At 60.8% G+C, this 57,257-nt stretch carries 50 protein-coding genes, 1 tRNA gene, 1 pseudogene and 2 riboswitches (2 of these 54 only partly in view); of the genes and pseudogenes, 22 read left to right on the top strand and 30 right to left on the bottom strand.

What is annotated here, in order from left to right; all coding sequences use genetic code 11:
• The 3 genes from gor to rpiA all read right to left on the bottom strand — a co-directional run.
• Positions 1-1,378, bottom strand: partial view of a glutathione-disulfide reductase gene (gene gor, locus ACI2KA_RS13445; RefSeq protein WP_404502771.1) — the 5' portion only. It extends 8 nt beyond the left edge of the window; 1,378 of the gene's 1,386 nt are visible here — the first part of the coding sequence; the start codon lies at positions 1,376-1,378; its stop codon lies beyond the left edge, outside the window.
• Positions 1,379-1,523: 145 nt separating this feature from the next.
• Positions 1,524-2,090 carry a DUF2059 domain-containing protein gene (locus ACI2KA_RS13440; protein WP_404502769.1) on the bottom strand — a complete coding sequence of 189 codons (567 nt, stop codon included), beginning with the start codon at positions 2,088-2,090 and terminating at the stop codon, positions 1,524-1,526.
• Between the two features lie 16 nt (positions 2,091-2,106).
• Entirely contained in the window at positions 2,107-2,802 is a 696-nt protein-coding gene (rpiA, locus tag ACI2KA_RS13435) for a ribose-5-phosphate isomerase RpiA (RefSeq protein WP_269825640.1), read from the bottom strand.
• Between the two features lie 189 nt (positions 2,803-2,991).
• On the opposite strand from rpiA, the gene ACI2KA_RS13430 reads away from it, so the two are divergent.
• Entirely contained in the window at positions 2,992-3,693 is a 702-nt protein-coding gene (locus ACI2KA_RS13430; protein WP_404502766.1) for an HAD family hydrolase, read from the top strand.
• Positions 3,694-4,003: 310 nt separating this feature from the next.
• Here ACI2KA_RS13430 and ACI2KA_RS13425 read toward each other — a convergent pair whose 3' ends face one another.
• Positions 4,004-5,860, bottom strand: a complete 1,857-nt coding sequence (locus ACI2KA_RS13425; RefSeq protein WP_404502996.1) for a murein L,D-transpeptidase — start codon at positions 5,858-5,860, stop codon at positions 4,004-4,006.
• A gap of 425 nt (positions 5,861-6,285) precedes the next feature.
• Between ACI2KA_RS13425 and fumC the strand changes: the two genes are divergently transcribed.
• Both fumC and ACI2KA_RS13415 read left to right on the top strand, forming a co-directional pair.
• Positions 6,286-7,755 carry a class II fumarate hydratase gene (fumC, locus tag ACI2KA_RS13420; protein ID WP_404502994.1) on the top strand — a complete coding sequence of 490 codons (1,470 nt, stop codon included), beginning with the start codon at positions 6,286-6,288 and terminating at the stop codon, positions 7,753-7,755.
• A gap of 207 nt (positions 7,756-7,962) precedes the next feature.
• Complete coding sequence (locus tag ACI2KA_RS13415; RefSeq protein ID WP_404502764.1) at positions 7,963-8,895, top strand: alpha/beta hydrolase; 933 nt, start codon at positions 7,963-7,965, stop codon at positions 8,893-8,895.
• Between the two features lie 220 nt (positions 8,896-9,115).
• Here ACI2KA_RS13415 and ACI2KA_RS13410 read toward each other — a convergent pair whose 3' ends face one another.
• The 4 genes from ACI2KA_RS13410 to ACI2KA_RS13395 all read right to left on the bottom strand — a co-directional run bounded on the left by ACI2KA_RS13410 (position 9,116) and on the right by ACI2KA_RS13395 (position 13,348).
• Entirely contained in the window at positions 9,116-10,753 is a 1,638-nt protein-coding gene (locus tag ACI2KA_RS13410) for a CTP synthase (protein WP_404502762.1), read from the bottom strand.
• 150 nt (positions 10,754-10,903) lie between these two features.
• Positions 10,904-11,368, bottom strand: coding sequence for a preprotein translocase subunit SecG (gene secG, locus ACI2KA_RS13405; protein WP_059760449.1), 465 nt, complete (start codon positions 11,366-11,368; stop codon positions 10,904-10,906).
• A gap of 115 nt (positions 11,369-11,483) precedes the next feature.
• Positions 11,484-12,254 (bottom strand): triose-phosphate isomerase, encoded by a 771-nt coding sequence (tpiA, locus tag ACI2KA_RS13400; protein ID WP_404502760.1) that lies wholly within the window; start codon positions 12,252-12,254, stop codon positions 11,484-11,486.
• A gap of 212 nt (positions 12,255-12,466) precedes the next feature.
• Entirely contained in the window at positions 12,467-13,348 is an 882-nt protein-coding gene (locus ACI2KA_RS13395; protein WP_404502758.1) for an alpha/beta fold hydrolase, read from the bottom strand.
• A gap of 225 nt (positions 13,349-13,573) precedes the next feature.
• Between ACI2KA_RS13395 and parE the strand changes: the two genes are divergently transcribed.
• A complete protein-coding gene (parE, locus tag ACI2KA_RS13390) occupies positions 13,574-15,697 on the top strand; it encodes a DNA topoisomerase IV subunit B (RefSeq protein WP_404502756.1) in 2,124 nt (707 codons plus the stop codon).
• Positions 15,698-15,764: 67 nt separating this feature from the next.
• A complete protein-coding gene (locus ACI2KA_RS13385) occupies positions 15,765-16,652 on the top strand; it encodes an NAD-dependent epimerase/dehydratase family protein (RefSeq protein WP_404502754.1) in 888 nt (295 codons plus the stop codon).
• Positions 16,653-16,662: 10 nt separating this feature from the next.
• Here the strand turns inward: ACI2KA_RS13385 and ACI2KA_RS13380 are convergent, their stop codons facing one another.
• From ACI2KA_RS13380 to ACI2KA_RS13370, 3 genes are read right to left on the bottom strand one after another with little or no spacing between them, the layout of a single operon-like run.
• A complete protein-coding gene (locus tag ACI2KA_RS13380) occupies positions 16,663-17,271 on the bottom strand; it encodes an ATP-dependent Clp protease proteolytic subunit (protein WP_404502752.1) in 609 nt (202 codons plus the stop codon).
• 42 nt (positions 17,272-17,313) lie between these two features.
• A complete protein-coding gene (locus ACI2KA_RS13375) occupies positions 17,314-17,667 on the bottom strand; it encodes an SRPBCC domain-containing protein (protein ID WP_404502750.1) in 354 nt (117 codons plus the stop codon).
• Complete coding sequence (locus ACI2KA_RS13370; protein ID WP_404502748.1) at positions 17,664-17,978, bottom strand: ArsR/SmtB family transcription factor; 315 nt, start codon at positions 17,976-17,978, stop codon at positions 17,664-17,666. The genes ACI2KA_RS13375 and ACI2KA_RS13370 overlap by 4 nt, the downstream gene beginning before the upstream one ends.
• A 157-nt stretch (positions 17,979-18,135) precedes the next feature.
• Between ACI2KA_RS13370 and ACI2KA_RS13365 the strand changes: the two genes are divergently transcribed.
• A complete protein-coding gene (locus ACI2KA_RS13365) occupies positions 18,136-19,692 on the top strand; it encodes a phospholipase D family protein (protein ID WP_404502746.1) in 1,557 nt (518 codons plus the stop codon).
• Positions 19,693-19,707: 15 nt separating this feature from the next.
• Here the strand turns inward: ACI2KA_RS13365 and ACI2KA_RS13360 are convergent, their stop codons facing one another.
• The 3 genes from ACI2KA_RS13360 to ACI2KA_RS13350 form a co-directional block, all read right to left on the bottom strand.
• On the bottom strand, positions 19,708-20,541 hold the full coding sequence (locus ACI2KA_RS13360) for a response regulator (RefSeq protein WP_404502744.1): 834 nt from the start codon (positions 20,539-20,541) through the stop codon (positions 19,708-19,710).
• A 158-nt stretch (positions 20,542-20,699) separates the two neighbouring features.
• Positions 20,700-23,213, bottom strand: coding sequence for an FAD-dependent oxidoreductase (locus ACI2KA_RS13355; RefSeq protein ID WP_404502742.1), 2,514 nt, complete (start codon positions 23,211-23,213; stop codon positions 20,700-20,702).
• A gap of 255 nt (positions 23,214-23,468) precedes the next feature.
• Entirely contained in the window at positions 23,469-26,084 is a 2,616-nt protein-coding gene (locus ACI2KA_RS13350) for a mechanosensitive ion channel family protein (protein WP_404502741.1), read from the bottom strand.
• 147 nt (positions 26,085-26,231) lie between these two features.
• On the opposite strand from ACI2KA_RS13350, the gene ACI2KA_RS13345 reads away from it, so the two are divergent.
• From ACI2KA_RS13345 to ACI2KA_RS13335, 3 genes are all read left to right on the top strand, one after another.
• Positions 26,232-26,486, top strand: a complete 255-nt coding sequence (locus tag ACI2KA_RS13345) for a GlsB/YeaQ/YmgE family stress response membrane protein (RefSeq protein WP_065115791.1) — start codon at positions 26,232-26,234, stop codon at positions 26,484-26,486.
• Between the two features lie 154 nt (positions 26,487-26,640).
• Positions 26,641-26,716, top strand: a tRNA-Lys gene (locus ACI2KA_RS13340).
• Between the two features lie 281 nt (positions 26,717-26,997).
• Entirely contained in the window at positions 26,998-27,207 is a 210-nt protein-coding gene (locus tag ACI2KA_RS13335; RefSeq protein WP_404502739.1) for a molybdopterin-binding protein, read from the top strand.
• Between the two features lie 186 nt (positions 27,208-27,393).
• Here the strand turns inward: ACI2KA_RS13335 and ACI2KA_RS13330 are convergent, their stop codons facing one another.
• From ACI2KA_RS13330 to ACI2KA_RS13320, 3 genes are read right to left on the bottom strand one after another with little or no spacing between them, the layout of a single operon-like run.
• Entirely contained in the window at positions 27,394-28,515 is a 1,122-nt protein-coding gene (locus ACI2KA_RS13330; protein WP_404502737.1) for a DUF2218 domain-containing protein, read from the bottom strand.
• Positions 28,516-28,533: 18 nt separating this feature from the next.
• Positions 28,534-29,658, bottom strand: coding sequence for an ABC transporter substrate-binding protein (locus ACI2KA_RS13325; protein ID WP_404502735.1), 1,125 nt, complete (start codon positions 29,656-29,658; stop codon positions 28,534-28,536).
• 7 nt (positions 29,659-29,665) lie between these two features.
• Positions 29,666-31,813 carry a TonB-dependent siderophore receptor gene (locus ACI2KA_RS13320; RefSeq protein WP_404502733.1) on the bottom strand — a complete coding sequence of 716 codons (2,148 nt, stop codon included), beginning with the start codon at positions 31,811-31,813 and terminating at the stop codon, positions 29,666-29,668.
• 162 nt (positions 31,814-31,975) lie between these two features.
• Between ACI2KA_RS13320 and ACI2KA_RS13315 the strand changes: the two genes are divergently transcribed.
• Complete coding sequence (locus tag ACI2KA_RS13315; RefSeq protein WP_404502731.1) at positions 31,976-32,620, top strand: TetR/AcrR family transcriptional regulator; 645 nt, start codon at positions 31,976-31,978, stop codon at positions 32,618-32,620.
• A 58-nt stretch (positions 32,621-32,678) separates the two neighbouring features.
• Here ACI2KA_RS13315 and ACI2KA_RS13310 read toward each other — a convergent pair whose 3' ends face one another.
• Positions 32,679-33,566 carry a LysR family transcriptional regulator gene (locus ACI2KA_RS13310; protein WP_404502992.1) on the bottom strand — a complete coding sequence of 296 codons (888 nt, stop codon included), beginning with the start codon at positions 33,564-33,566 and terminating at the stop codon, positions 32,679-32,681.
• Positions 33,567-33,568: 2 nt separating this feature from the next.
• Positions 33,569-34,396, bottom strand: coding sequence for an acyl-CoA thioesterase (locus tag ACI2KA_RS13305; protein WP_404502729.1), 828 nt, complete (start codon positions 34,394-34,396; stop codon positions 33,569-33,571).
• A 98-nt stretch (positions 34,397-34,494) separates the two neighbouring features.
• A riboswitch (cobalamin riboswitch) is annotated at positions 34,495-34,704 on the bottom strand.
• A gap of 354 nt (positions 34,705-35,058) precedes the next feature.
• On the opposite strand from ACI2KA_RS13305, the gene ACI2KA_RS13300 reads away from it, so the two are divergent.
• A complete protein-coding gene (locus ACI2KA_RS13300; RefSeq protein ID WP_404502990.1) occupies positions 35,059-36,042 on the top strand; it encodes a DUF1852 domain-containing protein in 984 nt (327 codons plus the stop codon).
• 27 nt (positions 36,043-36,069) lie between these two features.
• Entirely contained in the window at positions 36,070-37,101 is a 1,032-nt protein-coding gene (locus ACI2KA_RS13295; RefSeq protein WP_404502727.1) for a methionine synthase, read from the top strand.
• A gap of 161 nt (positions 37,102-37,262) precedes the next feature.
• Here ACI2KA_RS13295 and ACI2KA_RS13290 read toward each other — a convergent pair whose 3' ends face one another.
• Positions 37,263-37,697, bottom strand: a complete 435-nt coding sequence (locus ACI2KA_RS13290; RefSeq protein ID WP_404502725.1) for a hypothetical protein — start codon at positions 37,695-37,697, stop codon at positions 37,263-37,265.
• Positions 37,698-38,070: 373 nt separating this feature from the next.
• Between ACI2KA_RS13290 and ACI2KA_RS13285 the strand changes: the two genes are divergently transcribed.
• The 4 genes from ACI2KA_RS13285 to ACI2KA_RS13270 all read left to right on the top strand — a co-directional run bounded on the left by ACI2KA_RS13285 (position 38,071) and on the right by ACI2KA_RS13270 (position 39,743).
• Positions 38,071-38,403, top strand: coding sequence for a hypothetical protein (locus ACI2KA_RS13285; protein ID WP_404502723.1), 333 nt, complete (start codon positions 38,071-38,073; stop codon positions 38,401-38,403).
• A 178-nt stretch (positions 38,404-38,581) separates the two neighbouring features.
• Entirely contained in the window at positions 38,582-38,833 is a 252-nt protein-coding gene (locus ACI2KA_RS13280) for a hypothetical protein (protein ID WP_404502721.1), read from the top strand.
• A gap of 202 nt (positions 38,834-39,035) precedes the next feature.
• Positions 39,036-39,266, top strand: coding sequence for a hypothetical protein (locus ACI2KA_RS13275; protein WP_404502719.1), 231 nt, complete (start codon positions 39,036-39,038; stop codon positions 39,264-39,266).
• A 288-nt stretch (positions 39,267-39,554) separates the two neighbouring features.
• On the top strand, positions 39,555-39,743 hold the full coding sequence (locus ACI2KA_RS13270; RefSeq protein WP_404502717.1) for a hypothetical protein: 189 nt from the start codon (positions 39,555-39,557) through the stop codon (positions 39,741-39,743).
• A gap of 117 nt (positions 39,744-39,860) precedes the next feature.
• On the opposite strand, the gene ACI2KA_RS13265 is transcribed toward ACI2KA_RS13270, so the two are convergent.
• Positions 39,861-40,112, bottom strand: a complete 252-nt coding sequence (locus ACI2KA_RS13265; protein WP_046798386.1) for a hypothetical protein — start codon at positions 40,110-40,112, stop codon at positions 39,861-39,863.
• Positions 40,113-40,793: 681 nt separating this feature from the next.
• On the opposite strand from ACI2KA_RS13265, the gene ACI2KA_RS13260 reads away from it, so the two are divergent.
• Positions 40,794-41,228, top strand: a complete 435-nt coding sequence (locus tag ACI2KA_RS13260; protein WP_404502715.1) for a PACE efflux transporter — start codon at positions 40,794-40,796, stop codon at positions 41,226-41,228.
• A 30-nt stretch (positions 41,229-41,258) separates the two neighbouring features.
• On the opposite strand, the pseudogene ACI2KA_RS13255 reads toward ACI2KA_RS13260, so the two are convergent.
• The 5 genes and pseudogenes from ACI2KA_RS13255 to ACI2KA_RS13235 form a co-directional block, all read right to left on the bottom strand.
• A pseudogene (locus ACI2KA_RS13255) lies at positions 41,259-41,378 on the bottom strand (dienelactone hydrolase); the annotation flags it as partial.
• Between the two features lie 58 nt (positions 41,379-41,436).
• Entirely contained in the window at positions 41,437-42,042 is a 606-nt protein-coding gene (locus ACI2KA_RS13250) for an ABC-type transport auxiliary lipoprotein family protein (protein WP_404502713.1), read from the bottom strand.
• A 15-nt stretch (positions 42,043-42,057) separates the two neighbouring features.
• Complete coding sequence (locus ACI2KA_RS13245; protein WP_046798383.1) at positions 42,058-43,428, bottom strand: MlaD family protein; 1,371 nt, start codon at positions 43,426-43,428, stop codon at positions 42,058-42,060.
• Between the two features lie 8 nt (positions 43,429-43,436).
• Positions 43,437-44,243: an ABC transporter ATP-binding protein gene (locus ACI2KA_RS13240; protein WP_404502988.1), complete on the bottom strand. Its 807-nt coding sequence runs from the start codon at positions 44,241-44,243 to the stop codon at positions 43,437-43,439.
• Positions 44,244-44,283: 40 nt separating this feature from the next.
• A complete protein-coding gene (locus tag ACI2KA_RS13235) occupies positions 44,284-45,444 on the bottom strand; it encodes an ABC transporter permease (RefSeq protein WP_404502710.1) in 1,161 nt (386 codons plus the stop codon).
• A 143-nt stretch (positions 45,445-45,587) separates the two neighbouring features.
• Between ACI2KA_RS13235 and dgcA the strand changes: the two genes are divergently transcribed.
• A complete protein-coding gene (dgcA, locus tag ACI2KA_RS13230) occupies positions 45,588-46,571 on the top strand; it encodes an N-acetyl-D-Glu racemase DgcA (protein WP_404502708.1) in 984 nt (327 codons plus the stop codon).
• Positions 46,572-46,870: 299 nt separating this feature from the next.
• Here the strand turns inward: dgcA and ACI2KA_RS13225 are convergent, their stop codons facing one another.
• Positions 46,871-47,710, bottom strand: coding sequence for a UDP-2,3-diacylglucosamine diphosphatase (locus tag ACI2KA_RS13225; protein WP_404502706.1), 840 nt, complete (start codon positions 47,708-47,710; stop codon positions 46,871-46,873).
• Between the two features lie 227 nt (positions 47,711-47,937).
• On the opposite strand from ACI2KA_RS13225, the gene ACI2KA_RS13220 reads away from it, so the two are divergent.
• Both ACI2KA_RS13220 and ACI2KA_RS13215 read left to right on the top strand, forming a co-directional pair.
• Positions 47,938-50,253, top strand: a complete 2,316-nt coding sequence (locus ACI2KA_RS13220) for an NADP-dependent malic enzyme (protein ID WP_404502704.1) — start codon at positions 47,938-47,940, stop codon at positions 50,251-50,253.
• A 136-nt stretch (positions 50,254-50,389) separates the two neighbouring features.
• Entirely contained in the window at positions 50,390-51,490 is a 1,101-nt protein-coding gene (locus tag ACI2KA_RS13215) for a DUF2865 domain-containing protein (RefSeq protein WP_404502702.1), read from the top strand.
• Positions 51,491-51,597: 107 nt separating this feature from the next.
• Here ACI2KA_RS13215 and bluB read toward each other — a convergent pair whose 3' ends face one another.
• Positions 51,598-52,314 (bottom strand): 5,6-dimethylbenzimidazole synthase, encoded by a 717-nt coding sequence (gene bluB / locus ACI2KA_RS13210; RefSeq protein ID WP_404502700.1) that lies wholly within the window; start codon positions 52,312-52,314, stop codon positions 51,598-51,600.
• A 95-nt stretch (positions 52,315-52,409) separates the two neighbouring features.
• A riboswitch (cobalamin riboswitch) is annotated at positions 52,410-52,594 on the bottom strand.
• A 115-nt stretch (positions 52,595-52,709) separates the two neighbouring features.
• Complete coding sequence (locus tag ACI2KA_RS13205; RefSeq protein ID WP_404502698.1) at positions 52,710-53,540, bottom strand: hypothetical protein; 831 nt, start codon at positions 53,538-53,540, stop codon at positions 52,710-52,712.
• A gap of 192 nt (positions 53,541-53,732) precedes the next feature.
• Between ACI2KA_RS13205 and ACI2KA_RS13200 the strand changes: the two genes are divergently transcribed.
• The gene (locus ACI2KA_RS13200; protein ID WP_404502696.1) at positions 53,733-54,110 is read left to right on the top strand and encodes a glyoxalase superfamily protein; all 378 of its coding nucleotides are present in this window, start codon (positions 53,733-53,735) and stop codon (positions 54,108-54,110) included.
• A 194-nt stretch (positions 54,111-54,304) separates the two neighbouring features.
• Here the strand turns inward: ACI2KA_RS13200 and ACI2KA_RS13195 are convergent, their stop codons facing one another.
• A complete protein-coding gene (locus ACI2KA_RS13195; protein ID WP_404502694.1) occupies positions 54,305-55,984 on the bottom strand; it encodes an NAD+ synthase in 1,680 nt (559 codons plus the stop codon).
• A gap of 223 nt (positions 55,985-56,207) precedes the next feature.
• Here ACI2KA_RS13195 and ACI2KA_RS13190 point away from each other — a divergent pair, with 223 nt between their 5' ends.
• Positions 56,208-57,257, top strand: partial view of an LTA synthase family protein gene (locus tag ACI2KA_RS13190; protein WP_404502692.1) — the 5' portion only. Its footprint extends 891 nt past the window's final position; only the first 1,050 of its 1,941 coding nucleotides appear in the window; the start codon lies at positions 56,208-56,210; its stop codon lies off the right edge, out of view.

The raw sequence follows: 57,257 nt of genomic DNA, 5'->3' as shown, positions 1-57,257 counted from the left end.
GTTCGCCCTTCACCACGCGGTAGCTCGGCGAATACATCGTCACCAGCTCTTCGGCGGCCGTCGGATGAACCGCCATGGTGCGGTCGAAATCGTCCTTGGTGCAGCCGGCCTTCAGCGTGATGCCGAGAAGCTGCGCCATCTCGCCCGCCTCGTGGCCGAGAATATGGACGCCGACGACCCTGCGGTCGGCGGCATTGACGATCAGCTTCATGATCGTCTTTTCCTGGCGGCCAGACAGCGTCGCCTTCATCGGCCGGAACTGGGCGCGATAGACTTCGAGTTCCGGATATTTCCTGCCCGCTTCCTCTTCCGAAAGACCGACGGTGCCGATCTCCGGCTGCGAGAACACCGCCGTCGCGATCAGCTCGTGATCCGGCTTGGTCGGGTTGTTCTTGTATTCGGTCTCGATGAAGCACATGGCCTCGTGGATCGCCACCGGCGTCAGCTGTACCCGGTCGGTGACGTCGCCCAGCGCGAAGATGCTCGGCACATTCGTGCGCGAATAATCGTCGACGATGACAGCGCCGCGCCCATCCACCTTCACGCCGGCATTTTCGAGGCCAAGACCCCTGGTGTTCGGATCGCGGCCGAGCGCCAGCATCACGGTTTCGACGGCAAGCGTACCGTGGCTCTTCGTGCGGGCCTGCAACGTGCCCTCGCCCTTCGTCACTTCTTCGATGACATCGCTGAGCAGGATCTTGATGCCCTTGGCCTCCATCGCTTCATGCAGGCCCTTGCTCATGTCCTGATCGAACCGCGACAGGATTTCCTTGCCGCGATAGATCAGCGTCGTTTCGACGCCGAGCCCATGGAATATATTGGCGAATTCCACGGCAATGTAACCGCCGCCGGCAATCAGGATAGATTTCGGCAGTTCTTCCAGGTTGAAGGCCTCGTTGGACGAGATCGTCAGCTCATGACCGGGCAACGACCTGTGCTCGTTCGGCGTGCCGCCGACGGCAATCACGATGCGCTCGGCGGTGAAGGTCTCGCCGGTTTTCGTCAGCCTCACGGTATGGGCATCCACCAGCTCCGCGCGGCTGTCGAAAATATCGGCCTTGGCGTTCTCCAGCCCCTTGCGGTAAAGCCCTTCGAGCCGGGTGATTTCCTTGTCCTTCGCCGCGATCAGCTTTTTCCAGTCGAAGCTGCGCTCCCCGACGCTCCAGCCGAAGCCTTCCGAATCCTCGAAATGCTCGGGAAATTGCGAGGCATAAACAAACAGCTTCTTCGGCACGCAGCCGCGGATGACGCAGGTGCCGCCATAGCGATATTCTTCCGCAATCCCCACACGCTTGCCAAGCGAGGCCGCCACGCGGCCGCTGCGCACGCCGCCGGAACCGCCACCGATGACGAAGAGATCGTAGTCATAAGCTGTCATAGTCAAAACCCCTGATCAAAACCGCCATACAGGCCTCAAGACCGGCGGCGGTGCATTCACGCCACATATAGGTGCTGCGACGCACAAATGAAAAGCCCGGTCTTGCGGCCGGGCTTTGAATATTTCTGAACCTTTATGGGTCGGCTTACGGCTTGGGAGCCGGAGCGCCGCCCGTGGCGTTCTGATCGGCCGGAAGCGGCTTCAGATCGGCGCCGGCAACCTTCTGCAGTTCCGACATGCTGGAAGCGTTGAGGTCGCGGTTGATGCCGGCGGCCCAGATGTCGGCGGCCTTCATCAGTTCGCGCGTGGCGATCGGGCCGTCCTTCAGAAGCTTCTTGCCGGCTTCGCTGCTGTAGAAGGTGGAAATGGCGTTCAGCTCTTCGACGGTGAAGGCGCGCGCATAGGTGAGTGCTGCCTCGCGCTCCAGATCGGCGCGGCGCGGCGCAAGCTCGAGCGCCTTGGCGTCGACGGTCTCGGTAATGGCATCCTGAACGTTCGGCGAGGCCTGGATGAGTTCGGCCTTCAGCCGTTCGGCCAGACCCGGCAGAATGTCGTCGAAACGGTCGGTAACGCCAAGGGAGGTGATCGCCTGCCGTGCGGCAGCGATATGCGCTTCGGAAATTTCCTGAGCGCGTGCGGCAGTACCGAACACGATGCCGGAAATGAGGATCGAAGCAGCGGCAGCTTTGCCCAGTCCCGCTAATTTGCCCATGAAAATCTCGCTCCTGTTATACTGCCTGCATCACGCGGGCGCCTTCAGGACCCGCGATAATGGCAAGCGATGCCAAATTTATGAAAAGTCCGTGCTCGACGACACCGGGAATCGTGTTCAGCTCGCGTGCTAGCGCTTCTGCATCAGGAATACGGCCAAAAGATGCGTCGAGGATCAGGTGCCCGCCATCCGTCATGAAGGCGCCGTCGCCGGAAGAACGCAGCGTGAGCGTACCGGAAAGCCCGGACCGCGACGCCAGTTTTTCAATGGCGATGCGCGTCGCCACCTGGCCGAACGGATTGATTTCGATCGGAAGCGGAAACGCGCCCAGCGTCTCCACCACCTTGCTCTGGTCGGCGATGACGATCATGCGGGCGGATGCCGCCGCCACGATCTTTTCGCGCAGCAGCGCGCCGCCGCCGCCCTTGACGAGACGCAGCGCATGATCGACCTCGTCGGCGCCGTCGATGGTCAGATCCAGCTCCGGCAATTCATCGAGGGATTTCAGCGGCACGCCAAGTTCGACGCACAGACGCGCGGTACGCTCGGATGTCGGCACGCCCTCGACCTTCAGGCCGGCGGCGACCTTCTCGGCCAGCAGCCTGACGAATTCCTCCGCCGTCGAACCCGTGCCGATACCAAGCCGCATCCCGTCCTGCACATGGGACAATGCGGCCTCGGCGGCCTTGATCTTCATCTGGCGGGCATCCATGCGCCTGAAACTCCGGTAGCTTTGTCGTCGCCGTGCTGTTTACACGGGTCGAAAGCCAAACGAAAGCCTTTTTCAAGGCAACGAACAGAACGTTGTGGTGCGGTTGCAAAGACAGGTGGCTTTGCCTAGGCTTGGTGCGAATGAAAGCATGAATATCTCAGCACCCGCATTCTCCAAGAGGCCGTTTCCGTGACATCCCGCCCGCTCTCCCCGCTCGCCATTTTCGATCTCGACGGCACGCTGGTCGATACCGCCGCCGACCTGGTGTCGAGCCTCAACCACACCATCGCCGCAGCCGGGCTTGCACCCGTCAGCTATGACGACCTGACCCACCTCGTCGGCCAGGGCGCGCGGGTCATGATCAAGCGCGCCTTCGCGCTTCGCGAGACGGAACTGCCGGAAGCCGACATCGAGCCCCTCTATGAGCGCTTCATCACCCACTACCGCGCCGACATGCCCGGCGAAAGCCGCCCCTATCCCGGCATCGTCAACACGCTGGATGCGCTCTCGGACGCCGGCATCACGCTCGCCGTCTGCACCAACAAGACCGAAATCCTCGCTCTGCCGCTGCTCGAAAAGCTCGGTCTGACACGCTATTTCGCCGCCATTACCTGCGGCGACACCTTCGCCTTCCGCAAGCCGGACGCCCGCCATATTCTCGGCACCATCGAAAAGGCCGGCGGCGACATCAGGCGCTCGGTCATGGTCGGCGACAGCATCAACGACATTCTCGCGGCAAGGAACGCCGCCGTACCGTCGATCGGCGTCACCTTCGGTTATACGGATGTGCCGATGGCGGAACTGGCGCCGGATGTCGTGATCGACGGTTTCACCGAATTGACGCCGGCGCTGTTCGAAGAACTCGTTGCGAAGGGTGCGGCGGCGGCCTGAGAGACTGGACCAGACAAGTAAAGTGCCAGGGAACGGCGATTCCGACGTCGATGAGAGCTGAACAACCTCTCATCCGTCATGCCGGACTAGATCCGGCATCCAGCCACGGCGCGTCTGCGCCGTGAAAAGACTCTTTTGCGATCAAGGACTTGATCGCGCTGGACCCCGGATCAAGTCCAGGGTGACGGAGTACGGTGTTACCGTTGACGCCAAATGTAGCAGGCGGACTCCAGCACCAAACAAATTGGGAGGCCTTTCCTTCAAACAAAAAGCGCCGTCTCCGGCGCTTTTTTTCTTGATGCTATTCTGATCAGATCGACGCGGCCCGCGCCTTTGTCGTCACGGCAAAGGCCTTCTGCACATAGCTGTCGCGATCATAGACGTCGTCGAAGAACTGCACCTTGCCGTCCTTGTCCGGCCAGGCGGTGAAATAGGCGACATAGACCGGGATTTTCACCGGCACCTGCACGGCACGGTTCTTGCCGGACGCGATCTGCTCGCTGACCTTTTCGATGCTGGTGCCGAGAACCGCGGCCGCCATGCGGCGCGGATCGACGAGGCGGATACAGCCATGGCTCAGCGCCCGCATGTCGCGGTTGAAAAAGCTCTTGGCCGGCGTGTCATGCATGTAGATCGCATGTGCGTTCGGGAACAGGATCTTCAGGTCGCCCAGCGCATTGTCGCTGCTCGGCGGCTGGCGCACGGAAATGGAATTGGTGGAGCCGTACCAGTTGACGCTGGTGGAGGAGACGGCACGGCCGCCAACCTGCACTTCGTAACCCAGCCGGTCGAGATAGGACGGATCGCGGCGCAGCTTCGGCAGCATCTCGTTGACGATGATCGACTGCGGCACGCCCCAGTAGGGATTGAACTCGACCGTCTGGATCTCATCCTGGAAGAAATAGGTCTGGTTGGCCTTGGAGCCGACCACCACCTTCATGCCGAACTGCTCCACCCCGTCATTATGGTAATAGGCCATGAAGGCGGGCTGGTTGATGAAGACGTAACGCTGGCCGAGATCGGCCGGCAGCCAGCGGATCTGCTCCATCGCCACCTGCACCTTGGCGATCTTCGCATCGTTGCTTTCGCCGACCATGGCGCGCACGGTCGCGCGGCCGATCACGCCGTCGGGCTTCAGGCCGTTCTCGCTCTGGAACGCCTTCACCAGATCGACGAGATCAGGCGTATAATCCGGCGTCTGCTGGTAGGCGGAAATGATCGCCGCATGCTCGGCCTTGAAGGCCGGCGACGCGCGATGTTCGATCGCCTTGACGACGTTCGCCATATCGGCGCTGCTGTTGCCGGGTTTGAGCACCAGATCGGCGGGAACGCGGACGGTGTGCGCCGCATCTCCCTCGCCGCGCAGGCGCGCAAGCTCCGCCTTCAGCGTCTGATATTCGGCGCTATCGGGTTCGCGGCTGCGCAGATAGGCGGCGACATCGGGGCTCAGGCCCGCAAGCTTCAGCACGGGCGCAAGGTTCACCGTCTTGCGCTTGAAATCATGGTAGCCGGAGAGCCGGTTCGGATCGACGCGGCCGCGGATGGTATCCTGCACATAGGCCAGAACCTTGGCCGACAGCGCCAGCTCGAACTGCATCTGTGCCCGCTGGTAGACGTCGGAGGTCGATGCCGAGGCCGTTTCCACCGGCGTCCCGGTCGCGGTCGTGCCCGTCGTATTGCTGCCGATGCTGGCTGTCACGTCCTTTGCCGGCGCGGAAATGCTGTAGTCGGCCGGATCGAGGCCGCTTTCGCCAACCGTCTCGAAGAAGGCGATGACGGCATTGGCGCGCTCGGTCAGCTCGCCGCCGGAAACCCACAGCGTCTTCCCGCCGGCGCCGTAATAGGCCTCCAGCGCCTTGGCGATCTCGGGCGTGGCGCTGAATTTCAGATTGGCAAGGCCCTCGCCGAAATTCGCCGTGTTCACCACGCGGGCGGCATCCGCTTTGTAGTCGTAATAACGCGGGCCGGAAACGCGCGGCAGCGGCTCGGGATCGGAGGCATCGGCGCTCATCCGTGCGTTCGGCGGCGAGGTGACGACGCCGGCCGGCGGCAATTCACCGCGATCGCGCGCAACCTTGCCCGGGCCGCCGCGCAGGAGGTCCATCAGGGTCACCGCGCCGGCGCTGCCGGGAAGAGCGGTGGAAACGGAAAGACCGAGAGCCAGCACCAGCGCTGCCGATGTTTTTCCAGATGTGACTTGCAATTTGATCCTCGTAGCACCCAGCACCGCCAGCGAAACGGCGGGCATCAGTTTCATGCCTGTCTAGCCGATAGACGGCCCGTTGAAAAGAAAACGCGAAAAAGCCCATAACCGTGCCGAAATGAACCTTATGATACAGCCAAAGCCATAAAAACGTAATTTCCAGAATTGGCGAGAATGGTTAAATTTCTATTTATTTCATTCACTTTGCCGTGGCCTGACGCGCCGGTGACATGCCGCCGAAAGCCCGGTTTTCCGGCCGTTTCGCGACGTAGTAAAAATGACACGCCGGCCGGTTTTTCATCCCCGCCCTGCCCTTCCGCCAAAATCGCTTTCGCATGGCGGCAAATATCTGCCCCTGCCGCATTGCAGCGGCTTTCCTTGCCGGCGCGATGATTCTATATATCGGCCGCGCAAGGCGGGCGAAGGCGCCGTTTTGGCGGAGGAACACGAGTAAAAAGGCAGGACTGATGACAGCCACACGGACGGAAACCGATACATTTGGACCCATTGACGTTCAGGCCGATCGCTATTGGGGCGCGCAGGCGCAGCGCTCGCTCGGCAACTTCAAGATCGGCTGGGAAAAACAGCCCGCCTCTGTCGTTCGTGCGCTCGGCATCGTCAAGCAGGCGGCCGCCCGCGCCAACATGGCGCTGGCCGGCCTCGACCCGAAGATCGGCGACGCCATCATTGCCGCCGCGCAGGAAGTGATCGACGGCAAGCTGACCGAGCATTTCCCGCTCGTCGTCTGGCAGACCGGCTCCGGCACCCAGTCCAACATGAACGCCAACGAGGTGATTTCCAACCGCGCGATCGAGATGCTCGGCGGCGAAATGGGCAGCAAGAAGCCGGTCCACCCGAACGACCATGTCAATATGAGCCAGTCCTCGAACGACACCTACCCGACGGCGATGCACATTGCCTGCGTGGAAGAGATCGTTCATCACCTGCTGCCGAGCCTCAAGCACCTGCACAAGGCGCTGGAAGCCAAGGTCAAGCAGTTCGAGAAGATCATCAAGATCGGCCGGACCCACACCCAGGACGCAACGCCGCTGACGCTCGGCCAGGAATTCTCCGGCTACGCCGCGCAGGTCGCGTCCGCCATCGCCAATATCGAAACCACCCTGCCGGCGCTCTCCAAGCTCGCCCAGGGCGGCACCGCCGTCGGCACGGGCCTCAACGCTCCCGTCGGTTTCGCTGAAAAGGTCGCCGAGGAAATCTCCAAGATCACCGGCCTGCCTTTCGTGACCGCGCCGAACAAGTTCGAGGCGCTTGCCTCGCACGATTCCATGGTCTTTTCCCATGGCGCGATCAATGCGGCTGCGGCGGCGCTCTTCAAGATCGCCAACGACATCCGCTTCCTCGGCTCCGGCCCGCGCGCCGGTCTCGGCGAATTGTCGCTGCCGGAAAACGAACCCGGCTCGTCGATCATGCCGGGCAAGGTAAACCCCACCCAGTCGGAAGCGCTGACGCAGGTCTGCGCCCACATCTTCGGCAACAATGCGGCACTGTCCTTTGCCGGTTCGCAGGGCCACTTCGAGCTCAACGTCTATAACCCGATGATGGCCTACAACTTCCTGCAGTCGGTCCAGCTTCTGGGCGATGCTGCCGTCTCCTTCACCGACAATTGCGTCGTCGGCATCGAGGCCCGCGAAGACAATATCAAGAAGGGCGTCGAAAACTCGCTGATGCTGGTGACGGCGCTGAACAGCAAGCTCGGCTACGACATCTGCGCCAAGATCGCCAAGACCGCGCACAAGAACGGCACGACCCTGCGCGACGAAGCCGTCGGCGGCGGATACCTCACCAACGAGGAATTCGACCAATATGTGCGCCCTGAAAACATGATCGGCCCGAAATAAGCCGGTCTCATATCCAGTTGACATCGAAACGGGCCTTCTGGCCCGTTTTTGTTTGTGCGATTGCCGCATCGCAGCGGGGCCGTGACAGGACTGGCTCGGACCGGAATATCGGGTTGCCTCCATATTGACCTGTTGATTTTATACCATCCTCATAAACTGTTCTTCCTGGAGAACGACGCAGCCGAATGCGCGATTGAGGACGACTTGATGATCTGCCGCCGTAGCCTGCTTCTTGCGGGTGCATTCCTCGCCACAGTCGGAAAAGCCGCAAACCTGCCTGCTCAGGACAATCGGCCTCGCATGGCCCTTTGGCCCGGCCAGCCTCCCGGTGGTGGCGGTCCGGACGGACCCGCGAATATCAGCAAAAAAGGCGCCGTCACCAACATCGCCATGCCGAGCCTTGAGATATTTGCCCCCGGCAAGCCCAATGGGTCTGCAATGATCATTGCCGGCGGCGGCGGATATAAGCGCATCGAGGAAGGCAAGGAATCCTATCCCGCCGCGCGCTGGCTTACGGCCAGAGGCATTTATGCCTTTGTCCTCAGTTACCGCCTGCCGATCGAAGGATGGGCTGCCGGACCGCTGGCGCCGCTTCAGGATGCGCAGCGCGCATTTCGTCTGGTACGCGCACGCGCCTCGGAATGGCAGATCGATCCGCACAGGATCGGCGCGCTTGGTTTTTCGGCCGGCGGCCACCTGATGGGGCTTGCCGCCGCCCGCTCGGCCTTCACATCTTACGAAGGCGTGGATGAGATCGACAGGCAATCAGCCCGGCCGGATGTCGCAGCGCTGATCTATCCGGTCATCACGCTTGCAGCCCCCTATGACCGCACATCAACCCGCCGATCGCTTGTCGGCAGACACCCGACGGACGAGGCAACGCGGGAATGGTCGGTGGAAAGCCATGTGGGCAAAGACTGCCCTCCGATCTTCCTCACACAGGCGGATGACGACGAGATTTCCAATCCCGCCAACAGCCGTATCATGCGAGAGGCCTGCGAAAAGGCTGGCGTGGATGTCGAATTTCATACGGTCGCGTCCGGCGGCCACGGTTTCGGCATGGGCAAGCCCGGCACCCCCACAGAGGAATGGCCCGACTGGTACGAGACGTGGTTGCGCAAGCATGATTTTCTGGAGTGAGGCACGCTCGCGAACAATTACACCGCGCATCTTCGGACCAGTTGTACCCTCTCCTCCGTCATCCTCGGGCTTGACCCGAGGATCCATAACCGCCGAGCAATGGATCCTCGGGTCAAGCCCGAGGATGACGGAGTAAAACGCATCGTCGAGACTTTGGCGGCGGATGCGTGCACCCAAAAAAAGGGCCGCTGTCGCGACCCTTTTCATATTCTTCAAACCGTCACACCAGCCGGCTCTGCTCCACTGCCGCTTCGATGAAGCTGGCGAAAAGCGGATGCGGATCGAGCGGACGGCTCTTCAGTTCCGGGTGGTACTGGACGCCGATGAACCATGGATGGTTCGGATATTCCACCGTTTCCGGCAGGACACCGTCCGGAGACATGCCCGAGAAGACCAGACCGCATTCTTCCAGCCGGTCCTTATAGTCCACATTCACCTCGTAGCGGTGACGGTGGCGCTCGGAAATATCGGTGGAACCGTAGATCTCGGCAATCTTGGTGTCCTTCTTCAGCGCCGCCTTGTAGGCGCCAAGACGCATCGTGCCGCCGAGGTCGCCCTTGGAGGAGCGCTTCTCCAGCTCGTTGCCCTTCACCCATTCCGTCATCAGGCCGACGACCGGCTCGGAGGTCGGGCCGAATTCAGTGGAGGAGGCATGTTCGATGCCGGCCAGGTGACGCGCCGCTTCCACGACCGCCATCTGCATGCCGAAGCAGATGCCGAAATAGGGCACATTGCGCTCACGCGCGAACTGCGCCGCCATGATCTTGCCTTCCGAACCGCGCTCGCCGAAGCCGCCCGGCACCAGAATGCCGTTGACCTTTTCGAGATAGGGTGTGGGATCTTCCTTTTCGAAGACCTCGGACTCGATCCATTCCAGCTTGACCTTGACGCGGTTGGCAAAACCGCCGTGATGCAGCGCTTCGATCAGCGACTTGTAGGCATCCTTGAGGCCGGTATATTTGCCGACGATCGCAATCGTCACTTCGCCTTCCGGCGTGCGGATGCGGTTGCAGACCTCTTCCCACTGTTCCAGACGCGGCTTCGGCGCCGGCTCGATACCGAAGGCGGCGAGCACTTCCGAATCGAGGCCTTCCTTGTGATAGGCGATCGGAACGTCATAGATATTCGCCACATCCAGCGCCTGGATGACGGCGGACGGACGCACGTTGCAGAACAGCGAAAGCTTGCGGCGTTCCGCTTCCGGAATTTCCCGGTCGGCGCGCACCAGCAGGATGTCGGGATGAATGCCGAGCGCCTGCAGTTCCTTCACGGAATGCTGGGTCGGCTTGGTCTTCAATTCGCCGGCTGCCGGAATGTACGGCATCAGCGTCAGATGGAGATAGATCGCCGTGCCGCGCGGCAGGTCGTTGCCGAGCTGACGGATCGCTTCCATGAACGGCATCGCCTCGATGTCACCCACCGTGCCGCCGATCTCGCAGATGACGAAGTCGTAATCGTCATTGCCTTCGATCACGAAATCCTTGATCTCGTTGGTGACATGCGGAATGACCTGAACGGTTGCGCCGAGATAGTCGCCGCGCCGTTCCTTGTCGATGATGTTCTTGTAGATGCGGCCGGTGGTGATGTTGTCGGTCTTGGTGGCCGAACGCCCGGTAAAGCGCTCGTAGTGACCAAGGTCGAGGTCCGTCTCGGCACCGTCATCCGTCACGAACACTTCGCCGTGCTGTGTCGGGCTCATGGTGCCGGGATCGACGTTCAGATAGGGGTCGAGTTTACGAAGCCGCACCCGATAACCACGGGATTGCAACAAAGCTCCGAGTGCTGCCGCGGCGATGCCCTTGCCTAGAGAGGAGACCACGCCGCCTGTGATGAATACATATCGCGCCATGGGATTCACCGGATACCTTTTTACCTCTGATTCCGCCAGCCCAAATTTCATGCTTTCGAAAATTCGCTGTTGACGAATTTGCGATGGGTCAGGCCGGAATGCGAACAAAAGAAAACCGGCAGGCTTTTGGCCTGCCGGAGCGTTAAATCAGAACCGGGCTTATTGACCGGTCGGAACTGCGTTCGGATCGGCGGGCTGCGCCGGGGCCGGAGCGGCCGTGCCGGAAGCGGCCGGAGCCGGGGTGGTCTGCGCCGGAGCGGCAGCACCATTATTGGTCGGAACGCCATTTTCAGCCGGAGCCGGAGCGGGCGTCGAAGGCGTCGTCGCCGGGCCGAGCGTATCGAGAATGCCGTTACCCTGGCCCTGCGTGGCCGGAATACGGTTCAGAATGTCGGTCGGGCGCGATTCGTAGCGCGTTAGGAGACCGAGGCCGAGCGAGGTCGCGAAGAACAGCGCGGCAAGGATCGCCGTGGTGCGCGTCAGCGCATTGGCCGTTCCGCGCGCGGACATGAAGCCCGAACCGCCGCCGATACCGAGGCCGCCGCCTTCGGAACGCTGGATCAGGACCACGCCGACAAGCGCCAGCACGATCATGAGGTGAATAACAATCAAAACGGTCTGCATGACAATCCATTCCATGCCCCGCGCGGAGCACCATAAAGAAGGTTTTGCGGCTCTTTACATGAGGCGACGGCTTATTCCAAGCCCCTTTCCCGCTCCACTCGCAGGAAAGCTCGGATCAAGCCGTCAGTTGCTCGTATGCCGCATAGATGGACAGGAAGTCCGAAGCTTTCAAGCTCGCGCCGCCGATCAGCGCGCCGTCGACGTTGTCGACGCCCATCAGTTCCAGCGCATTGGCGGGCTTTACCGAGCCGCCATAAAGGATACGCATGGTCTTGCCGGCCCCACCGAAGCGCTTGACGAGTTCGTCGCGCATGAAGGCATGGGCCTCGCGCACATCGTCCACGGTCGGCGTCAGGCCCGTGCCGATCGCCCAGACCGGCTCATAGGCGATGACGGTGTTTTCCGCCGTCGCCGCATCCGGCAGGGAGCCCGCAAGCTGACGCTTGAGGATATCGAGCGTCTGGCCCGCCTTGCGCTCATCCGCCGTCTCGCCGATGCAGACGATGGCGATGAGATCGGCCTCGTGAGCGGCGGATGCCTTGGCGCGCACCAGATGATCGGTCTCGGCATGGTCGGTGCGGCGCTCCGAATGGCCGACGATGACATGGGTGCCGAAGCAGTCGGCGATCATCTCGGCGGAAATATCGCCGGTATGGGCGCCGGAGGCGTTCTGGTGGCAATCCTGCGCGCCGATCATCAGCGGGCTGTCATCGCACAGCGCCGTTGCGACGTAGAGCAATGTCGAGGGCGGGCAGATCAGCGCATCCACCTTTTCGGACAGCGCGCCCTTGACGCCCTCTGCCATGGCCTTGATCTGATCGAGCGAGGCACGGGTGCCGTTCATCTTCCAGTTTCCGGCAACAAGCGGTCGAACATTCGGCGTCATGCGTATCCCATTCCCTTTGTCTCGTGTCCGCCTGTGGCGGCACCCCTTCCCTCAGCCGTGTGACGGCCCATAATCGCGACAGAAACACTGCCGGAAATCCCGGGTTATTCCTTTAACCTCAGCCGGCAGCAAATGGTACAAAAAAGCGGCCCAAAGGTTCAAAACGATGGGCAATTTCCAAAAAATTGCCGTTACTGACCCAAATAGAGGCCTTAGCGGCTCAAAATCCAGTTCAGAACCGCCCGCCAGTCGGTCATGCGCACCGGTGTGCCGTGGCTGCCGGTCTCATACCGCGTGAACCGCGCCGGCTCACCGGCCTTCAGCAAGGAGCGGAAGATCGTTGCCTGCTGATCCGCCGAATAGACCTTGTCGGCGCTGCCATGGGTGAACCAGACGGGCTTCTTCGCCTTGGCAAAGACGCTTTTCGGAAAATCCGGATCGACCGCCCCGCCGAGGATCGCCATGCCCTTGAGATTGGCGACGGCCGCCTTGTCGCGGCTGATGCCGTAACAGATGAAACTGCCCATCGAGGCGCAGGTCAAAATGACAGGCCTGCCGCCCGATTTTTTGGCCGCATCGGCAATCAGCGCCGCGATATCGGCAACGCCGTTCTCATCGAAGGAGCGCACGCTCGGGGCGTAATAGGTGCCGCCATTGGCGACGGCAAGATTTTTCAGCCGGTTGAAATTGCCGCCGAAGGTGTAATCGTTCATGCCGAGCCGCCGGTCGCCGCCGCGCCCGTGGATGAAGATGACCGTGAAGGCCTGCCCGCTTGCCGGCCCGACACGGCCGACCTCGAGCGCCCTGCCCTCGGCGGACACACTTTCCAGCACCTGCGCCTTCTTCGGCGCCATATCGACATATTGCCGTTTCACCCGCCGCTCCGGCACCTCGTCGCGGCCGTTAATGTCGCGCATCTCCTGATAGTCGATGACCTCGGAAGCGCCGCCATCGCCGGTGGAAAGCACCGTCTGGGCGGAAAATAGCTCATCCTTGAAGGGGCGCAGCGGTCCTTCTGCGGCCGGGGCTGCAACCGGCATCACCGCAACAGTCAGGCTGAAAAGAGTACAAAACGTGAAATGAGCTGTGGACATGCCTTGGCTAACCGTTCATTCGTGGCTGCGAGACTTGCCATCGCAAGGCCGGCAGCGCAATCCTCCTGTTGCGAAACCCTGACACAATCGTGGCATAGGATGCGCCGCGTTTGCCAGACGGACCCGCTTCAAATCGGACGGGAACCGCGTTTGGCGTTATGATTGACGCTGATGGCATAATGATTCGCATGGCGAAATTCTGACACACGCTTTTGAACTTTGGACATGATGGACGACAGCAACGATCTCTTCTCCGGTCTTCCGGCGGCACGAAACAGCGAAACGGAAACGGACGGGGATGCCGCCAAGACACCGGCGACCACGGCCGCCACTGTGCCCGCAAACCTGAATGTGCAGCCGAAACCCGCAGCCGTTGCGGCCGTGACGCCGCCTGCCCCTCCGGCCCCAGTGTCTCCGTCCGGTGACGATTACGGCGCGTCCTCGATCCGCGTGCTCGAAGGGCTGGAGCCCGTGCGCATGCGCCCCGGCATGTATATTGGCGGCACCGATGAAAAGGCGCTGCACCATCTCTTCGCCGAAGTCATCGACAATTCCATGGACGAGGCCGTCGCCGGCCACGCCAATTTCATCGAGGTCCATCTCGATACCGAAGGTTTTTTGACGGTCACCGATAACGGCCGCGGCATTCCCGTGGAAAACCACCCGCAGGTGCCCGGCAAGTCGACGCTCGAAGTCATCATGACCAAGCTGCATGCCGGCGGCAAGTTCGACGGCAAGGCCTATGAGACGTCGGGCGGCCTGCACGGCGTCGGCGTGTCCGTGGTCAATGCGCTCTCCGATCTTCTCGAAGTGGAAGTGGCGCGGAACCGCAAGCTTTACCGCCAGCGCTTTTCGCGCGGCCTGCCGATCGGTCCGCTGGAAGAGCTTGGCGACGTGCACAATCGCCGCGGCACCCGCGTCCGTTTCCATCCCGATCCGCAGATCTTCGGCGATCACGCCAAGTTCGAACCGGCCCGCATCTTCCGCATGGCCCGCTCCAAGGCCTATCTCTTCGGCGGTGTCGAAATCCGCTGGAGCTGCGATCCCGGCATGGTGCAGGCCGGTGGCGAAATCCCCGAAAAGGCGGTTTTCCATTTCCCCGGCGGCCTAAAGGACTATCTTGCCGCCACACTCGGCAAGGAATTCACCGTCACCCGCGAGATTTTCTCCGGCCGTACCGAAAAGACCGGCGGCCATGGCGCGCTGGAATGGGCCGTCACCTGGTATGGCGGCGACACGCAGATCCATTCCTATTGCAACACCATTCCGACCCCCGAAGGCGGCACGCATGAGGCGGGCCTGCGCATCGCGCTCACCAAGGGCCTGAAGAACTATGCGGATCTGACCCAGAACAAGCGCGCCAAGGACATCACCACCGACGACGTGATGATCTCCGCCGCCGGCATGCTCTCGGTCTTCATCCGCGAGCCGGAATTCGTCGGCCAGACCAAGGACAAGCTCGCCACCGTCGAAGCCCAGCGCATCGTCGAAAACGCGCTGCGCGATCCATTCGACCATTATCTCGCCGGCAATCCGGGCGAAGCGGCGAAGCTGCTCGACTGGGTGATCGAGCGCGCCGAAGAGCGCCTGCGCCGTCGCAAGGAAAAGGAAGTCAACCGCAAGACCGCCGTGCGCAAGCTGCGCCTGCCCGGCAAGCTGGCGGATTGCGCCCAGAACACCGCCGAGGGTGCCGAGCTTTTCATCGTCGAGGGTGACTCGGCTGGCGGCTCGGCCAAGCAGGCGCGCAACCGCGCCAATCAGGCCATCCTGCCGCTGCGCGGCAAGATCCTCAACGTCGGCAGCGCCAGCCGCGAAAAGCTCTCCGCCAACCAGCAGATCGCCGATCTCATCCAGGCGCTCGGCTGCGGCACGCGGACGAAGTACCGCGAAGAGGATTTGCGGTATGAGCGCATCATCATCATGACCGATGCCGATGTCGACGGCGCCCACATCGCCTCGCTGCTCATCACCTTCTTTTATCAGGAGATGCCGGAACTCATTCGCGGCAACCATCTCTATCTGGCCGTACCGCCGCTCTACGTCATCCGTCAGGGTGCCAAAAGCGCCTATGCCCGCGACGACGCGCACCGCGCCGAGCTGATGGAAACCGTCTTCAAGGGCAAGAAGGTCGAAATCGGCCGCTTCAAGGGCCTTGGCGAGATGATGGCCGCCCAGCTCAAGGAAACCACCATGGATCCCGAAAAGCGTACCCTGCTGCGCGTCGAGATCGACGATGTGGATTTCGAGGGCACGCGCGAGGCGGTCGACAATCTGATGGGCACCAAGGCCGATGCCCGCTTCCGTTTCATTCAGGAACGGGCGGCCTTTGCGGATAATCTGGATATCTGATCATCCCGATGAACCCTTTAAAGGCAGCGCATGGCGCTGCCTTTTGTGTTGATGTGGAGACAACATCATGCGGATAGTGCTGACGGGCAGCTCCGGTCGGGTCGGCCGTGCAATTTTCAGTGCGCTCGCCGGCCGGCATGATGTTACCGGAATAGACCGCTCGCCTTTTTCCACCACCCATATCGTCGGCGATTTCGTAGACGAGGCATTGTTGCGCTCCGCTTTCGAGCAGGCGGATGCGGTGATCCATGCGGCGGCGCTGCATGCGCCGCATGTCGGCATCGTTGCCGATGCGGAATTCCAGCGCATCAATGTCGAGGGAACCCGCATGGTGGCGCAGGCGGCGATGGCGGCGGGCGTGCCACGGCTGGTTTTCACCAGCACCACCGCGCTTTACGGACATGCAGTGTCGGCAGGGTCCTGCACCTTCATCGATGAAGAGACGCCGCCCCGGCCAAAAAGCATCTATCACCGCACCAAGCTCGAAGCCGAGCAGATGCTGGAGGGAATGGCAGGCCCGCATCTTGCCGTGCGCGTGCTGCGCATGTCCAGGAGTTTCCCGGAGCCCGCCGACGTGATGGCGGCTTACCGGCTGCATCGCGGCGTCGATATCCGCGATGTCGCCGATGCCCATGTGCTGGCGCTGACCAATGCGGGAGACGATTTCCAGCGCTATATCATATCGGCAAGCACGCCGTTTTCGCCGGATGATTGCGACAGCCTCGCAAGGGATGCCGCTTCCGTTCTCCGGCGCACCCCGGCCCTCGTCGAAGCTTTCGCGCAAAGGGGATGGGCGCTGCCGGCAACGATTGACCGGATCTATTCCCCCACCCGCGCGGCAGAGAGGTTGGGCTGGACATCCCGGTTCGGCTTCGGGGAGGTACTTGCACAATTGGACCGGCACAGTCTGGAGGTCCTGCCTGTGGGCGCCGATACCAGCAGGAAATCCGAATAAGCGTCCGGCCTTATGCCGCCACATCCTCGCGAACGCCCAGAATACGATCGATCAGGCCCCATTCCAGAGCTTGCTCCGCCGTCATGAAAAAATCCCGGTCCATGGCCGCTTCGAATTTTTCATAACTGCGTTTGTAATGTTCGGAATAAAGCCGCGTCATGCGGTGCTTGGTCTGCCGCATCTCTTCAGCATGGATCAGCATGTCCGACGCCTGCCCCTGGAAACCGCCCAGAGGTTGATGAATGTGGATGCTGGCATTGGGAAGGGCGCTCCGTTCTCCCGGTTCACCCGCCATCAGCAGAAACGATCCCATGGAGCGGGCCGTTCCCATGCAGAGCGTATGAACCGGTGCGCGGATATAATGCATGGTGTCATACATGGCGAGACCGCTGGTAACCACACCGCCCGGCGAATTGATATAGAGATGGATCGGCTTCTTCGGGTTTTCCGCCTCTAGAAACAGCAATTGCGCGCAGACGAGCGCGGAAACCGTATCGTTCACCTCGCCGTTGAGGAAGATGATCCTCTCCCGCAACAGGCGGGAATAGATGTCGAAAGACCGTTCTCCCCGTGACGATTGTTCGACTACCATCGGGACGAGCTGCATCGCTTCGCGCATCGGCGAACTCCTGTCGTTAAGAATGTCGGGAAACGCTCCGGATCAGGCGGCGAGCTTGATCGGCGAACGGTTGTGGTTTGCGGCGGCCTTTATCGTCCGGCCGGTATGGACGGGCAGGTCATGAATGATGCGCAGGCTGGTGCCGCCATGGGCATTCGCGGCGATCCTGAAGGTGACGGTGCTTTCCAGAAATGGCGGATCATCCTCGCGCAGCCGGTAGCGGACTTCCTCGCCGGGCTTGATATCGATTGCGTCGGGTTCCGCCAGCGCTTCTGCCGGCAACCATATGGCGCGAAATGCCGGAATGCTGATCGCCCGCCACACCTTCTGCGGCGGTTCGTCCAGGTCATATTCAAGCTCGATGGCTTCAGGTGCGTCCGGCTTGTGCCTGTTCATTGATCCATATCCTTCAGCAGGAGCTTCAGAGCTTCGATACGCTGCGGCCAGTAGGCGCGGTATTTGCCAAGCCATGCCGCAATCCGGCTCAACCCGTCCGGATCGACCTCGTAATTGACGAAACGGCCCTGACGCCTCTCAACCACCAGCCCTGCCCCGCGCAGCACCGAAAGATGCTGCGACATGGCCGGCTGGCTGATCTCGATGCCTTCGCGCAGGGCGGAAGCGTTCATGGCGCCGGCCGCCAGCTTTTCGAAAATGGCACGACGCGTCGGATCGGCCAGCGCCCGGAAAATATCGTTCTCAGTCATGACAACACATAAGCACACACTTATGCGTTTCACAAGCCCCGGCTGAACCGGCAAGTCCACTTTTTTGCTCGCGTGGCCTCCGCCGTGGTGAACGCTTTATCCCCTCGCGCGTTCTCATCGCGCCTGATACTCTTCGGGCCGGGAGCGATCAAAACAAGTGACTGAATTTACGGCCTTCATCGTCATTCTTCTCATGCTCATCGGGCCGAGCCTGTTCGTCGTCATCGGCAAGCAGCGGGAAAAAGCCATCCCCAAGCGCCCCTCCACCGCCCTGCCCGTCGCCGAAGGCGAAACGGCGCTGGACCGGCACTGGCAATCGATCAGGAACGGCTGGAACGAGAAGAATGCGCTCTGCCTGCTACATTCCAACCTCGATGCCTTTGCCGTGCGTGTGGCAGCGGCGCGGGCGGCGGGGCGCAGCCTCGATCTGATGTATTACATGTGGAATGCCGACCTGACCGGGAGGCTGATGATGCGCGAGGTCATCACCGCCGCCGATCGCGGCGTGCGCGTGCGCCTGCTGCTCGACGACCTCGGCGTCTCCATGTCAGACCGCATCTTCCACGCCATCGACAGCCACCCCAATATCGAACTCCGGCTGTTCAATCCCACCCGTGCGCGGGAAAACATCCTGCATCGCGGCCTGGAACTGGTGCTGCGCTTCCGCAGCGTCAATCGCCGCATGCACAACAAGGCATGGATTGCCGACGGGCGGACCGCGATCGTCGGCGGACGCAACATTGGCGACGCCTATTTCGACGCCGCCGAGCGGGCGAACTTCCACGATTTCGATATTCTCGGTTTCGGCAGGATCGTCGCCGACGCCACCGAAATCTTCGACGACTACTGGAACAGCGCCGTGTCCGTGCCGGTGCGGTCACTTCTGGCACGCCGGCCGAGCAAGCTTGCCAGATTGCGGCGCGAACTGGACGCCCTGCCGAAAAGCGAAGCGGCAAAACCCTATCTGGAGCGCGTCGAAAGCCAGCATGGCCGCGATCATTTCCTGATGTCGGACCGCCTGCACTGGGTGGATGCGGCGGACGTGCTTGCCGATCCGCCGGAAAAAGCGGCGGGCAAACGCCGCAAGGGCCACAATTTCCTGATGGAAAGCCTGCTGCCGCTGATGCAGGCCGCGGGCGAGAGCCTGCACATCACCTCCCCCTATTTCATTCCCGGCAGAGAGGGCATGGAGATTTTTCTCGATCTTGCCGAACGCGGCGTGTCGCTCGCCATCCTCACCAATTCGCTGGCCGCAACGGATGTGGCCGCCGTCCACGCCGGTTATGCGCGTTATCGCAAACCGCTGCTGCGGGGCGGGGTGCGCCTGCACGAATTGCGCGCGCAGGCGGATCAGCCGAGCTTCACCCTGCGCGGCTCGGGACAGGCAAGCCTGCACACCAAGGCCTTCACGCGTGACGGCAGGACGGGTTATATCGGCTCGTTGAATTTCGACCCGCGCTCCGCTTCCCTGAACACGGAAATGGGCGTGGTTTTCAACTCGCCGCCGCTGGTGGCGCGCATGGACGAGATATTCGCCGAAGAAATCCGCCGCTCGATGAGCTTCGAACTGGATGTCGACAACGCCAACCGCATCATTTGGATGACGGAAGAACAGGGCCGGACGAGAACATACCGGCGTGAACCCGACGCCGCTCTCAGCCGCCGCATCGTCGCCGGCATCATGCGTTTCCTGCCGCTGGAATCGCAGCTTTAGCGGCGAAAACCCGGCTCAGGCCGCCGGCCTCACGCCCGCTTTCGCCAGCTGGATCTGCACCAGCGTATCGAGGTTCTGGTTGACGCGGCAATAGAACTCCTCGTCGATGAAGGGCCGCAGCATGAAATCATTGCCGCCGGCCTTCAGGAACCGCGCGGAGAGCAGCCGGTTGGTGGAGGACGACACGCCGATGATGCGCAGCTCATGTGAGCCGCGCACAGTGCGGATGCGCCGTGTCAGCTCGAAACCGTCAATATCCGGCATGTTGTAATCGGTCACCACGAGGCCGATATCCGGATTGGCCTTGAGGATTTCCAGCGCCTTCGCACCGCTCTCCGCCAGGCTGACACGGAAATTGTAGCGCTTGAGGCGGCTCGACAGCAGCGCCCGCGCCGTCGGGCTATCATCGACGATCAGCACGTGATGGCGGTGGTTGGTGAGAAAGCGGCAGACGGATTCCGTCAGCATGTCCACGGCGAAGATATTGTCCTTCAGGATGTAATCGACCACGTCCTTGGCGATCAGCGTTTCGCGCGTCGCCTCATGAAAGGTGCTGGTGAAAACGATGGTCGGGATCGAAAGATCGATCAGATATTCCAGCGCCTCGCCCTTTTCCGCCCCCGGCAGGTTAATGTTGGAAATGGCAAGCGTCACCGGCTCGGGAGAATGTTCGTAACAGGCCTGCAATTCCTCGAAAGATCGGCACAGTTCCACGGAAACGCCCAGCATTTCCTTCAGCCGCAAGCTGACCATCTGGGTGAAGACATTGCTGTCTTCCGCCAGCAGGATTCGGTTGTTGGTGAACGGCACGCCCGAATATTGCATGCCCGTGATGCCGAGAAAATTCATTCTGCCCCGATCCCCCATCGAATATCAGGGGAAAATAGCAGGCGCGTTTTTCAGAATGATTAATAGGACTTTTGCTGGAATAGCAGTTGAACACATGCTTACCCAAACGGAAATACGGCCCACAAGGGGCCGTATTCCAGCTTTGCAAGGGAACGGTCTTAAGCGCGCAGAAGCGCATTATCCGTGTCGAACGGGCTTTCTTCCACCACTTCGGCATCATAGGAGGTGCCGAGAATGCGGATCTTGAGCTTGGTGCCGACAGCCGCATATTCCGGCTTGAGCATGGCAAGCGCGATGGATTTGCCGAGACGCCAGCCGAAACCGCCGCTTGTCGCGCGGCCCGCCAGCGCACCGCTTTCATCGAAGATCGCTTCCGAACCGCGCGCATCGACATCGGTATTGCCGGACACGGTCAGCGTCGAAAACACCCACTTCACCCCGGCCTCCTTGTAGGCCACCAGCGCATCGCGGCCGATGAAGGATTTTTCCGGGCGCAGGAAGCGGTCGAGACCGGATTCATAGGCGTTATATTCGACGGAAAGTTCACGGCCCATGTTGCGATAGGACTTTTCAAGCGACATCGACACCATGGCGCGGATGCCGAAAGGCTTGATGCCGAATTCGGCGCCCGCTTCCATCAGGCGGTCGAAGATGTAGTTCTGCATCTCGATCGGATGGTGCAGTTCCCAGCCGAGTTCGCCCACGAAGTTGACGCGCAGCGCATGCGCCGTCGCCACGCCGACGGAAATCTGCCTGCCGGTGAGCCAAGGGAAGTCCTTGTTCTCAAGGCTGGTGCGGGTCAGCTTCTTCAAAAGATCGCGCGACTTCGGACCGGCGAGCACCAGCACGCCGTATTTCTGCGTGATCGGCTGCAGCACAACGGAACCGTCGGTGGGTGCAAGGCGGCGCAACACGTCATGATCATGCGCTTCGAGACCACCGGCCGAAACCATGTAGAAGCGGCCCTGCGCCCATTCATAGACCGTGAATTCCGCCTTCACGCCGCCATTCGGCGTCAGAAGATGGGTAAGCGCGATGCGGCCGCGCTTCTTCGGCACCGCATTGGCGAGAATGCTGTCGAGCCATGCCCGCGCGCCGGGACCGGAAACCTCCATCTTGGCGAAAGCCGACATGTCGAGCACGCCGACATTCTGGTGGACGTTCTTCACCTCGTTGCCGACATGTTCGAAGTAGTTCGACCGGCGGAACGACCATTTCTCGACGATACGGCCGTCATCCAGCGGCGGCGCATGGTTGTGGCTGGTGATGACATCGGCGCCGACGCCCAGGTCTTCCTCACGCAGCGCATAACCTTCCGGCGCATACCAGTTGGCGCGCTCCCAGCCATAGACAGAGCCGAACACGCCGCCGAGCTTCTTCAGGCGGTCATAAACCGGCGTCGTCTTCAGCGGACGGGCGGCGGAGCGCTCCTCGTCCGGATAATGCATGGTGAAGACGTTGGCATAGGCCTCCTCGTTCTTGGCGATGAGGTAACCTTCCGTGGCGTAAGGGCCGAAGCGGCGCGGATCGACACCCATCAGGTCGAGTGTCGGTTCGCCATCGACGATCCACTCGGCCAGTTGCCAGCCGGCACCGCCGGCAGCGGTGATGCCGAAGGAATGGCCTTCGTTCAGCCAGAAGTTCTTCAGGCCCGGTGCCGGGCCGACAATCGGGTTGCCGTCCGGCGTATAGGCGATCGCGCCGTTATAGACCTTCTTGATGCCCACTTCGCCGAAGGCCGGAACGCGCACCATGGCGGTTTCGATATGCGGCATCAGGCGGTCAAGCTCTTCCTGGAACAGCTCATATTCGCTGTCGTCCGAGGGACCGTCGACATAACAGACCGGCGCGCCGACCTCGTAAGGACCGAGGATCAGGCCGCCCGCTTCCTCGCGCATGTACCAGGCGGAATCCGACTCACGCAGGACGCCCATTTCCGGCAGGCCCTGGCGGCGGCGCTCCTGAATGGCCGGGTGCGGCTCGGTGACGATATACTGATGCTCGACCGGAATGACCGGGATGTTGATGCCGACCATCTCGCCGGTCTTGCGGGCAAATGAGCCCGTGCAGGAGATGATATGCTCGGCGACGATCTCGCCCTTGTCCGTCGTCACCTTCCAGTGACCGTCTTCCAGCTGCTCGATGGCGGTGACTGTCGTGTTGCGATAGATGGTCGCCCCACGGTCACGCGCGCCCTTGGCGAGCGCCTGCGTCAGATCGGCAGGCTGGATATAACCGTCATCCGGATGCTGGATGGCGCCCAGCAGTCCGTCCGTTTCGCACAGCGGCCAGATTTCCTTCACCTCATCCGGCGTCAGCATGTTGACGCGCACGCCGATGGTCTCGGCAATGCCGGCATAATACATATATTCGTCCCAGCGATCCTTGGTGCGGGCGAGACGAATGTTGGAGACCTTGGAGAAGCCGACATTCATGCCTGTTTCTTCCTGAAGCTCCTCGTAGAACTTCACGGAATATTTGTGGATCTGGCCGACCGAATAGCTCATGTTGAACAGCGGCAGAAGGCCGGCCGCATGCCAGGTGGAGCCCGACGTCAGCTCCTTGCGCTCGATGAGCACGCTGTCGCTCCAGCCCTTCCTGGCAAGATGGTAAAGCGTCGAAACGCCGACGACGCCGCCACCGATCACCACCGCCCGTGCATGTGTCTTCATTTTTACAGAACCCCTGAAAAGCGCCGGCCTCGCCTTATTCCGCCGGCATTGGATGGGAGGAATATGAAGCGCTCGGCCGCCGTTCAGCCGCCTGATTGCGACATGGCCATAGGGTGCTGCGACAGGGAAGAAAATGCGCGGCAAGTTGGATGAACGCGGCGCGGCATTGTCGCCTTTTCTTCTGCCCGCCGGGGAGAAGGCGACACGCCGCTCATCCCGCCGCGCGAAACCCCGCTGCTTTAAGGTAAACGGCGGTCAGGCTTTCGCCTCCGGCTTCTCCTTCGGCTCGACGTCGCCGTCGTTTTTCGGCGCGTCCTTCTGCGCAGGCGCTGCCGCACCGGTATGGGCCACCACCGCCTTGTCCCCCTCCTCCGACAGCAGCGCTGCCAGCATCTGCGGGTTGGCGTCGCCTTCCACGTGGATGTTGAGGTTACGCTGCGGGAAGGGAATGGCGATCCCCTCTTCGCGGAAACGCTGCAGGATTGCGATCCGCAGGGCATTCTTGACACCAAGCCCGTTCGACAGATCGGCGAGATGGAAACGCAGCTCGAAATCCAGCGAAAAATCCCCGAAACGCAGGAATTCCACATGCGGCTCGGGGTTGCGCAGCACCGGCGGCTGGGCGCGCACCAGTTCCAGCAGAATATCCATGACCTGCTGCGGATCGGAATCATAAGCCACGGAAACCGGGATTTCCGCCCGCATGATACGGTTGCGATGCGTCCAGTTGCCGACCGAGGAATTGATGAACTCCGAATTCGGCACGATGATCGACTGGCCGCGGAAGGTTTCGATTTCGGTCGCGCGCACGGAGAGCCGCTTGACGGTGCCTTCCGTGGTGCCTGTCACCACCCAGTCACCCACCTTGAAGGGACGTTCCACCAGCAGGATGAGGCCGGAGACGAAGTTGGAGACGATGTTCTGCAGGCCGAAACCGATACCGACCGAAAGGGCGGAGGCGACCAGCGCCAGGCTCGAAAGGTTGAGACCGGCGGAGGAAACGCCGAAGATCGCCGCAACCGCGATACCGAGATAACCGATGCCGGTCTTGACCGAGTTGCGCACGCCGGCATCCACCTGGCCGCGCGCCATGACGTTATTGTCCAGCCATTTCTGGAACCAGCGGGTGATGATGTAACCGATGGCGAAGACGAGGACGCCGCCGAACAGGCCGATCAGCGAGATGGAGGCGTTGCCGACGGTGATGCCGGTCAACAGACGATAGGCCCAGCTTTCGATGTCGCCCGGCTGGAACCCCCAGGAGAACAGGATGAGCGGCACGCCGAAGGCGAGCGCCACGACATAGATGCCGAGCCCGGCGACAAGGCCGGCCTGGTCGAGCGGCACCGGACCGAGACCGTAACGGCGCGCGAGATAACGGCCGGCAAGCGATTCGCCGAAAGCGCCCTGCCTCGAAATCGCCTTGCCGGACAGAATGCCGATATACATCGTCGCCAGCACGGCGCCGGTCGCGACGATCTGCGTGGCGAGAAAGCGCGCCAGGCCGACATAACCGGTGAGGCAAGCGCCGATGAGAATGAGGCCGCCGACCCTCAAGAGAATGACCAGCCAGCGCGGCAGCCGCTGGTTGCCGGTCTCGTAATCCTGCCCTTCGCCGATCACCGGCCGCAGGAACGACACGGTGAGGAGGATGACGCCGATGATGATGGAGGCAACGAAACTCTTGGCGACGGTCACGATCAGCGGCGAATAGAGCGTCTCGCTGATCGTGCCGAACAGATAATCAAGCCCGTTGACGAGCGCCATCAAAAGCACGGCCGAGGACAAGGTATGGGCGCCGCGATTGGAAACCTTGAGCAGACGCCATTCCGGCTGCGTCGGCGCAAAAATCGCATAACTCAGCCGCGAGACGAAATAAACGAAGCCGGTGATCGCCATCGCCCCGAACAGGATCGGCGCTATATCGGACCGCAGCACGTTGAAATTATCGAGGAAGAAGGCCGAGGTGACGAGAAACAGGAACAGCGACAGCGACTGCACCATGGTCGACCAGAAGGCCACCGAAAGCCTTCTGAGATAGGAAGGCTCGCCCGTGAAAGCCCGCCGGTCCATGCGGCTGCCGAAAAAGCGGTAACCGCCGACCAGGAACAGCATCGCCGCCATTATCGACAACATCACCGCCCCGAACATCGGCAGCCGTTTGTAGTTCCAGACGAAGGCCGCCCAGCTGCTGAAGGCATTGTTGAGATTGGTCAGCTCGGTAACGAAGGCGGAAGAGGCATCCCCCAGCGTCTGTGCCGAAATTTCGGTGCGCTTGAACAGGGTGGCGGCAAAAAGCGCCCGGCGAACCGCCGTTATGTTGTTGGAGATCTGCGCAGCATTGGCGGCCGTGCTCTCCATCTCGCCGGCAATCGCATTCACCTCGGCGCGCTCCGCCGTCAGCCGGGCACGCTCCTCGGTCACCATGCTCGCTTCGGAAGGCTGGCCTTCGGCGGGCGGTTCGCCAAGGGCGTCGAGGCGGGTCTTGATCTGGTCGAGACGGGTGCGCAGCTTGGTATTGGCGGCGGCGGCATCGCCGGCAATGGCGTCGGCGCGGCCCTTCAGGTCCACCAGATGGGCATCGTCGCTGCCGCCCGCCTCCACCTGCCCGGCGATCGCTACGACATCGGCCTTCCATTTGTCCAAATCCGTCCGCGCCTGCTCGACGGTGGAGGCCTGGATGACCACCGGGGCGGGCGTTGCGCCATCCTGCGCCGACGCCGCCATCGTGGACAGCAGAAGGGCGCCGAACAGGGAAAATACCGAAAACAGCACCGCAGCCATGGCGCCGCTGCGCCGCCGGGCGATCGCCCGTTTGCCGAACGCCTGCCCGCCATACATCCATCCGCCGAACATCAACCGCACATCCATGCCTTTCGTCTCTTCGCCCCGTCTCAGGCTATTTAACGCCTGCAGCACGGAAAACCACCCGCAGAAAGCGAGGTTTTCAGGAGTTTACCTTGCTTTTCACCACGAGAATCATCACCTTTGACAATGCAGCAAACATGGGAGGAAATCATGGAATCTGCTGGCATTGGCTGGATTGCAGCCATCATCATCGGTGGTGTCGCCGGGTGGCTCGCCGAACAATTCATGAAAAGCAATATGGGTGTTTTCATGAACATCCTACTTGGAATCGTCGGCGCGATCGTCGCCAACGCCATTCTTTCGGTGTTTGGAATCGTTTTGACCGGCTGGCTCGGTTACCTCATCGCCGGCTTCATCGGCGCCTGCATTCTCATCGCCATCGGCAGGGCCTTCAGGCGCGGCTGAACAGAAGGGAAATCCGTAAAACCCCGGATTTCCAGGGTTTTCCAGCGCGGCTGAAATTTTTTCGTCACAAAAATCGAAGAAATTTCATTTCCGCGCTGGACAAGCCCAAACTTCCCCTTTATACGCCCCCTCACACCGCCACACGGTGCCGGTCGGGTGATTAGCTCAGTTGGTAGAGCAGCTGACTCTTAATCAGCGGGTCGTAGGTTCGAGCCCTACATCACCCACCAATCTTTCCAAGCACTTAGCTTTGAATTTGACGATAACGTCTGGAATCCTCTCGCACATTCCGAGGGGATGAATAACCTCACATTGCTCACCTGGTAACGAGATTCGCGTCCATCGCCGCGACACAGATTCCGTCTTGCAATGCTCCACCTGTCTGGACGGCAAGGGATGGCGCATCAGCATCGGGCAGGCAACGGCGCCCCTGCCCCTTGACCGATTAAACAGGTCGCATACCCTCCACTCAGTGTTATCCGCCAGCACCACACAAACCGGAGGCAGATCCGTGAAAATCAGTGCCAGAAACCGCCTGAAGGGCAAGATCACCGACATCGTCAAGGGTGCGACCACCGCTCATGTTCGCATCGACATTGGCAATGGCATCGTCGTGACATCCTCGATCACCAATGAAGCCGTTGACGAGCTGGGACTTGAGGTCGGGGCCAGCGCCTATGCCGTGGTCAAGGCATCAGACGTCATGGTCGCTGTCGACTAAGGCAATGGATTGGGCGCCGTTGCAGGAGAAGCCTGGACTTGAATACGGGTTCCCGACGAGGTCCAAATCGGCCTCTCACGACGTCGTGCGGCCTATGGCGATGCTGCACAATCCGCGCCGCCGATCGTGCCGCCAATGTCACATGCTTTGTGACTGCCTGCCGCAACGCGATATTTCGGATGATGTCTACTGAGGAAGATAGGCATCGCCGCCCCTGGCGATGATGTCGTCCTCGCTCAGGGACCGGTGCCAGTGCGAATAGAGCACGAAGCGGTCACGCGGAAGCCCCACTTCCTTCCTCAGGTGGCGATGAATTGCACTGAATGCCCTGTGTTCGCATCCGCCCCAGAAGAAGACGCCCGCCCGACATTGCGGCCAACGAATGGAGCGGATTGCGTCCTGAAGCAACGTCGTTGTGCCTGCGCCCTTGCCCTCGCGATGCAGCCATTGGATCGAAACGCCGCTGGACGCGCAAAGCGGCAATTCGTCGGCGGCCGTGTCGACTTCGATAAACGCATGACCGGTCGCCGTCGGCGGCAGATGTTCGAGAATTCTGGCGATGCCGGGCAAGGCAGTCTCGTCTCCGGCCAGAACGTAGAAGTCCGCCGGCCCGGGGCCGTTGGCGGCCGGCCCCAGAATGCCGACGACATCGCCTTGCCGTGCATGCATCGCCCACAGGGTTGCGGGACCGGGATGAGGGTGGAGCGCGAAGTCGATTGTGATTGTCTGCCTTGCCGTGTCGATGAAGCGGATCGTGTAGACGCGCGTCGGAACCGCAGTATCGTCGGGCCAGACCACATGCCCGCGATGATCCAGTAATGGCCAGCGCGGCACGGCAATGTCGCGCGGCTGGAAGATGAGACGACAGTGAAGCTGGTCTTTACGGTCGTAACGTTCGAGGTTCTCCCCTTCAAAGACGATCCTGCGAAAGCGCGGCGACAGGTCCTCGACGGTCTGCACCCGCAGAATGCGCAGATCGTGTGGCAAGGCGGGGTCCGCGTGGTCGCCTTCCCATTGAATATCGAAATCTTCACGGGCGGCAATGAAACCGATCGGCCCGACCAGGGCATGTTTCAGCCGGTTCAGGCCGCCGGGATCGGACGCTTCCGCCGTCAACCGAAAACCGTTTGCCGTCGCCTCGAATGTGGCGTCGCCGAATGGCGAATGGATATGATGAACGCCGCCTGCCTTCTCGACGGTCATGTCGTGCGTTGCAATCGATTCGACGATCGGTTCGATATAGTCGTCGATCTTTTCAAACCGGACGGCGGCATGGGCGCGGTATCGGTTGCTGCGGGTCGATGGCATCGGGTGTGGCTCCGTGTCTCAGATCGCCGCCCACAGCGGTCCCTTGATGGGAAACGCCGCAAAGTCGCGATTGATGGTGTCGAGAATGGCGGTTGGATCGATATCGGCGCATCGTTCCGGATGCAGCCATTTGGCGACTTGGGCGACGAACAGCACGTTAAGGGGCAAGTTGGTGATCAAGCCGGTCCAGATCCCATAGACACGTTTCGCGCGAACGCTCGGCAGGTGTTCGAAACTCGGGCGGCCCTCGATCAGGTGCTGCAACCCCTGCCGGCCAAGTTCCGGGTCGAGTCCGGGGCCGATGGGCGGACGGCCGCCCGACGCCCAGCCACCGCCGGAGGCGATGTAGACCTCCTGCGGTGTGGCAAGGAGATATTCGAGCGACAGTTTCTCGAACCACGGCGCCATCACGCCCGCAAGCGGCTGACCACCGGCCAGCGCCAGCAATTCGCCCCAGTTCTTTCTGCCCGCCGCCCAGCAGCAATCGTCGAGCGTCGACTGGACCTCCAGATAGGTCGTGACGGGCCTCTGCCCTGAAACGCGCCTGGCGATGCCGGCCAGTTCCCGCTCGACAAAGGCGATGTAAGCCTCGGCTTTGTCCGAAGCGCCGAGAAGTGTTCCCCACATGCGCAGGGAGGCTTTCATCGCATCCACCGGGCCGGTTGCCCGCTCCTCGTCGGTTGCGTTTGAGGAAGCGTCGCTGAACACGACCGGAATGCCAAGGTCCTCCAGCCTTTGCAGCAGGAAATTGCCCTCGCCCTGCGGCGTCATGAAGGCCGTGGTCACGATCAGATCGGGAGACAGGCCGATCAGACCTTCGAGAGAAAGCGTGTCCGGGCTCAATGTTCCGACCGTGCTGACGGAATGGCCGTTCAGCAGGCTCGTCTGCAATTCACCGCTGTCGAGCCGATCGACGGCTGCCCAGCCCACAACCAGCGACGCAGGATCGCCATGCAGGAGCGACATCGTCAGCAGGTCATGCGCCTCCAGCAGAACGATCCTCTTCGGCAGGGCGGGAAGACGCACCTCGCGCCCCGCCATATCCCTCACGGTAACCGGCTGTCCGGCCCCGGCGGGCTGAATGCCGGAAAGGATGCCGGCTGCCGCAAGGGAGATGCAAAAGCCTCGTCTTGTTATGGTCACGGCGACATCACCATTTATATCTGAGGCCGGCAAGCACCGTGCGGCCGTTACCATACTGGCAATAATACTCGGAACTGCATGAGGAATAATATTCCTTGTCGAGCAGGTTGGTCACGTTCAGTGTTGCCTGCAGCCCCTTGAGGCTCGGGTTCGTTGCTCCGAAATCATAACGAAGCGCGGCATCGAGCAGGGTATAGCCATCGGCTTTCACCGTATTGGTGTCGTTACTGTAGCTGGAGCCGACGAAACGCACGCCGCCGCCGACGCTCAGGCCTTCCAGCGCTCCGGACGAGACGGTGTAGTTCGCCCAGAGGGAACCGTAGTAACGCGGCACGGCCTGCGGGCGGTTGCCTATGATCGATGTGATGCCGGACTCGGAAACCTCCGTGTCGAGCAGGGAAATCGCGGCGATCAGCTCGAGATTGCCGGTGAGGTTTCCTCTCGCCTCGAATTCCAGCCCGCGGGAATGAATCTCGCCCTGCTGTTCGTTGAAGCCGGATGAGGCATTGTAATAGACCACATTCTGCTGGCGAATATCGAAAGCGGAGAGCGTGAAGATGGCGTCCAGCCCTGACGGCTGGTATTTGACGCCCACTTCATATTGCTGCGCTTCCGTCGGCTTGAACGGGCTGCCATTGGCCCCCACGCTGGTGGAAGGTTCGAACGAGGTGGAATAACTGACATAAGGCGCTATGCCGTTGTCGAAAAGATAAAGCAGGCCGGCGCGATAGCTTGTCGCGCTGTCGGATATTTTCGCAGACGTGCCGGCAAGGAAATTGTCAGTGTCCTGGCGGGTCCAGTCGTGCCGCACGCCGAAAACGCCGCGCAGCCCGCCGATCTCGATCTGGTCCTGAAGATAGATGCCCGTCTGGCGAAGCGACTGATCGTTGTCGACTGCCGTCATGAACGGGCCGACCGGCCGGCCGTAGACGGGATTTTCCACATCAAGCGGCGTCGCACCGCCCAGCAGATATTCCCAGCTGCTGCTTGAGCGCTGGATGTCGAGGCCGGCAAGAAGCGTATGACCGATGGCGCCGGTTTCGAACTTGAATTCAGCCTGGTTGTCGAAGGAAAAGCCTTCGGCGTCCTCGATGGAATGGACAGCCCAGCGGGGAATAATGCCCGTTGCGGACATCGGCCCGTTCATCTGGAGCGAACGCATATCGGTATCCACGCCGGAATATCGAAAATTGGAGCGGACGGTCAGCTGGTCATCGAAGCTGTGCTCGAACTCGTAACCGACGCCATACTGGGTACGTCTGAACGAGTCGTAGTTCGGATCCCCGACATTGAGGTCCCGCCTGAGGAAACCGGCATAACCCGCGGGCGCCAGAAACGTCGGATAAAGCGAGTTGAAATAACCGCCTTCCGGATCCCGCTGATAGTAGCCGGAAAGAACAAGCGAGGTATCCTCGTCCGGCTGCCATTTGAGAGATGGCGCAATGCCGAAACGCTTTTCATCCACATCGTCATAGCGCGTGCCGGAGGAGCGGCCAACAATGCCGATACCATATTGCCATGTTCCATCCGTCGTGACCGGCCCGGTGGAATAAAGACCGCTCTGGACCCTGCCATCGGTCCCGACTTCAAGCCTCACCTCGTTCGATTGCACGCTCGATGGTTTGCGGCTGACCTGATTGACAAGGCCGCCGGGGCTTACCTGGCCATAAAGAAGCGCTGCCGGCCCCTTCAGGACATCGATGCGATCCAGGAGGAAGGGATCGATGGACGGTGTCGCAAAGGCCTGCCCCCGTTGAAGTTTCAAGCCATCCAGATAGTTCACATAGCTGGTCGCCGTGCCGAATGCGCCGAAGCCACGCAGAAACACCGAATCGTAACGTGAATTCGAGTCCCGGTCGGATAACACACCCGCCGTGTAACGCAGCGCTTCACCGACCGTTTGCGGGTTCTGGTCGTCGATCTGCTTGCGCGTTATGACCGTAACGGATTGCGGTGTTTCCGCCAAAGGCGCCCCGGTCTTGGTTGCCGACCGCGTGGACTTGGCGGCGATCGTCGCAGATGTTCCAGTCGCGCCGGCATTGCCCTGCACGACGATTGTTTCCAATTGCGTGCCCTGCTCCTGAGCCAGGGCATGGGTCGCCGCCAGAAAGGTTGTGGCCGTCAGTATGTTTTTAAAGGAAAGACCTTGCTTCACGAATTCGCCCCCATGGTCGAAGCTTGGGAAATCTGCTAGAGTGAATAAATCAAACGGGACCGTCCTGTCCAGTTAATATGAAGGCTTTGGTCAACTTTTATGTTGGCAATCCTGTTTGGCGTCTTCAAACAGGCCGGGCACGGGCAAATGCGGAGGAATCTGGTGTCGGAAAGAACGAACGCAACAGCGCGGGTAGGTCGTCCCCTGAAGGCGGAACAGAACGCCGCAGCGGAAAGGATAATCGACGCTGCGACCACGCTCTTTGCGACGCGCGGTTTTGCCGGCACGTCCATGGAGCAGGTCGCTTCGCAGTGTGGCGCGGGCAAGGATACGGTGTATCGCCGTTTTCCCTCGAAAGTCGCGCTGTTCGAGGCCGTGGTGGAGCACGCTCACGGCCGGGCGGTGGCACGGCTGGGAAATTTGCCGATGGCGGAGGGCGACGCGCTGGAACGCCTGCGGACGCTGCTGCGGGAACTGCTGCATATCAACATGGAGCCGGACCTCATTGCGCTGAAGCGCATCACCTTCAGCGAAGCGGTCGTGTTCGAAAAAAAAGGAGCGATCCCGCCGCAGCCCGATCCGATCATGGGCCGGCTCGTGGATGCCGTGAAGACAGCGCAGGAGGCGGGCATGACGGCAACCGGGGATGCGAGCCTGATCGCCAACCATCTCATCCACTGTCTCGTTGCATTGCCTACCTCGTCAGCAATGATGGGCAGCGCCGAATTTGATACAAGGCAGTCCGTCGATCTGTATTTCGACAGGACCTGGAACTGGCTCTACAGGGGAATATCGGCAGATAGCTGACGGCAGGGGCCGGCCTTTTTGAAGCATTCTGCCGCCGTCGGCAGCTTCTGCCGCCGCATCAGGCCGATATCTGGCGTGACGTCGTCAAAAATCCGGCGATAAAGTCAACAGAGTCGTCGCCGTCTCTCAAGCCCAGATGGATGCTTTTCTGGATTCCGCTCCCACCGATGCGGACAGGCCGGACACCAAGCACCGCCGCCTCCCGGCGCACCAGCCAGTCCGGAATGGCGCTGACGCCGCGGCCCGCCGCCACGAGCTGGAGCATCATTTCCGTCGTCTCGACATTCCGGTGGTAGCGCGGTCTGCAGTTGGCGGGCACCAGGAACTGCGTGAACACATCCAGCCTCTCCGGCGGCACCGGATAGGTGAACAGCGTCTCCTCCAGCAGGTCCGCCGGTTCGGCATGGCGTTTCAGCGTCAGCGGATGATCGACCGGAACGGCAAGCACCAGTTCGTAATCGAACACCGGCAGATAGTGGATGCCGGGCGTCTCGATCGGATCGGGCGTGATCAGGATGTCGATCTCATATCCCGCCAATGCCGCCGCCCCGCCAAAGGCGAATGACGTCGTCAGTTCCAGGCCCACATCCGGCCATTGCACGAGATAGGGCTTCGTCACTCCCATCAGCCACTGGTGGCAAGGATGGCACTCCATGCCGATCTTCAGCGAGCCGCGCTGGCCATGGCGATAATCCGAGAGGATATCCTCAGCCCTTTCGATCTGGGGCAGAACACGCTGCGCCAGCGTCAGGATATAGCGGCCCGCCTCGGTGAGACGAAGGTTGCGCCCGTCCTTTTCCCACATTGCCACGCCATAGCGTTCTTCCAGCTTGCGGATCGTGTGGCTGAGGGCGGACTGGGAGACATTCAGCCGCTCCGCCGCAGCCGTCAGGCTGCCCAGGCGGTCGACTTCACGCAGGATCGATAGATGTTGCCTGTCCAGCACGGTCATGCCCCTCCTTCGCCAGGGGAAACGACCTCTGCCGGTGCGTTGTCGCGGATAGGGGCCGGCCGGTGGTCTTTATCGACCGCAACCATTGTGAAGTGCCCGGTGGCGGTAATGTGCCTCTCGCCCGTCAGAAGGTGTTCGGACCAGAGTTTTGTCTCGATCGACAGGGAACTGCGGCCCACGCGACTGACACGTGCCCTCGCCTCGACAATTTCGCCGATCCCGATAGACCTTGCGAAATCGATGCGCTCGGATGAGGCCAGCACCACCAGCCTGCCGGCGTAGCGCGAAGCTGCAACGAAGGCGGCTTTGGTCATATAGGCGATCGCTTCGCCCCCGAACATCCGGCCGGCGCCGTTTGCCTGATCCGGAAAGACGATCTCGACCATGGCAACGGCATCATTCCGTTCCGGCGCTTCCTCGGGAACGAGTTCGGGCAAGGCATAGTGCGCGGCGCCCTCACCCTGCGGTATCGCGACCATATGGAAGATGCCGCGCGTACAGATATGTCGCTGGTGACCGATAATGGTTTCCGCCACCATGTCGACCTCGACCGTCAGGGAACGGCGTCCGGCCTTGACGGGCCTCGCCGTGAATTCGATGATATGGCCGACGCGTGCCGGCTGCCGGAAATCGATACGTTCGCAGGAGGCTGTCACGAAGGGCGTCCGCCCGAACCGGGTCGCCGCAATGAAGGCGACGCGGTCCATGAGGGCGAGGCCCGTTCCTCCGAACAGGGTTCCGTGATGATTGGTATCACCGGGAAAGACGATATCAATGAGCCGGGTTGTGGATTCATAACGGTCGGTCGCATCTCTACGTGTCATCGGAACTGCCATCAGGTTGCGGCCGGGCAGCGGCATGACGCAGAGACGACGGCACACGAGCGCCAATCGCAAAAGCGGCACTCCGGGACACCCCGCCCGTGGACGTTATCTATCGCGGCAGGTCTCCTGGCTTGCGGGTCGTTGCTTCCGTCCGCCTTCCCGAGGCACGCCTCAGTGACATGAATGGACTTTCGCTCGCCGCTTACAGTTGCGGGGGCAGCTTCGGCTTCAGGCTTCAAACGAAACCCTACCGAATTCCCTCTTAGCTCCGGACTTTCGCCCGCAGAACCACGATGACAAACCAATGTCGCATGTCGTCGACATGGTCAAGACATCCATGACGGGAATGCGACGGATGCGATTGTGAGGAAATTGAAAGCCGACAATGTTTCAGCCCGGCGCCGGGCATCGTCGCGACGGTCTGCCGGCAGGCCGTCACTTCAATACCGCTTGGTTTCGACATTCGCGCCCAACCATGAACGAGGCTCATGCTTGCGTGAGATAATACCATTGTTACTCGATCGACGCGTCAGGCATAAAGCGCCCATCGCTCTTGGCGTTGAAAGCACAAAGGCTCCCGGCTGAGGTAATGGAAACCAATGTCCGAGTTACCCTGAACCCTCAATTCGGGATCAGTCTGGGATAGTTAGGTTCGGATCGTGATGAATAGCGACTTTAATTTTGATATCAGGATAATTCCCTTCAATGAAGATTACCGTCCCGCGGACAATACGCGGATCACGACGAATTTCGCCAATCTGGCGAGAGGGGAAAACCGCCGGGAGAACCTCCGCAACGCCTTGAGAATGATCGACAATCGTTTCAACGCCCTGGCGCATTGGGATAATCCCGAAGCGGATCGCTATTCCGTCGAACTCGACATCATTTCGGTCGAGATGAGGATGGGTGCGGGCGGCAATGATGACGCTTTCCCGTTGATTGAAATATTGAGGACGAATATCGTTGATCGCGAGAGAAATGAACGCATCGAGGGTATCGCGGGGAATAATTTTTCCTCCTATGTCCGCGATTACGACTTCAGTGTCGTGCTGCCGGCGCACAACGAGAACCGACCGGAATTCAGTATTCCGGTCAATTTCGGCGACCTGCACGGGAACCTGTTTAAGAGCTTCCTGAGCTCGGATGCTTACAGAAAGCATTTTGCCAAGCCGCCCGTCATTTGCCTGAGCGCCTCAAGCAGCAAGACATACCGTCGAACTGCCAATCGGCATCCGGTATTGGGCGTTGAGTACCAGCAGAATGAATTGTCTTCTACCGATCGTTATTTCCAGAAAATGGGACTACGGGTTCGCTATTTCATGCCTGCGGACAGCGTAGCACCTTTGGCCTTCTATTTTCTCGGCGATCTTCCCGGTGATTACACCAATCTCGAACTCATCAGCACCATCAGCACGATGGAGACGTTTCAAAAGATCTACCGGCCGGAGATCTACAATGCCAATTCGGCAGCGGGCGCTTGTTATCAGCCAAATCTGAAGCACTCGGATTACTCCCTCACTCGCGTCGTCTATGACCGCGAAGAACGTAGCCGGCTGGCCGTTGAACAGGGAAGGTTCGCTGAGGAGCACTTCATCAAACCCTACAGGACCATTCTCGAACAGTGGTCTTCCCCCTCCCTTCTTTGACGAACCGAAAGCATAAGGTCGCCTTTCATGAAAAGACTGTTGCCTACCTCAACCGCCGGCAGCTTGCCGAAGCCCTCCTGGCTTGCGCAGCCCGAGAAACTCTGGTCCCCCTGGAAATTGCAGGATGAGGAATTGATCGAGGGCAAGCAGGATGCGCTGCGCCTATCGCTGGACGATCAACGACAGGCAGGCATCGATATCGTCAGCGATGGCGAGCAGACGCGCCAGCATTTTGTCACGACATTCATCGAGCACCTCGACGGGGTCGATTTTGAAAAACGCGAGACGGTGAGAATTCGGGATCGCTATGATGCCAGCGTTCCGACCGTCGTCGGCGCCGTGTCTCGCCCAAAATCGGTTTTTGTCGAAGACGCCAGGTTTCTGCGTCAGCAGACCAAGCAGCCCATCAAATGGGCTCTGCCGGGTCCGATGACCATGATCGATACGCTCTATGACGACCACTATAAGAGCCGCGAAAAGCTGGCCTGGGAATTCGCCGGAATTCTCAATCAGGAGGCCCGGGAACTGGAGGCTGCCGGTGTCGATATCATCCAGTTCGACGAACCCGCATTCAATGTCTTCTTCGACGAGGTGAATGACTGGGGTGTCGCCACACTGGAAAAGGCGATCGAAGGGCTCAAATGCGAAACCGCCGTGCATATTTGCTATGGTTACGGCATCAAGGCCAACACGGACTGGAAAAAGACGTTGGGATCCGAGTGGCGGCAATATGAGGAATCTTTCCCCAAGCTGCAGAAATCCAGCATTGGCATGATTTCGCTGGAATGCCACAACTCTCACGTTCCAATGGATCTCATCGAACTTGTTCGAGGCAAGAAAGTGATGGTTGGGGCCATCGATGTCGCAAGCAATACCATTGAAACGCCGGAGGAAGTGGCCGCCACGCTGCGAAAAGCCCTTCAATTTGTAGATGCCGACAAGCTTTGCCCATGCACCAACTGCGGCATGGCCCCCCTGTCTCGCCGGGTAGCGAGAGGCAAGCTGCAGGCCTTGAGCGCAGGCGCGGAAATCGTCCGAAAAGAACTCTCGGCCTCATGACAATGACCGCGCTTTGCCGCCGGGACGACGACGGCGTCGCCCTGGCGGCCGACTTATGCGATTGCCCGTCGCCGGCAGCGCTTGCGCACCGGCAGGCGCCACCTCTCGTCACCAATGCCGGGATCGCGCAACCGCGCCGGGGGCTCAGCTCTCCGCAGGGTCTATAACCTCGTTTCCGATGCGCCTTTTGTCCCGATGAAGCGCGGCTCCAGCGGCCGGCCGGCAACGCGGCTTCCGAATTCCTCCGTGAAAGGAACGGGTGCTGCCTGCTTTACGGCATTGATGGCGGACTCGATAAAAGCCTGCCGTCTCGGGCTCTCCTCCTGAGGGCGGGCGGCAATCACCAACACCTTGCCCCGTATCTGCCCGTCCTTGTGCAGAATGAAGCGCAGCGTCACCACCAGCCCCTCGGTGTCTTCCGGCGGCACCCAGCAGGCATAGATCGCGTCGAACATGTCGTTGAGATTACCGGCAGGTGTCGGGTCCTTGCAGATTCGCGACTGGCCCGCCTGCGTCACAACACCTCCGATCAGGATGCTCGACACCACGAGACCGGATAGTCTGAAACAATAAGACGCGGAGAAACGATTGATCAAATCCAATATCCTTTATCGGGAAGCGGTCCGCCGGGCTGTCGGACGGCCAAAATATTTCTAGAAAAAATCTTGGAATAATAAATATTGAATAAATCAGATATCGGAAAACACGAAGAAAACAACAGAAAATATACATCGATATCACAATAAAATAATATCAAAAATAAAAATACAAACGTAAATTCATAAAAATACACATATGAAATCATGAGTTAATAATTATAAATCCATTATTTATTGAATAAATGTAGAACATTATAATACAATCCATAAATACAGCCTCACGTTTTAACCAAGGGCGACGATTTGCATTGCGCGCCACCGGTTTGGCTGTATGCATTGCCTGCCGCAACATTCGGCAAAGGGGGACATCATGACATCAAAATGGATAGCGACGGCATTGTTTGGCGCAGCGATGACGGCTGCCGGCGCGGCGCAGGCGGAAGACCTTGTCTTCACGCTGAAGAACGGAACAGGTTCTGTTCTCAACGCCTTCTACACATCGCCGGTCGGCGTAGATGACTGGGAAGACGACGTATTCGGAAAGAAGGCGCTTGGTCCGGGCGAAACGATGGAGATCACCATCGCCGATGGCCGCAGCGTCTGCAAATATGACATGCGCTTCGAATTCCAGGGCGATGCGCTGGAGGACCTCGAGGATACGCAGGACCTCTGCGAACTCGGCGAATATACCATCACCGAATAAAGCAATACCAATGCGGCCCCGCCCCATCAGAGCGGGGCTCGCAGCGGCGGCCGGCCTGACAGGCAGCCTGGCAAGCTGCCCGTCTTCCGGCGGCAATGAAGCCGCGCAAAACCGCCGGAACGATGATTATAGGCGTTGCCGCGCCGCCCTCGTCCCCAAAGCTGTCTCAATCGTCCTTATGATCGGGACCATGAGATTGCTCATCAACATATTGCTTTTCGTCCTCGGCGCGGTTGGAAGCGGGATATGTGCCTTTCTGGTATCGGCGGCGCTTGCCGATTCCGGGCTTCTCGGCGCCTGCTTTGAGGGAAACTGTGCTTATGCGGCGCTTTTTATGGTGCTTCCGGTCACATGGTTCGTGCTTTTTGCCCTTTACGTCATGGCGCTGCTGGTCTGGCGGCGAAAGCCCTTCCGCAATGGCAGACTCTGAAAAAAGCGCAGGGCGGCATCATCGCCACCGCACGTTCGTTGACAGCGATCGGCACTTGCCGTTAACTCCGCCTGCTGGGGGATTCGCTGCCAGTGATATGTGGGACTGTAAAGCATACCCTGTATCACCGGCCTCTGAATGTGCATGTTCCGATTTGCGTTTGGCGTTTGATGGACATGACGGAAAACAGGGAGACCAAACGATGCGGGCCGCAATCAATTCCCCGTCGCTTTCGATCGATACCATGGACTATCAGGCCGAATGCCAATTCGCGCTGGAACCCTCCATCGAGGGACTGATCCAAAAAGCCGAACATGCCGGCTGGAACCGCCAGCAGGCGGCGCTCGCCATTGTCGCGCTCGCCAGCGAGCATCTCACCGACATGATGTCCGCAGGCGGCATCCCGGCGCCGGACCAACGCCCCCTCTCCTGACGGCTTGCCCGAGCCGGGACGGATCGACGCCCGGCACCACCACAACCCCATTGAAAAATCAGACATGGCAGGCCCCGAGGTCCCACATCGTGACGCCGGGACAATCGGCGTCGCCATGGCCGCGGCCGCCTGGGCGCGAAACCGGTCGGATTCGGCCGGATGCGGCCGGCGCGCCGTTGCCCGCTGCTTCCCGCCCCCCTCCTCGACTGCGTGCACGCAAAGGCTGCCACAGTGTTGACACAAGTGCCCGATAATGAGAACATAAAGTGAACATTATGGAGGTCAGCGATGAATACAGCAGACGCAGCCATAGAAAACGCCCTGTCCGTGGTCGCCCGTTCCCGCGACATGCGTGAACGCGCCCTGGAGCGGCGCCGCGAGCTGCAGCGGCGTACGGAAGTCATCATTACCCGGCCGCTTTACGTCCTGAAAAAGAAGAGCGACCCGAAACAGCTGTCACTGAAACTGGACAGCTAGGGGCCGGTGAAAAACAGCGGTACAGGGCCGCCTGCTTTGCCGCCTGCCCTCAAAACAAATCCCGTGCGGATCGCCTCGCGCACGGGATTTTCAGAATAAGGACGTTTTTGTCCTATCTTATTGCATGCGTTGCATGGCGGCCTCGGGCTCACCGGTCGTCGCAACCGTTGCCGCGGGAAGGCGGTCGGTCTTTTTCAGGATGACGACAGGCTTGTCCACCGGCTCCGTCGGCGGAACGATGCTGGCAGTTTTGAATTCACGGTCGACGGCAGGAACGGAAGCGTTGATCTTTTCATGACCCGCGCATTCCGCAAGCGCTGCACTGGCGGAAAAACCAAAGACAGCGGCGATAATGAGAACTGATTTCATGTCATTCTCCCTTCGCTTTTATGGCAATCTCCAGTCTAGGTGGAGACGAGCCGGATTGAAAATCACACTTTAGAGACATCTAAAGCACTCGATCATGTCGGCAGTCGTCGTCTTGGATGTGCGTGGGAGCGACGGGAAAATGCCCTCGCCCTTATTTTTTCCGCACATCCAGCGGATTTCGGCAAAGCGGCCTGCGAAATATCATCGCCACGTAACTTCCCTTGAGGGAAATGAGGCTTGGCGTGTAAGTCGAAACCTTTGCCGTGTTGGCGGCCTTGATCGTTCTTCCTTCAGAGGAATTCTGCTGCATGGCGCGCCTCCTTCCATGAGCGATAACGAAAAAGCGCCGTTCTTGTTCCGCGCTGCGGTTTCGTTGCCGCCGCAAGAGGTCACAGCGCCGCCTCTTGGGTCTTCTCTCCGCCGGGGCGAAGGTTGCCGAAGGGCCGGATGAGCGGGCAAGCTCAGCGATAGTCCGCTTGCTCGCCCGCCTCATCCCGCTACCCATGGACGTCTTCGCCTCGGGAGAAGAAACACGCGGCGCGCACCCCGCCATATCCGATGCCCCTGATGCATGATCCTTGAAAAACCCACCCAAAGGCTTTATATGCCTCAGCGCGAGGACGACCTCGGCCATTATGGCGACAGCATGCGGGACGGCCCGGTCACATACCGGAGAATGAAATGCGTTCCCTGCCCGATCGTATCCGCCATGCCCTCAGTTTTGAAATCATCGGCCTTCTGCTTATCGTGCCGCTTGGCGCGCTTTTGTTCCATATGCCGATGGAAGATATCGGCATTGTCGGCCTTGTCAGCGCCACCCTCGCCACCGCCTGGAACTATCTTTACAATCTGGGCTTCGACCACGCCATGCAGCGCCTGAAGGGCACGACGTTGAAAACGCCCGCCATCCGCGTCGCCCATGCCATTCTGTTCGAACTCGGCCTGCTGATCGTGCTCATGCCCTTCATCGCCTGGTATCTCGGCATCAGCCTCGCCCATGCACTGGTGATGGATATCTCGTTTGCGCTGTTTTACGTGGTCTATGCTTTTGTCTTCAACTGGAGCTACGACCGGATTTTCCCGCTGCCGGAATGGCAGGCGCAGGACGCCGCCTGATTGGCGGCCACGGCTAAAGGCGGTGGGACTTCAGTGCAGCGAGGCCTTGAAAAAGCTGACGACATCGGCGTTGAAACCGCGATGAAACTCTGCCCGGTCAAAACCGGGCGCATCGCCGTTCAGGGGCGCAACCCTTGCCATTTCAGCCGGCCATCCACAACAAGCTGAACAGCGCGTGGTTTCTCTTGCGGAAATGACGGCCGGACGCTTAAAGCGATTTCAGCGTCCAGGCCACGATCTCCCGCGTCGCCGCGGCAAAGGCCTGGTCCAGCGCCTTCACGAAATTGGCGTTGCCGGAACCGCTGACGCGGGCGCCGGCGCGGAACACCTCCTGCGCCTTCACCGTGCCGTTGCGGTCGTTCAGCAGCTTCACCGAGATTTCGATATTGGCGACATTCCTTGCCGTATCGATCTCGAAGGCGCGGATATCGGTCACGACCTGATAGTCGATTGCCAGCCCCTGCCCCGGCCGGCCGACGCCGCCAAGCTTGCCGGTATCCTCGAAGGCTTCCACCAGCTTGGATTGCACCATGCGCGGCAGGCGGTCGCTCCATTGCGAATTGCCGAGATATTGCACTTCCGAGCCGGAAAGCCGCACCACGATGTTTTCGCTGTCCAGCGCCTTCAAGGCTGTCGGATCGGCAATCAGCAACTGCCTGCCTTTCAGCGAAGGCCCCTGCGCGACAGTGGCCGAAGACACGGAGAGATCGAACGTGTCGTTCTTCGGTGCACCCGCGCAGCCCGCCATCAAGGCGGCCAACAGCGGAGCCAGAATGAGGGCGCGGCGCCTTTGGCCGTTCATCGATCGTCTCATTGGCCCATACCCCTCTTAACGCCTTGTTCTGCCGTCATATTGTTTCACGGTTTCGCCGCCGAAAATCAACCGTTGCGGATCGCGGTCGATATTGGTGATGGCGTTGTTGAGATTGTCGACCGTCTGCCGCGTGCTGCCGATCAGCGCCTGGAAATCCTTGAGGCCCGAGCTGGAGAAACGGGTCAGATTGTCGGCGATCGGCCCGATGCGGGCATTGAGATTGTCGGCCACGGCCTTGAACGAGGTCAGCGTCTCGCGCGCCTTGGCAAACAGCGAATTGGCGTCATCGGTGCCGAGCATGCCGTCCACCTTGGCAAGAATGCCGTCAACGCGGCTGGAGGCGAGGTTCAGCTTGCGGCCCATGTCGGTAAAGTCGGAAACCGCCTGGTCGATATCGGCGCGGCGGGCACCGACATCATCGGCAATCCGCTTGAAGTTCGCCACCGCATCGCGCGCATCGGCGGTCGCGGCGGAAACATCGCCGACCACGGTGCTGACCTTGGCGGGATCGACGGAGGCGAGAAGCTCATCCGCGCGCTTCACCACGGTCTGCACTTCCGTGCTCGCCGCCTCGAAATTGCGGGCCGTGCTCTGCACCGTTTCCATGATGCCCTGAATATCGCTCGAAGCCGACGCCACATCCTTCGTCACCTTGTCGACATTCGACAGGATGGAATCGATCTTGCCGGCATCCACCGCCTTTACCAGATCCTCGATGGCGGTCAGCGTGCCGTCGAGACGCACCGAGACAGACTGCACGGTGGTGGACAGCGAGCTGAGGCTGGCGATGAAATTCTTGATGCCATCGGAATTGGCCGCCAGCGCATCGGAGAATTTTTCGGCATTGCGCACCGTCTGCGTCAGCGGGCCACGCGCATCCTGCACGAAACCCTGCAATTCACCGATCGCGCCATCGGCGCGTTTCAAAATCTTGTCGGCGGTGGCAAGCAGGTTGGTGACGCTCGAAAGATCGGCCGTCAGCTCGGCGGGAACGCCGCTTTCGACGGCTTTCTGCAGAATGCGCTCGCCATCCTTGTTGCCGCCGGAAAGCTCGATATAGGCAGCGCCGGTCAGGCCCTGAATTTCAAGCACGGCGCGTGTGGAAGGGAAAACCGGCGCATCCGCCTGCACTTCGGTGAAAGCGATGGAATAGGCCGGATCGTCACGGTCGATGGCAAGCCCGCGCACGGTGCCGACGGGAATACCGTTGAAGCGCACCGGAGAACCGACCGAAAGGCCGTTGGCGGAGCCGGGAATACGCACGACAAGCTGCGCCGTCGGGCCGCCACGGCCGAATTCCGCCATCCAGTAAACGAAGCCGAATGCGGCGGCGATCACGATCAGCGTGAAAATTCCGACTATGGTGTAATTCGCCTTGGTTTCCATGCTTCTTGTTACTCCACCGGATTTTCATGTTTGCCGTCCGGAAGAACGACAGAGCGCGCCCGTTTGCCGCGGAAATAGGACTGCACCCAAGGGTCGTCGCAGGCGAACATGTCCTGCAATGTCCCTTCCACCAGCACCTTCTTCTGGCCGAGAACCGCAATGCGGTCACAGACGGAGAACAGGCTGTCGAGATCGTGCGTCACCATATAGACGGTCAGGCCGAGCGAATCACGCAAGCGTGCGATCAGCATATCAAATTCCGCCGCCCCGATGGGATCGAGGCCGGAAGTCGGCTCATCGAGGAAAACGAGGTCGGGATCGAGCGACAGCGCCCGGGCGAGCGCGGCGCGCTTGATCATGCCGCCGGAAAGCTCGGATGGGTATTTGTCGCCGGCATCGGGCTTCAGCCCCACCATCTCGATCTTGAGATAGGCGAGCTCGTCCATCAGCTTCTTCGGCAGGTCCAGATATTCCCGCATCGGCAGCTGGATGTTTTCCTTCACCGTCAGGCCGGAAAACAGCGCGCCCTGCTGGAACAGCACGCCGAGCCGCTGGTCGAGCATCATGCGGTCGTCTTCGCTCGCCTTGTCGTAATCGGTGCCGAGAATGCGGATCGCACCCGCCTGCCGCGGCAGGAGCCGCAAGATCGCCCGCATCAACACGGATTTGCCAGCGCCTGATGGCCCGATAAAGCCGAGGATTTCACCGCGATAGACATCGAGGTCGAGATTTTCCAGCACGTTCCGGCCGTTGAAACCGACGGTCACGCCCTCGACGGAAAGCACAACTTCGCGCCCGTCCCTGTCCTTTTTCATCTGCTCCCGGTTCTGTTCCGCCTGTTCCAACGCGCCCTCCCTAAAAATCGATGGCTGCGTAGAAGATGGCGAAAAGACCATCCACGAGAATGACGACGAAGATCGACTTCACCACCGAGGAGGTGACGTGTTGGCCGAGCGATTCCGCCGAACCGCCCACCTTCATGCCTTCCACCGCCGCGACGATGCCGATGATGAGCGCCATGAACGGCGCCTTGATCATGCCGGCGGCAATGGTCGATTCCTCGACCGCGCCATGCAGGCGCGACAGGAACACCTCGAAGGTAATGCCGGAATAGGCAAAGGCCACGATGGCCGCGCCGAAAAGCGCTGCAAAATTGGCGAGAATGGTCAAAAGCGGCAGCGCGATGGTCAGCGCCACCAGCCGCGGAAACACCAGCACGCCCACCGGGTTGAGGCCGATGACCTTCAGCGCGTCGATCTCCTCGCGCATCTTCATCGAGCCGATTTCCGCCGTGATGGCGCTGCCGGAGCGGCCGGCGATCATGATCGCGGTCAAGAGAACGCCGATTTCGCGCAATTGCAGAATGCCGACCAGATCGACGACGAAGACTTCCGCACCGAAATATCTGAGCTGGAACGCGCCCTGCTGGGCGATGATCGCCCCGATCAGGAACGACATCAGCATGATGATCGGCACGGCGCGCACGCCCATATGGTCGATTTGGTTGACGATCGCCGCCGGCGAGACGCCGCGCCCGCGCCCCAGCTTCATCTGCGCGCCGCGCACCGCGGAGCCGAGAATATACATGCCCGCCAGGAAATCCGCGCCGTTCTGCACCACGGCCTTGCCGATCGGCGCAAAGATGCGCTCCACCAGCCCTTCGCGGACGACCGGCTCCGCCTCAAGCTCGGCCCTGTCGGGCAATTGGCCGATCACGTCCTCGATGCGGTCGTTGCCGGTGAGCGTGACGGTTGCGCCATTCGCCTCCAGATCCTTGCGCAGGCGCTGGATGATCCATGCGCCGGTGGTGTCGATCGCCTCCACGGCGGAAAGATCGATCTCCACCGCACCCGCAGGTTTGCCTTTTTCGATCCTGTCCAGGTTTTCGAAAATTCCGGAGAGATTGCTGTTGCGCCAGGAGCCGCTCATGACATAACGAAAGCCCCCGCCGGAGACGGAACCGTCTTCGGTGATAGCGGCCGGGTTCGCCTGTTGCCGTGTGTCCTGTTCTTGCATAATGCTCCGAGCGAGTGCAGCCGTCACGAGATTCTTAAAGGTTTCATAACGTTTTGGCCTCCGGCAAGCCACAGTGACGGCCGACAATTCGTGATAAATTTGGCGTCATGTGTCTTTTGCCGCCCAATCGGAAGTGAAAAAACATGCCCCGTTACCTGCAAGCCACAACAGAACGTTTTCCCGTCGCCGGCAGCTTCACCATTTCACGCGGCACCCGCACACATGCGGATGTCGTAACGTGCATCATCCGTGATGGTTCCTTCACCGGCAGAGGCGAATGTGTGCCCTATCCGCGTTACGGGGAGAGCATCGAAGGCGTGCTGGCCGATATAGAGGCGATGGCCGAGCGGATTGCCGTCGGCCTGACGCGGCAGGAGCTGCAGCAGGCGATGAAGCCGGGTGCGGCCCGCAATGCGGTAGATTGCGCGCTCTGGGACCTCGAAGCCAAGATAAGCGGCAGGAGCGTCGCCGAGCAGGTTCTGGCACGGGCGGCACAACCGCTCGTCACCGCCTATACGATTTCGCTCGCCGACCCGCAGACCATGGCCGCAAAGACCGCGGAGAACGCCGGCCGCCCGCTCCTGAAGATCAAGACCGGCACCGCCGATGACGAGGCCCGCCTGCGGGTCGTGCGCGCCGCGGCGCCCGAGGCGCGCATCATCATCGACGCCAATGAGGGCTGGAACGACGATAATATCGAATATTATCTGCGGCTTGCGGCGGAACTGAAGATATCGCTGATCGAACAGCCGCTGCCCGCCGGCAAGGACGCCATCCTGTCCCGCATCGACCATCCGGTGCTGATCTGCGCCGATGAAAGCGTGCATTCGACAAGGGACCTCGCCGGTCTGCGCGACCGCTACGATGCGATCAACATCAAGCTCGACAAGACCGGCGGCCTGACCGAAGCGCTCGTCATGAAGGCGGAGGCAGAGCGGCTCGGCTTCACCATCATGGTCGGCTGCATGCTCGGCACCTCGCTCGGCATGGCGCCCGCCGTATTCGCCGCACAAGGCACGGCCTTCGCCGATCTCGACGGGCCGCTGCTGCTGGCTGAGGATCGTACGCCGGGGCTGGTTTATGAGGGTTCGCTGGTTTATCCGGCGAAAGCGGAATTGTGGGGGTAGAACTCTCGCTAAAGGTCCGCACTGGGGTGGTGTCGAGAGGCTGCATTCGCACCATCTCTCCGGTGCCTCACCGAAAGGTTACTGAGAAGGCTTTAAAGCCTCACCTCCGTCATGCCGGACCTGATCCGGCATCCAGCCACGGCGCGTCTGCGCCGTGAGAAATAGATCTTACGCGATCAAAGACTTGATCGCACTGGATCCCGGCTCAGGGCCGGGATGACGGTATGCGGATGCTACAATTTTTGCCAAACACTTCGTTTACAGGTGGGCCTACCATCCGCCCAAACAAACGCCCCAACTCAGGCCGCATGCTTGCCGATCAACCCCGGAATATCCACCGGTTCCATCTCGTCCGATGCCTGCTCGGCGGTCACGTCGCTCGTCTGCATCCAGGTGATCAGCTCGAAGCTGCCATCGGCATTTTCAGCGATCGCCGTGCAGCTTTCCACCCAGTCGCCGGTGTTGATGTAGCGAATGCCATCCATGTCTTCCATGACAGCATGGTGGATGTGCCCACAGATCACGCCATCGACATTGTTGCGCCGCGCCTCGTCGGCCACCACGCGCTGGAATTCGCCGATGAAGTTGACGGCGTGCTTGACCTGCAGCTTGGCCCAGGCCGAAAACGACCAGTAAGGCAGGCCGATGCGGCGGCGCACGGCGGCGATGGCGATGTTGATGGCGATGGCCGCGTCATAGGCCCAGTCGCCGAGATAGGCGAGCAGGCGGGCGTTGCGCACCACCACGTCGAATTCGTCGCCATGGATGACGAGGTATTTCTTGCCGTCGGCCGCCTCGTGGATCATGCGCTCGGCTACTTCGATGCCGCCGAAATGCATGCCGGGGAATTCCCGCAGGAATTCATCGTGATTGCCGGGAATATAGACGATGCGCGTTCCCTTGCGCGCCTTGCGCAACAGCTTCTGCACAACGTCGTTGCAGCCCTGCGGCCAGTACCAGCTGCGGCGCAGGCGCCAGCCATCGACGATGTCGCCGACGAGGATGATCGTCTCGGCCTCGTGATATTTCAGGAAGTCGAGCAGATAGTCCGTCTTGGCCGCCTTGGAGCCGAGATGAACATCCGAAATGAAAAGCGTTCTGAACTGTCTGGTTTCGATTTGACCGGCCACGGATTTCATCCCCCTGTTCGGTTGCGTCCCTGCGGCTTTCTCACCTCTCAGAACCAGACTCGTGTTTCAGCAACATGACAGAGGCGGTTTTTTGTATGGAATATGACGATCCGCTTCACGAAAACGCGAATAAGCCATGCGCGCATTTGCATGAGCCTGCGGCAAATAACGGCTGTACCGCGGGGAAGTTTGTTGTATTCAGGGCCACCAGACGCAATTAGACATGACGGTGGAAAATGACCTCTCACGATAAGAACAACACGCCCGCCAACACGGCAAAGGCCGACATCGAGGAACAGGCGCTCTTTTTCCACCGCTATCCGCGCCCCGGCAAGCTGGAAATCCAGGCCACCAAGCCGCTCGGCAACCAGCGCGATCTCGCACTGGCCTATTCGCCGGGCGTCGCCGCCCCCTGCCTCGCCATCCATGAAAATCCGGAGATGGCGGCGGATTATACCGCCCGCGCCAATCTCGTCGCCGTCATTTCCAACGGCACGGCGGTGCTTGGCCTTGGCAATATCGGCCCGCTCGCTTCCAAGCCTGTCATGGAAGGCAAGGCCGTCCTCTTCAAGAAATTCGCCGGCATCGACGTCTTCGACATCGAGATCGACGCGCCCGGCATCAACGACATGGTGTCGACCATCGCAGCGCTGGAGCCGACCTTCGGCGGCATCAACCTTGAGGACATCAAGGCGCCGGAATGTTTCGAGGTGGAACGCCAGCTGCGCGCGAAGATGAACATCCCGGTCTTCCACGACGACCAGCACGGCACCGCGATCATCGTCGCCGCCGCCGTCACCAATGCGCTGGAACTGGCCGGCAAGTCGCTGTCCAGCGTCAAGATCGTCGCCTCCGGCGCCGGCGCGGCGGCGCTTGCCTGCCTCAACCTGCTCGTCTCCATGGGCGCGGCCAAGGAAAATATCTGGGTCCACGACATCGAAGGCCTCGTTTATGACGGCCGCAACGTGCTGATGGACGAGTGGAAGGAAGTCTACGCCCAGAAGACCGACAAGCGCGTGCTGGCCGAAACGATCGACGGCGCGGATGTCTTCCTCGGCCTATCCGCCGCCGGCGTCCTGAAGCCGGAACTGCTGGAGCGCATGGCCGAAAATCCGCTGATCCTGGCGCTTGCCAACCCCAATCCGGAAATCATGCCGGAAGCGGCGCGCGCCGCCCGCCCGGACGCGATGATCTGCACCGGCCGTTCGGACTTCCCGAACCAGGTGAACAACGTTCTCTGCTTCCCCTATATTTTCCGCGGCGCGCTGGATTGCGGCGCAACCACGATCAATGAAGAAATGAAGATGGCCGCCGTGCAGGCCATCGCCGAGTTGGCGCGCGAGGAAGTCTCCGAAGTCGCGGCAAAAGCCTATAGCGGCGAGACGCCGGTCTTCGGCCCGACCTACCTCATCCCCTCGCCCTTCGATCCGCGCCTTATCCTGCGCATTGCGCCCGCCGTTGCCCGCGCGGCCGCCGCAAGCGGCGTCGCCGCCCGGCCGATCACCGATTTCGAAGCCTATCTCGACCAGCTGAACCGTTTCGTCTGGCGCTCCGGCTTCATCATGAAGCCGGTCTTCAATGCCGCGAAAGCCGCCGAAAAGAAGCGCATCATCTTTGCCGAAGGCGAAGACGAACGCGTGCTGCGCGCCGCCCAGGTGCTGCTTGAAGAGGGCACCGGCATTCCGATCCTCATCGGCCGTCCGCAGATCATCGAAACGCGCCTGAAGCGTTTCGGCCTGCGCATCCGCCCGCATGCGGATTTCGCCGTGGTCAATCCGGAAGACGATCCGCGCTACCGCGATTATGTCGATGATTATTTCGCCCTTGTCGGCCGCGCCGGCATCAATCCGGAAGCCGCACGCACCATCGTGCGCACAAACTCCACCGTCATCGGCGCGCTCTCGGTAAAACGCGGCGAAGCGGATGCGCTGATCTGCGGCCTCGAAGGCCGTTACGACCGGCATCTGCGCGACGTGAACCAGATCATCGGCAAACAGGAGAACGTGCGCTCCTTCGCCGGCCTCAGCCTGCTCATCACCCAGCAGGGCGCGCTGTTTTTGACCGATACCTTCGTCAATAATGATCCGACCTCGGAAGAAGTGGCGGAAATGGCCATTCTCGCGGCCAGGGAAATCCGCCGCTTCGGCATCACGCCGAAGATCGCGCTCGCCAGCCATTCCAATTTCGGCTCGCGCGATTCCGAAAGCGCCCGCAAGATGCGCCGCGCGCTCAAGATCGTGCAGGCGGCGGCGCCGGAACTGGAAGTGGACGGCGAAATGCAGGGCGGCTCGGCATTGTCCGAAGCGCTGCGCAAGCGCGCCATGCCCAACAGCGTGCTGACCGGCGAAGCCAACCTCCTGGTCTTCCCGAACCTCGATGCCGCCAACATCACGCTCGGCGTGACCCGCACGCTGACGGAGGGCCTGCATGTCGGCCCGATCCTGCTCGGCACGGCCCTGCCCGCCCACATCCTGTCGCCCAGCGTCACCTCGCGCGGCGTCGTCAACATGGCGGCCTTCGCCGTGGTGCAGGCCTCGCATCCTTCGGTGTGATAGAGGCGGCATTAACGCAATTTTGAACAGGCTGTTGCCGCATCGCGGCGACAGCCTATGTTATCTTCCTGAAACACGGATTTCGTGAAGTATAACGCCCCTGCCACCGGCCGGGGACATCGAACGGATCGCACAATTGACCCGGCGCAGCCGCATCATCGGCCTCCTGCTTCCCCTTGCTCTTTTCGCTCCGGCCGCCGCTTTCGCGGATCAGGTCTGCGACACGCTTTATGCGCAATTGCGCGAGCCGCCACGTGTCGTCGGCAATACGGCCGAGGTGCGGCGCTACGCCAATGCGCTCGCCCGCCAGAACATCGTCATCCGCAAGATCAGGAACGACCTGCGCAGCTATGGCTGCTCGTCGGGCAGCGTCATCGTTTACGGCAATCCCAATGCCGGCCTCTGCGCCGAGATCGGCGATGCGCTTGCGGATGCCGAAGCCGAACGCGACGCGATCATCCGCGACCGGGACGATGCCATGGCGGCGGCGCGCAGTGACGACGGCGACATCAGGCGCCAGCGCATTCTCGCCGCGCTCGATGCCAATGGCTGCAGCGCGATGCCGGAAACGGACACGCAACTGCCGCAGGCCCCCCATGTGACGCGTTACCCCGATGCCTTCCGACAGAACGGCGGTGAGCCGGGACAGGCCGGGCTTTCACCCTATCCCGGCGCCGCTGCCGAGGGCGGCCTGCGCACACTCTGCGTGCGCACCTGCGACGGCTCGTTTTTCCCGATCGCCTCCAATGCCTCGCCGCTCGATTTTCGCGCCCAGGCGGAGCAGTGCCAGAAAATGTGCCCGGGCACACAGACCGAGCTGTATTTCCACTCCATGACGGACCAGGAAACCGCCGACATGGTGTCTGCCGAGACCGGCAGACCCTACAGGGACCTGCCGACCGCCTTCGCCTACCGCAATTCTTCGACCAAGGTCCCCGGCTGCGCCTGCAACATGGCCGCCTATCATCAGGACATGCAGAAACAGGAAGAAGCCGCCCGGCCGCAGACCGAAAAGCCCTATTCCAGCATCACCACCATTCCATCACCGCAGGGTGACAAACCCCGGAAACCCGTTGAACAGCAGGCGGCAAAGCCGCCGGAGCAACCAATTCCTGAACGCGACTATGATCCGAACGATACCAGGGTGCGCGTCATCGGCCCGAAATTCCTGCCCGACCAGACGGGGCGGATCGACCTGAAGAATCCGGCGCTGAAAGGCGCGCAGCCGCAGCAATAACGCCCATCATACACCCGTTGTGACGCGAGCGGACACCACTTGCTTCTTCTCCCGGGCCGGGAGAAGAAAAGGCGGCAACGCCCCGCCGCATTCACGGAGCTCTGTTTTTACACCCCACCCCAGCGGTTGCGGAACACCAGCTCCTCCAACGGCACGCGCTGGCGCCAGCCCTTCACCGCCAGTTCCGGTTCGGTGTAAAGTTCGTTGACCCGGCCAAGGCACAGCCAGGCGACGATTTCGATATGCCCGGGGATTTCCAGAATGGTGCGAATGTCGCTGTCATGAAAGATGCTGACCCAGCCGACGCCGATGCCTTCGGCGCGGGCGGCGAGCCAGAGATTCTGGATGGCGCAGACGGTGGAATAGACATCCGTGCGCGGATTGTGGGTGCGGCCCAGCACCACCTTGCCGCCGCGGGTGGGATCGCAGGTGACGCAGATGCTGAGCGGCGCCTTGCGGATGCCTTCGAGCTTCAGACTGCGATAAAGCGTCTGCTGCTCGCCTTGAAACATCGCCGCCGCCTCTTCATTGGCGCGGCTGAAGGCCACGAAGGCCGCCTGCCGCACCGCGCCATCGGTGACGAGGGTGAAGTTCCACGGCTGCATGAAACCGACGGAAGGCGCCGAATGCGCCGCATTCAGGAGACGCTCGACAAGCTCGTCCGGCAGCGGATCGGGCAGGAACTGGTCGCGCACATCGCGGCGCGTCTCGATGGCGCGGTAGATCGCCTCGCGCTCCTCGCCGGAAAACGGGCGGGCGGGCGAAAGCGCATGATCGCATGGATCGGCTCGTAGTGAATTGCCAGCGGACGGATCGGTCGGCATCGTTTAACCCCAACAATGCGGGCGCGCGGGTGCCGAAACCATGCCGGTTTTGCAGCAGCGACACGCCTCTTCAGCAACCTGCCGCCGTCCGCGCGGTTCGGTCTATCCTGCCAGGCCGGTCTTCTGACTCGGCTTCATCCGCCCTTTTTCGCCTTCCCGAATAACTTCAGTGGCATAAAAAAAAGGGCATCCGCCTCACAGCGCTGGGCACGTTCCGGTCTTTCACCGGATTCCCGATTCTCCCGCCGCAAGGGCGGGCACCTGACGCAGGAAGCTATGGGCAAGAAAATTTGCGAATGCAAGTATCACCCGGCTGGCGCGACAATATGACCGTGCCCTCACCTCCATCCTTCCGCCCTGGACCCGGCATGACGCAAGCGGCACCGCTTACGGCATCACGCAACCGGAAAATACCGCACATAAGCGAATTCATCGCCATCCGGTGACCAGTTGGGCGAGTTCATCGTGCCCTGCCCGCCGAACAGTTCAAACAGCGTTTCGACATTGCCGCCCTCCATGTCCATCAGCCGCACCCGCACGTCGAGATCACGCGGATGGTCGAAGACATCGCCGTCATAGGAAACGAAGACCACCTTGTCGCCTTTGGGAGACGGATGCGGAAACCAGTCGCCATAGGGGCTGTCGGTGATGCGTTCGACGGCGGAACCGTCCACCCGCACCCGCCAGATCTGCATCCGCCCGGTGCGGCTGGAATTGAAATAGATCCACGCGCCGTCGGGCGAATAATCCGGTCCGTCATTGCGGCCCTCGCCATGGGTCAGCCGCGTCTCGGTGGCGGTCTCGATATCCATGGAATAGATATCGAAAACCTGATCGCGAATGCCGCAATAGGCAAAGCTTTTCCCGTCCGGCGACCAGCCATGCCAGTAGGAGGGAAGGTTCTTCGTCATCAGCCGCGGCGCGCCGCCCGCCGAAGCCATCAGATAAATCGCGCTCTTGCCGAACTCCACCTTGTCGGAAATGGCATAGAGCGAACCGTCAGGCGATATGCCGTGGTCGTTGTTGCAGAACGTCGCAAAGCCGGTATCGACCTTTTCGGGTGACATATCACCGGCAGGAGACAGGCGGTAAAGCAGCCCCTCGCTGTTCAACAGCAGATATTTTCCATCCGGAGACCAGTTCGGCGCCTCGAACAGTTCCGGCGTCTGCCAAACCACCCGCATCTGCCGGGTGCGGATGTTGAAGATTTCGATGGAGCTGCGCATTCTGCCTCCCGGGCGTGTCTGTGTTCTTGCTCAAGGCGCTCGGCAACAGAGACATTCCGTTTGCATCCGCCATCGCCGTGATTATGATCCTATGGCCGCAGGCACCGTCCTGCAAATTCAAATCGGAAAAAACGCCAGCGCCCCGGCACCGTCCGCGCCGCTGGCCGTTTCTCCCAGATCCGAGGTTCCGCGATGAAGACCATCGCCGATCACGGCATCCGCTTCGGCCGGATCGCCGCCATGCTTCCTGTCAGAAATATCGAAAAGGCCCATGATTTTTACGTTGGCGTGCTGGGCTTTGAAAAGACCTTCGAGAACGGCACCCCCGTCGGCTTCATGATCCTGAAACAGGGCAATGCCGAGCTGCACCTGACATTGCAGCCCACCCACAAGGCAGCCCCCTTCAACGTGGCGCATATGCTGGTCAGCGATGTCGATGCGCTGCACGCGCTGTGCAAAGGCCACGGGCTGCGCATCATCAAGGGCCTGCAGGACAAGGATTACGGCCTCAGGGCCTTTGTCTTTGAAGACCCCGATGGCAACCGCATCGATGTCGGGCAGGTCATCTGAGGTGAGTTGACGGCGCGGGGTTTTCTCCGCACCGTTTATGGGCTGTCAAAAAAGCTCCTCACACGCGACACCATCCTCGGGCTTGACCCGAGGATCCACAATCTCAACCGCACTTGGATCCTCGCCTCAAGGGCGAGGATGACGGAGAAAGGCGGTAACTCACCCGCCAGAAATCGATGGCACGCCGCCGTCAATCACCGATCCCGGAACCGGTTGGTGATCGGATAACGCCGGTCGCGCCCAAAGTTCTTCTTGGTGATCTTCACCCCCGGCGCCGATTGCCGGCGCTTGTATTCGGCGAGATAGAGCAGATGCTCCACCCGGTGCACGGTCGCCACATCATGGCCGCGCACCAGAATTTCCTCGACCGACATTTCCTTCTCGACGAGGCATTCCAGAATATCGTCCAGCACCGGATAGGGCGGCAGCGAATCCTGGTCGGTCTGGTTGGGGCGCAATTCGGCCGATGGCGCCTTGGAAATGATATTGGCGGGGATCACCTCGCCGGAAGGTCCAAGCGCGCCCGGCGGCACATGGGCGTTGCGCCAGCTGGAAATGGCATAGACCTGCATCTTGTAGAGGTCCTTGATGGGGTTGAAACCGCCATTCATATCGCCATAGAGCGTGGCATAACCCACCGACATTTCCGACTTGTTGCCGGTCGTCACCACCATCGAGCCGAACTTGTTGGAAACGGCCATCAAAATGGTGCCGCGCGTGCGGCTCTGCAGGTTTTCCTCGGTAATGCCCTCTTCCGTCCCTTCGAAAAGATCCGACAGCGCCGAAAGAAAACCTTCCACCGGCTCGACGATCGGCACGATGTCGTAACGGCAGCCCAGCGCCCTGGCGCAATCGGCCGCGTCCTTCAGCGATTCTTCCGAGGTGTAGCGGTAAGGCAGCATGATGCAGCGCACCCGCTCCTCGCCCAGCGCATCGACGGCAAGGGCAGCACAGATCGCCGAATCGATGCCGCCGGAAAGGCCGAGAACCACGCTCTTGAAACCGTTCTTGTTGACGTAGTCGCGAAAGCCCAGCATGCAGGCGCGGTAATCCGCCTCCTCGCCTTCGGGAATTTTCGAGAAAGGTCCGCTTTCGCAGCGCCAGCCTTCTTCCGTGCGCTTCCAGTCGGTAACGGCAAGCGTGGCCTCGAACTGGCTCATCTGGAAGGCCAGCGTCTTGTCGGCATTAAAGGCGAAGCTTGCGCCGTCGAACACCAGCTCGTCCTGCCCGCCCAGCTGGTTGGCGAAAACGAGCGGCAGACCGCTTTCGATCACCTGCCTGAGCGCCGCCTGATGGCGCACGTCAAGCTTGCCGCGATAATAGGGCGAACCGTTCGGCACCAGCAGGATTTCCGCCCCGCTTTCGGAGAGCGTCTCGCACACGCCCATGTCGTTCCAGATTTCCTCGCAGATCGGAATGCCGATCCTGACCCCGCGGAAATTATAGGGACCGGAAATCGACCCTTCGGAGAAAACCCGCTTCTCGTCGAATTCGCCGTAATTCGGCAGGTCGATCTTGTCGCGCAGCGCAACGATCTTGCCGCCATCCAGCAGCGCCACCGAATTGTGCCGGCCCGTTTCGCCCTGTCGCGGAAAACCGATGACGACGCCCGGCCCGCCATCGGCGGTGTCCGCCGCCAGCTCTTCCACCGCCTTCAGGCAGGTCTTCAGGAAAGCCGGCTTCAGCACCAGGTCCTCCGGCGGATAGCCGGATATGAACAGCTCGGTCAGAAGCAGAAGGTCGGCGCCCTGTGTCGCCGCATCGGCCCTTGCCTCGCGCGCCTTGGCGAGATTGCCCGCCACGTCGCCAACGGTGGGATTGAACTGCCCGACGGCAATCCGGAGATGGTTCTGGATATCGTGTCTGTCGCTCATGGCTTTTCAATACCGCGCCCGTGCCCGCTCCGCAACGCGGCAATTGCATGGCGGCGCCCGGCAACCATGTCACGGCCGCGTTCACGCTAAGGTTATCGCCGCGCCGGCCAGGTTGGGCAAAGTTCATGTCGCGTTCATCGCGCTTATGTGACAGTTACATGACACTTTTGCGACACCCCGATTCACCTCCCCGGATCGGTCGTGCCGCCTGCAATACCGGAGTATGGGTTTGAGACATTCGGCGCCAAAAACAACGGCTTCCGAAAAGGCTGGTTTTGTCTTTTCGCCTGCATGGACAAGGAGCCTTTCGAAGCTTTCGGGCACGGCCCAGACACTTGCCAATCTGACGGTCGCATCCATCGTGCTCGTCGTGGCGCTGGAATGGATCGCCCGCGGTTCGCTCCATGATGTCGGTGCTTTCCTCACCTCGTCGGCACGTCCCGGCATGACCACCATTGCCGCCGTGCTTACCCTTCTCGTGGCGCTGGATGCACTTCTTGGCCGGCGTTACCTGTCCCTGATCGTGGTTGCACCGCTCTGCGGGCTGACCGGGCTGATTTCCGCCCAGAAGCAGACCTATCTTTCCGATCCGCTTTATCCCTCCGACCTGCTGTTCGGCCGCCAGATCCTCGAGCTTTTGCCAACAATGCTGAAGGCGCAGCCTTTGACGGCGGTGCTGGTGGGCCTCGGCATCTGCGCCACCATTGCGGTTCTTGCCATGCTCTGGCTGCTGGCACGCCGCCACTCGCCCATCCTGCGCTGGCGCGAACGCGCCGCCGGTCTCGCGCTGGCGCTGCCGCTTCTTGCCGGCCTCGCCTCGCTGATGGATTATTCGCATTATTCCTGGGTGCGCGATCGCCTCAACATCATCCCCATGATGTGGGACCAGCAGGAGAACTACCGCCATAACGGTTTCCTGATGGCCTTTGCCTTCAACATTCCCATGGCCAATGTCTCCGCCCCCGGCGGATACGGCGAAAACACCATTGCCGATCTCACGTCGAAACCCGCCTCTTTCGCCGCCAACAAGGGCGATTATCCCGACATCATCATGCTGATGAGCGAATCGCTGTGGGACCCGACCCGGCTCGAAAACGTCACGCTCTCGGCCGACCCGATGCCGGCGATCCGCGCCAAACAATCCGGCAACGTTTTTTCGCCCGAGTTCGGCGGCATGACCGCGAATGTGGAATTCGAGGCGCTGACCGGCTTTTCCAACGCCTTCCTGCCCTATGGCAGCATTCCCTATCAGCAATATATCCGCCGCCCGGTG

It is taken from the genome of Agrobacterium sp. NPDC089420, from assembly GCF_044900305.1.
Lineage (GTDB): Bacteria > Pseudomonadota > Alphaproteobacteria > Rhizobiales > Rhizobiaceae > Agrobacterium.
The sequence above is the reverse complement of the archived record's forward strand: the minus strand, read 5'-3'. Positions and strand labels throughout refer to the sequence as shown.

Bases quoted from the DNA above. Each gene is read 5' to 3' on its own strand.
- ACI2KA_RS13415 (WP_404502764.1), top strand. From the start codon at position 7,963: ATGATCTGCCGCCGTAGCCTGCTTCTTGCGGGTGCATTCCTCGCCACA.
- ACI2KA_RS13260 (WP_404502715.1), top strand. From the start codon at position 40,794: ATGCGTTCCCTGCCCGATCGTATCCGCCATGCCCTCAGTTTTGAAATC.
- bluB (WP_404502700.1), bottom strand. From the start codon at position 52,314: ATGCCGACCGATCCGTCCGCTGGCAATTCACTACGAGCCGATCCATGC.
- ACI2KA_RS13205 (WP_404502698.1), bottom strand. From the start codon at position 53,540: ATGCGCAGCTCCATCGAAATCTTCAACATCCGCACCCGGCAGATGCGG.
- dgcA (WP_404502708.1), top strand. From the start codon at position 45,588: ATGCCCCGTTACCTGCAAGCCACAACAGAACGTTTTCCCGTCGCCGGC.
- ACI2KA_RS13280 (WP_404502721.1), top strand. From the start codon at position 38,582: ATGATCGGGACCATGAGATTGCTCATCAACATATTGCTTTTCGTCCTC.
- ACI2KA_RS13385 (WP_404502754.1), top strand. From the start codon at position 15,765: ATGCGGATAGTGCTGACGGGCAGCTCCGGTCGGGTCGGCCGTGCAATT.
- ACI2KA_RS13370 (WP_404502748.1), bottom strand. From the start codon at position 17,978: ATGACTGAGAACGATATTTTCCGGGCGCTGGCCGATCCGACGCGTCGT.
- ACI2KA_RS13220 (WP_404502704.1), top strand. From the start codon at position 47,938: ATGACCTCTCACGATAAGAACAACACGCCCGCCAACACGGCAAAGGCC.
- ACI2KA_RS13200 (WP_404502696.1), top strand. From the start codon at position 53,733: ATGAAGACCATCGCCGATCACGGCATCCGCTTCGGCCGGATCGCCGCC.
- ACI2KA_RS13295 (WP_404502727.1), top strand. From the start codon at position 36,070: ATGAAAAGACTGTTGCCTACCTCAACCGCCGGCAGCTTGCCGAAGCCC.
- ACI2KA_RS13330 (WP_404502737.1), bottom strand. From the start codon at position 28,515: ATGCCATCGACCCGCAGCAACCGATACCGCGCCCATGCCGCCGTCCGG.
- ACI2KA_RS13265 (WP_046798386.1), bottom strand. From the start codon at position 40,112: ATGAAATCAGTTCTCATTATCGCCGCTGTCTTTGGTTTTTCCGCCAGT.
- ACI2KA_RS13245 (WP_046798383.1), bottom strand. From the start codon at position 43,428: ATGGAAACCAAGGCGAATTACACCATAGTCGGAATTTTCACGCTGATC.
- ACI2KA_RS13350 (WP_404502741.1), bottom strand. From the start codon at position 26,084: ATGGATGTGCGGTTGATGTTCGGCGGATGGATGTATGGCGGGCAGGCG.
- ACI2KA_RS13195 (WP_404502694.1), bottom strand. From the start codon at position 55,984: ATGAGCGACAGACACGATATCCAGAACCATCTCCGGATTGCCGTCGGG.
- ACI2KA_RS13395 (WP_404502758.1), bottom strand. From the start codon at position 13,348: ATGTCCACAGCTCATTTCACGTTTTGTACTCTTTTCAGCCTGACTGTT.
- ACI2KA_RS13355 (WP_404502742.1), bottom strand. From the start codon at position 23,213: ATGAAGACACATGCACGGGCGGTGGTGATCGGTGGCGGCGTCGTCGGC.
- fumC (WP_404502994.1), top strand. From the start codon at position 6,286: ATGATTCTATATATCGGCCGCGCAAGGCGGGCGAAGGCGCCGTTTTGG.
- ACI2KA_RS13225 (WP_404502706.1), bottom strand. From the start codon at position 47,710: ATGAAATCCGTGGCCGGTCAAATCGAAACCAGACAGTTCAGAACGCTT.
- tpiA (WP_404502760.1), bottom strand. From the start codon at position 12,254: ATGACGCCGAATGTTCGACCGCTTGTTGCCGGAAACTGGAAGATGAAC.
- ACI2KA_RS13240 (WP_404502988.1), bottom strand. From the start codon at position 44,243: ATGAAAAAGGACAGGGACGGGCGCGAAGTTGTGCTTTCCGTCGAGGGC.
- ACI2KA_RS13440 (WP_404502769.1), bottom strand. From the start codon at position 2,090: ATGGGCAAATTAGCGGGACTGGGCAAAGCTGCCGCTGCTTCGATCCTC.
- ACI2KA_RS13380 (WP_404502752.1), bottom strand. From the start codon at position 17,271: ATGCGCGAAGCGATGCAGCTCGTCCCGATGGTAGTCGAACAATCGTCA.
- ACI2KA_RS13285 (WP_404502723.1), top strand. From the start codon at position 38,071: ATGACATCAAAATGGATAGCGACGGCATTGTTTGGCGCAGCGATGACG.
- ACI2KA_RS13235 (WP_404502710.1), bottom strand. From the start codon at position 45,444: ATGCAAGAACAGGACACACGGCAACAGGCGAACCCGGCCGCTATCACC.
- ACI2KA_RS13375 (WP_404502750.1), bottom strand. From the start codon at position 17,667: ATGAACAGGCACAAGCCGGACGCACCTGAAGCCATCGAGCTTGAATAT.
- ACI2KA_RS13345 (WP_065115791.1), top strand. From the start codon at position 26,232: ATGGAATCTGCTGGCATTGGCTGGATTGCAGCCATCATCATCGGTGGT.
- rpiA (WP_269825640.1), bottom strand. From the start codon at position 2,802: ATGGATGCCCGCCAGATGAAGATCAAGGCCGCCGAGGCCGCATTGTCC.
- ACI2KA_RS13305 (WP_404502729.1), bottom strand. From the start codon at position 34,396: ATGACACGTAGAGATGCGACCGACCGTTATGAATCCACAACCCGGCTC.
- secG (WP_059760449.1), bottom strand. From the start codon at position 11,368: ATGCAGACCGTTTTGATTGTTATTCACCTCATGATCGTGCTGGCGCTT.
- ACI2KA_RS13250 (WP_404502713.1), bottom strand. From the start codon at position 42,042: ATGAGACGATCGATGAACGGCCAAAGGCGCCGCGCCCTCATTCTGGCT.
- ACI2KA_RS13275 (WP_404502719.1), top strand. From the start codon at position 39,036: ATGCGGGCCGCAATCAATTCCCCGTCGCTTTCGATCGATACCATGGAC.
- ACI2KA_RS13360 (WP_404502744.1), bottom strand. From the start codon at position 20,541: ATGAATTTTCTCGGCATCACGGGCATGCAATATTCGGGCGTGCCGTTC.
- ACI2KA_RS13270 (WP_404502717.1), top strand. From the start codon at position 39,555: ATGAATACAGCAGACGCAGCCATAGAAAACGCCCTGTCCGTGGTCGCC.
- ACI2KA_RS13300 (WP_404502990.1), top strand. From the start codon at position 35,059: ATGAATAGCGACTTTAATTTTGATATCAGGATAATTCCCTTCAATGAA.
- parE (WP_404502756.1), top strand. From the start codon at position 13,574: ATGATGGACGACAGCAACGATCTCTTCTCCGGTCTTCCGGCGGCACGA.